The sequence below is a fragment of the Streptomyces sp. NPDC046866 genome (assembly GCF_040704625.1).
Classification (GTDB): domain Bacteria; phylum Actinomycetota; class Actinomycetes; order Streptomycetales; family Streptomycetaceae; genus Streptomyces.
On sequence record NZ_JBEYXN010000008.1, the window covers coordinates 227,873 to 277,390 of the forward strand.

Sequence of the window (49,518 nt, forward strand, 5' to 3'; positions counted from 1 at the left end):
GAGACCGGGCTGGCGCCGCAGCTGCTGCAACTGGAGCTCACCGAGTCCGCGGTGATGGGTTCCGCGGGACGGCCGCTGCAGGCGCTGCAGGCGCTGAGCGACATGGGCGTGCGCATCGCCATCGACGACTTCGGCACCGGCTACTCGAACCTGGCCTATCTGAGCCGGCTCCCGGTGAGCGTGCTGAAGCTGGACGGCTCCTTCGTGCGCGGCTTCCGCTACGACGAGGGCACCCACCCGAACCCGGCCGACGAGACCATCGTCGAGGCCCTGGTGCAGCTCGCGCACCGGCTGGGGCTGACGGTCACCGCGGAGTGCGTGGAGACCGCCGGGCAGGCGGCCCGGCTGCGGCGCGTCGGCTGCGACACCGGGCAGGGCTGGCTGTACTCGCGCGCCGTCGCCCCGGACCGGATCGCCGAGATGATCGGCACCCGCCCCGGCGCCCGCGACCCCGGCTAGGGCCCGCCTCGAAGCCCGGCTCATCGGATCCCGTGGCAAGATCGCGAACCTGTGGCAAGATCGCGGAATGCTACGACTCACCGACTTCATCATCGACTGCCCGGACACGATGAAGCTGGCGGCCTTCTACTCCGAGGTGACGGGGCTCCCGGTCAAGGACGGCAGCGACGAGAACTGGGCCGGCATCCGGTTCGGCGACATCGAGCTGGCCTTCATCCAGGTGGAGGACTACCGCGCCCCGCAGTGGCCCGACAGCGAGCACCCCAAGCAGTACCACCTCGACTTCGAGGTCGACGACATCGAGGCCGAACAGCGCCGCGTCCTGGCCCTCGGCGCGACCCTGCAGCGGGACTGCACCGACCCCGACGGCTACGGCTTCCGCGTCTACACCGACCCCGTCGGCCACCCCTTCTGCCTCTGCCGCAACAAGGGTGTCGTCTGGACCGATCAGGGCCCGGTCTGGCCCGAGCGCGGCTAGCAGCGTTCCGCGCCGCCGTCCCGCGGCGGGCGGCACCGCCGCCCCGCACCCGGGATGCGGGGTGCGGGGCGGGGTGCCGCTCGGCGCGAGGTGGGGGGATCAGCAGGCGCCGAGGTCCTTCCAGACGCCCCATTCGCCCGTGGTGCCCGGCTCCTCGTTCTGGGTCCACCACTGGGCCTTCCACCTGCGGCCCTTGTGGGAGACCTCGCTGCCGCCGGTGTAGACGGTTCCCGCGACGTAGGCCGGGGCCGTGCAGCCCGAGGGGGGCGGCGTGGTCGGCGGGGTCGTGGGCGGCGTGGTGGGAGGAGTCGTCGGCGGGGTCGTCGGCGGGGTGGTGGGGGGCTGCGTGGTGCCGCCGAGGGCGTCCGAGATCTGGTTCAGCAGGGTGGTCCTGTCGTCCAGCCCGAGCAGGGAGTACATCATCGCCCCGGCCAGGCCGCGGCTCCTGCCGTAGTCGACGCGGGCCTGGATGGACCGCTGGTTCAGGCCGGTGAAGAACTCGCCGTCCTTGTAGAAGTACGAGGCCTTGGCCTGGTCGTCCCAGAAGGTGGTCGCCGGGTTGTCGACGATCCCGCCGAGCTCCTTGTAGTTGGCGATGCCGGCCTGCTGGGAGGTGGGGCGCGCGCCGGAGGGGCCGGTCGCGCTCTGGGCGAGGCCGTTGGAGGTCCCGGCGGGGACGCCCTTCCAGCCGCGGTAGTAGAACTCGTAGCCCAGGGTCAGCTTGCCGGCGGGGAAGCCGCCCGCGATGCCGTAGGCCGGGTTGCCGTCGAGCCAGGAGTCGATGGCGTTCTTGATGCCGTACTTCTGGGTGCCGGGGGCGATCGGGTCCGTCGGGTCGGCCGGCGAGTTCAGCAGCGGCGACTGGTGGTAGGTCGGCCCGTCGCCGTCCCAGGCGCCGTGCATGTCGTACGTCATGATGTTCGCGTAGTCGAGATACGCGCCGATCTTGTCCGTCTCGATGTACTTGATCTTGTCCTGGCCGGCCGGGAGAGCCGCCGTCAGCAGGTACTTCCTGCCGCCGTTGGCGGCGCCGTACTCGTCGAGCTGCTTGCGGAACTCGGCCAGCAGGAGGGTGAAGTTCTGCTTGTCCTCGGGGGCGTAGTGGTTGCCGAGGTGGCCGCCGGGCGAGCCCGGGTACTCCCAGTCGATGTCGATGCCGTCGAAGATCCCGGCCGCGCTGCCGGGGCCGCCGTAGCCGTCGGCCTTGGGCAGGTTGCCCTTGATGTACTGGTCGATGCAGGACGCGACGAGCTTCTTGCGGCTCGCGTCGGTCCTGGCCGCGTCGCTGAAGTACTTCGAGTACGTCCACCCGCCGATCGAGATGTTGATCTTCAGGTGCGGGTACTTGGCCTTCAGCTGCCTGAACTGGTTGAAGACGCCGACGATCGGCTGGTCCCACGTGTCGGCGACGCCGCTCACGCTGTCCCCGGCGCCGAAGGACTTCTGGTAGTCGGCGTAGGAGTCCCCCGCGCCGTCGCCGGCGTTGGGGTTGCTGTCGTCGCCCGCCGCCTTGTTCGCCTCGAAGCAGGTGAGGTCGGTGGGGTGGATGTTGCCGAACGAGTAATTGATGACGTCGAGCTTGCCCGCGATGCCGCGGGTGTCGAGGTGCTTGGGATAGAAGGCGTTCCCGTACACGCTCCACTGGTCGTAGTACGCGATGCGGACGTTGCCGCCGCCGGCCGCGGCCTCGGCGCCGGCTGCCTGGGCGGTGCCGAGACCCGCGAAGCCGGCCAGCGCTCCGGCTGCCAGCGCGGCCGTGGCGGCGGCCGCGATGAGGGGGTTGCGGATGTGCATGAACTGCCTCCGGGAAGTGGGAGGGGAAGGCAAGAGGTTCGGGTGCGAGAAGTGAAGCGATCACCGGAGGATCCCGTCAATGGTTTGGACCAAAGAAGGACTAGACCATTCGGCAGGCAAATCCCCTCGTCAGAGGCGTGCGAGGGCATGAAGAACCGCCCGCCACCCCGGGTGACGAGCGGTTTAAGGGTGCCTTAGGACACGCTCCCGCACGGTTTCCGCAACGAACCAGCCGAACCCCGCATCCCCGGGCTCAGTCAGCTCGCGGCCCTTCGGACACCATCCCGTACGCATCTGCGACGAGCTCGTACGAGCGCAGCCGGGCCGCCCCGCTGTGCGCACTGGAGGTCAGCATCAGCTCGTCCGCGCCGGTGCGCTCGGCGAGGGCGTCGAGCCCGGCGGCGACCTCCTCGGGAGTGCCGTGCACGACGTTGGCGGTCCAGCTGTCGACGAACTCCCGTTCCAGCGGGGAGTAGTCGTGGGCGGCGGCCTCCTCGGGGGTCGGGACCAGCCCCGGCCGGCCGCTGCGCAGCCGCAGCATCGACAGCGCGCCCGTCAGCACCTGGGCGCGGGCGGCCCCGTCGGTGTCGGCGGCCAGCGCCGCGACCCCGATCAGGGTGTACGGGGCGTCCAGCACGGCCGAGGGCCGGAAGCTCTGCCGGTAGAGGTCGAGCGCGGGCAGGGTGCCGGCCGCGGAGAAGTGGTGGGCGTACGCGAAGGGCAGGCCGAGCTCGCCGGCGAGGCGGGCGCTGAACCCGGAGGAGCCGAGCAGCCACAGCGGCGGACGCCCCGTCGGCCCCTGGACCGGGCCGGGCACGGCGTGCACCCGGGCGTAGGGGTGGGCGTCGGGGAAGTCGTCGTCGAGGAAGCGGATGAGCTCCCCGAGTCGGCGGGGGAACTCGTCGGCCGCCTCGTCGAGCCGGCCCGGCCCGCGCAGCGCGGCGGCGGTGCGGCCGTCGGTGCCCGGCGCGCGGCCGAGGCCGAGGTCGATGCGGCCCGGGGCGAGCGCCTCCAGGGTGCCGAACTGCTCGGCGACCGCGAGCGGTGCGTGGTTGGGCAGCATGACCCCGCCCGAGCCGAGCCGGATGCGGGAGGTGTGGGCGGCGAGGTGGGCCAGGATCACGGCCGGGGAGGAGCTGGCCACGCCAGGCATGGAGTGGTGCTCGGCGACCCAGTGGCGGTGGTAGCCGCGGGCCTCGGCGAGCTGCGAGATCGCGACGGAGGTGCGCAGGGCCTCGGCCGCGGTGCTGCCGGCGCCGACCGTGACGAGGTCCAGCACCGAGAGCGGCACCGGCGCCCGGCCGCGGGCGGTGCCCCGGATCGCGTCGGCGCCGCCGTCGGCCCCGTCCGGCGCTCCGGCCCGGTCGGGTGTTCGGGCTCCGCCGCCGGTGCCGGCTCCGCCGACTGCTCCGGTGTCACTCATCGTCGCTCCCGTCTCGCTTCCGCCTCCGTACGAAGAACTCGAACCAAGGGCCGCGGGCGGGCATTCCCGGCGCCAGGCGGGCGGGCTCATGACCATGGCATATGCCAATGGATTAGGTCCTGGCAGGGGGACATGATTGAGCCATCAATCTCATCAACAGGCGCTCCACGTGGGCCTCTTGATGGCTATCGTGGTAGGGCAAGCGGTAACAACCTGCTAGGGGGAAACCGTGGCGCTGAAGCCCGAGCCGACCGCGCCGTTCCACTCGGTGCAGTACGCCCTGCGCGTACTCGAAACGGTCGCCCGCCACACCGGCGGCGTGACCGACGTACAGATCGCGCGCGAGACCGGCCTGCCCGCGGTCCATCTCGCCCCCATGCTCCTCATGCTGCGCCGCGAGGGATACGTGCTCCAGGTGTCCGACGGCGCCTACGCCATAGGGGACTCGCTCGTCCTGCTCGGCTCGGGCATAGACAAACAGCAGGCCCTCCAGCACAAGCTCCAGGACACCCTGGACCGGCTGCGGGACTCGGTGGGCGCGGCCGTGTACATCAGCCGGTACGTGGACGGCGAGGTGAAGATCACGCAGTTCGCGGACAGCCCGCGCACCCCGAAGGTGCACGAGTGGGTCGACTTCCGCTCCGCGGCGCACGCCAGCGCCGTCGGCAAGTGCCTGCTGACCCAGCTCGACCAGAACGGGCGCCGCGACCACCTGTCCCGGCACAAGATCGCCCGGCTGACGTCGAAGACGATCGCGAACGAGCGGATCCTGTTCTCCAAGCTCGACAGCCAGCCGGCCACCGTCCCGGTGCTCGACCTCCAGGAGTACGCGGTCGGCACGGTCTGCGCCGCGGTGCCGATCACCGCGGGCGCGGCGGTGGGCTGCCTCGCGCTGTCGATGCCGGTCGAGCACGCGCACCGACTGCGGGCCGCCGCGGACACCCTGAACCGGAAGGCAGCGCCGCTCCTGCTCTCACTCGCCCTGTGACGCGGCTCACGGGGGAAGCCGCGACCCCGGAAGTCGGACCGGAGGCGTGAGTTCCGGCCTCGCAGACACTGCCCACCGTCGGGCGGGCGAAAACACTTCGGGCGGTTTCCGGTGAACCGGAAACCGCCCGAAGGACAGGTGCGCCGCCAGGGACTCGAACCCCGGACCCGCTGATTAAGAGTCAGCTGCTCTAACCAACTGAGCTAGCGGCGCCTGCTGACAGAGAAAATACTACCTGCTCCCGAGGGGTGCTCCAAACCAGATCCCCGGCTCAGCCCTCCAGCAGCCCCGCCCGCCCGTGGGCGGCGTACGCGGCGAGCAGCGCGGCCAGGGAATCCGCCTCCAGCAGGCGGTAGCCGGCGGTGCCCGGGGTGCCGGCGGCCCCGCCCGCGGCACCGGGCCGGCCCGGTGCGCTGCGGGGCCGCCACCAGACGGGGTCCGGGCCGGGGGCGCCCGGCGACGGGGGTCGGGGCAGGAAGGCCGCGCGCCGCAGGGCCACCCGGTGGATCTTGTTCGTTGCGGTGGTCGGCATGGTCCGCACGATACGGACGTAGCGCGGGGCCATCTTCGTGCCCAGGTCCGGCTGGGCCGCGAGGAACGCCTCGAAGGCTTCCGGCCGGAATTCCTCGCCCTGGCGCAGGGCGATCGCCGCCATCACCTGGTCGCCGGCGGCCTCGTCCGGCACCGCGTACACGGCGACGGCGGCCGCCGGGGCCCAGCGGGCCAGGATGTTCTCGATCACCGCGGCGGCCAGGTTCTCGCTGTCGACCCGCAGCCGGTCGTCGGTGCGGCCCGCGAAGTAGAGGAACCCGTCGGCGTCGCGGTAGAAGAGGTCCCCGGTCCAGTACCAGCCGTCGCGGGTGCGGGCGGCCTCGGCCTCGGGGTTGCGCCAGTAGCCCTCGAAGAGGCTGCGGCCCCGGTTGACGAGCTCGCCGATCGCGGCGGATCCGTTGCGCAGGCGGCCGCGCCCGTCGAACGCGGCCGGCGGGCACTCGGCGCCGGTCTCCGGGTCGACCACGGCCAGGTCGTCGCCGGGGGCCGCCCGGCCCAGGGCGCCGGGCGGGGTGTCCGGGGTCCTCCGGACGGAGGCGCCGCCCTCGGTGGCCCCGTACCCCTCCACCAGCCGGACCCCGAAGCGCTCGGCGAAGCGGGCCGCGTCCACGGCCCCGGCCTCGGTGCCGAAGCCGAGGCGCAGGCAGTGGTCGCGGTCGTCGGGGCGGGGGTCGGTGGCCAGCAGGTACTGCACGGCCCGGCCGACGTACGTGAAGTAGGTCGCCCCGTAGGCGCGGACGTCGTCCAGGAAGGCGGAGGCGGAGAACCGGCGGCGCAGGGCCACGGGGGCGCCCCCGACGAGGGCGGGCAGCCAGTCGGCGATCACGGCGTTGCCGTGGAAGAGCGGCATGCAGACGTAGTGGACGTCGTCGGGGGTGACGTCGAAACCGCGGGCCAGCGAGGCCCCCGCGGCGGCCAGCCGGCCCTGGGTGCAGACGGCGGCCTTGGGCGCGCCGGTGGAGCCGGAGGTGAAGTAGAGGAGGAAGCGGGAGCCCGGGCCTGGGCCCGGGCGCACGGCCACGGCCTCGCCGGGCGCGGCGGCCGCGTACGGGGCGAGGAGGTCGGCGTACTCCTCGGTGCCGGTCACCAGGATCCGGACGCCCGGCAGGTCGAGGCCGCGCAGGAGCGGCAGGTGGGCCGGCTCGGTGACCAGGATCCGGCAGTCGGTGTGCAGGATGTCCCGGGCCAGCTCGGGGCCGCGCCGGGTGGGGTTGATTCCGGCGACGGCGGCCCCGGCGAGGGCCGCCGCGCCGAGCCAGAACGGGAACTCCGGGGTGTTCTCGAGCAGCACCGCGATGTGCGGTTCGGCCCCCGGCGGCAGGAGGTCGACGAGCAGCGCGGCGCGCGCGGCGCTCTCCTGTGCGGTGCGGTGGCGACTGAGGACCACGGTGCCGGCGGCTGCGCCCGGGGCGGTGGCCGTGGCGGGGTGCTTGAGTCCGGGCCGGTGGTCGCCCCACTGGCGGGCGATGAGCTCCGCCACGGTCTCGGGTGTCGTCGTCGTCCGCATGCCGCCGGAGGGTAGCTGACGTACCGTCAGAAATGAATGCGTCAGAACTCGACGTCGGAGCAGGCGTAGAAGGCGTTCTGGGTGTCGTTGATCGTCCAGACCGCCAGGATCATGTGCCGGCCGGTCTTGCCGCTGGGCATGGCGCCCTGGTGGACGGTGGTCATCGCGGGCCGGGCACCGTTGTAGGCGACCGTGAGGAAGGGCTGCGACTCGAGGGCGGCGCGGGTGAGGGGCTTGGTGGGGTCCCAGCCGTTCCTGGTGACGTAGTACTTGAAGTCGGTGGTGGAGTGGTTGGCGGTGAACTGCCAGCGGAAGCCGTAGCTCTGCCCGCTGCTCACCTTGGTCGCGGGCCAGGTCCCGCCCCGCGGGTCGTCGAGCTGGGCGAACTCGCCGTGGCCGCCGGCGCATATCCGGCCGTCGGCCGGGCCGGCGGCCGGGAAGCCCTTGAGGCCCTCGACGCTCTGCGGCTCCCACTGGATGGGGCCGCAGTCGGCGACGGTCCTGTTGGCGCAGAGCTTCTGGCGGCTGATGGGGGTGTCGGTGTAGCCGTGGCTGCTGGCGGTGGGGGCGGTGGCGAACGCCAGTCCGGCGAGACAGCCGAGCCCGACCAGGGCCGAGCCGGCTCGTCGGGGCATGCGCAGGGGCATGCGGAAGGGACGCATGATGCTGATGCTCCTTGGGCGTGGGGGGGGGGGAGGTACGGCGCGAGCGTGCGCACGCTGGGGATGGCTGCGGGGCGGCGCATGCACCGCCCCGCAGCCGCGCGCGTCGAGGCGGCTTTCAGGTCTAGACCAAGTCCCAGATTATTGACGGGAGTTGGCCATGTCCAGACCAATGCGGCGGGGCCGTTGGTCCGGTCCGGCATGACGGGGCCCCGCCGCCGGGGCCGCGGGACGCGGCCGCCGGTGCGGCGGGGCCTGGAGCCGGCTGCTGCTGCTCTTCCGTCCCCTCCGGCCCCCTACTCCGGGCGGCCGGTGTAGAAGGCGACCGTGAGGTCCTTGACCAGCGCCTTGCGCTCGTAGTCGTCGAGTTCGACCAGGCCGCGCGAGGTCAGGCGGTGGACGGTGTCGTCGACGGCGTCCACGATCGAGGTCAGCACCGTGTCGCGGTGCTTGGCGTCGATCGCGGCGACACGCCGGCGCCGCATCGCCTCGGCGACCTCGGGCGCGTACTCGATCCGGGTCGGCTGGGCGGAGTACACCTCGATGCCCACCGCCTCGGTCTCACAGGCCAGCATCCGGGTCAGCGCGTCGCCGACCGCCTCGGCGTCCCGCAGCGTCGGCGCGTCCTCGTGGAAGGCGTCGGCCGGGAGCTGCGACAGCACCCGGGCCATCGCCGACTCGACCTGCTCGGCGAGGTAATCGGTGTGGTCCGCGACGGCCAGCGTGGCCCGGGCGGTGTCCTTGACCTGCCACACGACCTGGACGACCACCTGCAGGGCGAGACCGCCCGCGTCCACGGCGGGCATGGGGTCGCTGCGCCAGTGCCGCAGGCGCACGTCGACGCGGCGGCGCAGGAGCAGGGGGCTGATCCAGGTCAGGCCGGTGCGGCGCACCGTGCCGCGGTAGCGGCCGAACAGGGTGAGCACCCAGGCGTGGCCGGCCTTGCCGCGGCCCAGGCCGCCGAGGGCGAGGAGCGCCACGACGCCGAGGAAGGCGAGCGGGGGCCAGTGGGTGGCGCGCAGCCCGTGGTAGGCGCGGGGCGCCGCGCCGAACGCGGCCACGAGCGGGGCCGGGACGACCCCGGCCCGCCAGAGCACGGCCAGGCAGCCGGCCAGGGCGAGCGCGCCGACCCCGACGCCGACCCAGCCGGGCAGGACCGGACCGCGGTGCTCGCGCAGCAGGTCGTCGCCGCGCGGCACCCGGCGGCCGGGGGCCGGGCGGGGCAGGCGGGCGGCGGGGCCTGAGGCCGGGGCCGGGGCGGAGGCCGTGGCCTTCGGGCCAGCGGCGGGCTGGGGGGCCTCCGGGGCGGGGCGCGGCTCGCCGAGGAAGGGCAGGTGCACCGGGACCTCGGTGACCGCGACACCGCGGCCCGGCCCGCTGCGCGGCAGGTCCGGCGTGTCGTCCGCGGGGTCGCCGGGCATGCCGCGGGCCACGGCCCGGGTGACGATGTCGGCGACGGCGGGGTCAAAGCCGCGGCGGCGCAGGGCGGCCGCGCCGGAGTGCGCCGCCTCGTCGTCCGCGGGGTGCGGGATGTCCAGGCCCGGGGACGCGGCCGCGTCGGGATCCTGGCCGGGCGCCTCGCGCAGGCGCGCCGGCGCCACCGGGTCGGCATCCCCGGCCGGACGCCCGTGCGGCAGGGCGACCCCGCCCGCCGCGACGGCCACCTGCGCCGGAACCCCGACCACCCAGCCGCGCGGTGCCTCCGATGCCGCGGCGGGGGCGGGGGCGGCGGGGGCGGCGGGGGCGGCGGCCTCTCCCGGCGCGCCGTCGCCGTCGCCGTCGCCGCCGCCGGATTCGGGGCGGCGAACCCCGGCTGCGGCCGCGGCTCCACTCCCACGCCCCGGAGCGGCCGGAGCCGACGGGGCGCAGGTGCCGGCCGCCGCGGCCGACGCCGAAGCCGAACCCGAGCCCCGCGACGCGACGGGCGCGGCAGGAGCCGACCCCGCCGACGCGCCGGGGCCGCCCGAGGAAACCACGGGCCGCGGACGGGCCGCAGCCGAAGCCACGGAACCGGCAGAGCGGTGGGGCTCGGGAGCCGCAGCGGACCCGCCCGCGGAAACCGGGGGCCGCAGGCCCGCCGGTGCAACGGAACCGGCAGAGCCCTGCGGCACAGAAGCCGCCCCCACCGGAGAGTCGTCACCGGAACCGTCGCCGGGCACGACCGCGGAAACCGTGGGCCGAGCGTCAGCCGAGACCGGAGAAACGGAACCGGCGGAGCCCTGCGACACAGGAGCCGCCACCACCGGAGAGTCGGCAGCGGAGCCAGCGCCGGGCACGACCGCGGAAACCGCGGGCCGCGGGCCGGCCGGCACGGGCCGGGGGGCGGCGGCAGGACCCGCTGCCGCACCGGATGCCGGGTCGCCCTCCACCGCAGTGGCCGCCGGGACCGGGCCGGACGGGTACGAGGGCGACGGCTCCGCAGTCCGGACCGGTCCGCCGCTCGCTCCGCCTCCCGCCGCAGCACGCTCGACCGCCCCGGTCACCGAAGCGAGCGCCGGGCCGCGGCCCGGCGCTCGGTCCGGGGCTGCCAGAGGGTGCCGGCCGTCGGACTGCCGGTCGGCCTGCACCGTGTCCCGGGCGGCGACGGGCTCCGCCGACCGCACCGGCGACGCGCCGGCCGACGCAGCAGGCCGAACCGCGCCGCCCCGTACGGGACCCGGTCCCGCCACCGGCGCCACCGCGGCGGCCCCATGCCGCTCAGCGACTCCGGCTCCTGACACGACCGCGCCTCCGGCGGAAGCGACCGGCGACCACTGCGCCGTGGCGGCCGGCCGGGCGGCGGGCTCCGCCGGCCGGTCCGCCGGCGAGCCGTTCGCTTCCCGGCCGACCGGGCCCACCGACGCGGCAGCCGTTCCGGCGGAGCCGACGGGCGGGGTCTGCGGCCGGATCGGCACCGCAAGCGGCGCGGCATCCCGCGCGGGATTCGTTGCCGCGGCGGCGGCCGCATGCCGCTCAGCGACTGCGGCCCCCGGCACGACCGCCCCTTCGACGGAAGCGCTCGGCGCCCGTCGGGCCGTGGCCACGGGCCCGGCCTCCTCCGCTCCGGCAGGCCGGGCGACGGGATCCGCCGGCGAACCGTTTGCCTCTCCGCCGACCGGGCCTGCCGACACAGAACCCGTGCCGGCGGAGCCGACGGGCGCGGGCGGGGCCGGCACGGCCAACGGCACGGCATCCTGCATGGGATGCGGGGCCACCGCGGCCGCTGGGTGCCGTTCGCCGGCGCGGGAGTCGGGCACGATCGCGCCTTCGGCGGCAACGACCGGCGCCTGCCGGACCGCGGGCACGGGCCCGGCCTCCCCGGCCCCACCAGGCCGGGCGACGGGATCCGCCGACGAGCCGTTCGCCTCCCGGCCGACCGGGCCCGCCGACGCGGAACCCGTACCGGCGGAGCCGACGGGCGGGGTCTGCGGCCGGATCGGCACGGCGAGCGGCGCGGCATCCCGGACGGGATGCGACGCCGGCGCGGCAGCTGCGTGCCGCTCGCCGGCGCCCGGCAGGGGCGTGTGCCCGGCGGCATCCGCTGCCGTCCGGGGCCCGGTGACGGCCTCCCGCTCGGCCGGGGGCGTCGCCGTTCCGGCGGATCCGGGGGGCGCCGCCACCGTCGGCGCGGGGGTGGCCGCGGCCGAAGCGCTGGCCTGCGGGCCGAGCGGGGTGGCACTCCGCGCGAGCGGCTGCGGAGCACCCGCTCCCGCGGAGCCGCAGGCCGGGGGCGCCGCCGCGCGCCCGGCCTGCGGCCGACTGGGGGTGGCGGCGGAGACGGAGGCCGCCGTGGGGCTCCCCGCCGGGAGCCCGCCCGGGGTGGCCGGCACGGTGGCTCCGGCCGGGCAGGCCGCCGGGGTGAGCGGCGCGGGCCGTTCCGGGGGCGGGTACAGGCGGCCCGTGGTGTGGGCCGTCGGAGGGGCCGGCGGCGTCGGCGGGACGTGCCAGGTGCCCGTCGTCGAGGTGGTGCGCGTGGGGTACATCGTTGCCTCCGTCATGCGAACAGCCGCCGCCAGGTCTCCGGGCCCGGGTAGCCGTTCGCCGTGGCACCGCGCCAGCCCTGGGCGCGCTGGAACGCCTCGACGTTGCGGCGGTGGGCCTCGCTCCAGCTGGGGCCCGGACCGGTGGTGTAGTGCTTGCCGAAGCCCTTCTCCACCAGGCGGCGGCCGAGGGCGGTGATGGACGGGTGGGTGGATCCCGGGCGGAACGCCCACGCCCCCGGGTAGGCCGGCGCCGTGGCTGCTGCCGGTCGGCCCGAGGGTCCCGCCTGGCCCGACGGTTCCGCTGGGCCCGCCGTCGCGGACGAGCGCGTGGCGGCCGGGTGGGTCGCGGTGCCGGAGGGCTGCGGGTGTCCCGCGTGGCCCGAGGTTCCGGACGGGCGCGCGTGACCCGGGGCGCCGGACGGGCGCGGGTGCGCCGGGTGCGTTGTGCTGCCCGAGGGGCGCGAGTGCTCCGCGTGGCCCGGTGTGGCGGAGGGAGTGGTGGGGCCCGGGGTGGCCGTCGGGCCGGGGGTGGTCTTCGGGACCGGGCGGCCCGGGTGCGCCGGGGTGCCCTTCGGGCCCGAGGCCGGGTCCACCGTCGGGCGGATGTCCTTGCCCGTGCGTTCGACCAGCAGCCGCCAGGTCTCGGGGCCGGGGATGCCGTCGGCGTCCGCGCCCGTCCAGCCCTGCGCGGTCTGGAACGCCGTGGTCGCCAGCAGGTCGGCGTTGCTCCACTTGGTGCTCACGCCGTTGGGGTAGAACCGCCGGCCGCCCCGGTCGATCAGCATCCTGCCGAGCTGGGCGACGTACTCGTTGTCCGCGCCCGGACCGAACTTGTCCGCCCCGGGGAAGGCGGTGGTCGGCGGGACCACGGGCTTCGGGTCGGTCCCGGTGCCGGTGCCGGTTCCCGTGCCCGGGTCCGGGACGGTCAGCCCGCCCGTCACCCCCAGGTACCGGTACGGCACGTACTTCGAGGCGTTCGTCCAGTACCCGTACGGCGTCGCCGCCCTCCGCGTGTTCGGGCGGGTCTGCTCGTAGGCGGTGTAGTGCGTCTTCGTCTCGTCGACCCAGCCGCCGAAGAGGACGACGTGCGAGCCGTTCGTCTCGTTCTCCGGGTTGTGGAAGAGCAGCATGTCGCCCGGCAGCAGCTCGTCCTTGGTGATCTTGGTGGCGAACTTGTCGAGGCTGCCGGTCCATTCGTTCGAGCCCAGGTTCCAGGCCATCGAGACGTAGCCGGAGCAGTCCTGCCGGTAGCCGTCCGTCCAGTACGAGGACATGCTGTACGGGACCTTCGCGTCCAGCCACAGCTTCGCCCGGTTGATGATCGTCGTCCGGTCGAGCCGCTTCACGGTCGACGGGGAGCCCGGCAAGCCCGCCGGCTTCCCCGGCGCCGGGCGCCCGTGCAGCGGTGCCCGGGTGCCCTGCGGGGTGGCGGGCTCGTCCCCGGCGTCCGCCTCGGGCCCGGACGCCGGACCGCGGCCTGCCGCGGGGTCCGTCGTGGGCCTAGGGTTCGCGGCCGGGGCGTGGCCGCGCCCCTCGCCGGGGCCGCGCCCCTCGCCGTGGCCCTGCCCCTGCCCCTGGCCGTGGCCCTGGCCGTGGCCGCCCTGGCCGTGGCCCACGGGGGCATGGGCCGCGAGGGCGGCCGAACCGCCGCCGCCCAGGACCACGCCGGCCGCGGTGGCCAGGACCAGCGCCCGCCGGGCACCGCGTGCGGCCGGGTGGCCGCCGTCCCGGAGCGGTATGGCCCGCGCACGGGCGAGGGAGCGCCGCCGCTGCACACAGCCGGGGCAGGCGCAGTCGCCCGCGGGCTCGTACTCCTCGAAAACGGGCGTCGGCATCGGCGTCGGCTTCGGCGCCGGCACATGCACCGGGGGCTGCATCGTCATGCGGTTCCGTCCACTCCCCTGCTCGTCCACTTCGTCCACGGATCGGGCGGCCCGAAATCTGCCGGGGTGTCAGATCGGCTCGGCCCAGACATATCGTGCACGATAAACGCCCCAAACATGGGTTAATCGGACAAGGTGGGCGCGGCTGGTCACGAGCACCTCCGGGAGTGGGGTAGAGTTTTCTCTGTCAGCAGGCGCCGCTAGCTCAGTTGGTTAGAGCAGCTGACTCTTAATCAGCGGGTCCGGGGTTCGAGTCCCTGGCGGCGCACCGACAAGAGGAAGCCCCTCGCAGTGAGAACTGCGAGGGGCTTCTTCGTTGTCCGAGGTTTCCGCCGTTCGGCCCCGGCCCGGCGCGTCGCCCGCTGCCGGTCCGCCCGCTCACACCGCCGACGGCCCCGGCGGCAGTCCCGTGCCCGTAGCCGACCCCGACCCCGGCCCCGGTCCCGCCGCCGTGCCCGTCAGGTACGCAGACACCACCACGTTCGCCGTGTACTGCCCGGCCGCCTTGTCGTACGTTCCCCCGCAGGTCACCAGCCGCAGCTCGGCCCGGCCCGGCACCCGGCTGCCGTACGCCCTGTCCGCGTCGAAGCCGGCACGCTCGAGGACCCGTACGTCCTCGACCGTGAACTCGGCGACCCGCCCGTCCGCCCGGACCACCCGCACCCTGACGCCCGGCTTCATGGTGCTCAGGCCGTAGAACACCGCCGGCTTGGAGGCGGTGTCCACGTGCCCGACCAGCAGCGCGGCCCCCTCCTCGCCCGGCTTGGCGCCGCCGCTCCACCAGCCGACGGTGCCGGGGCGGTCGTACGGGGGCGGGTCGAGCGCGCCCTGCGCGTCCAGGCCGCGCGGCATCACCGGGGCCCGGATCCCGAGCGAGGGCACGTCCACCCGTACCGGCTCGGACGGCTCCAGCGGGGCGTGCGCGTCCGGCAGGCCCGGGACCGGCACGGACAGCGCGGACCCGCCCGCCTGCCCGGCCGCATGCGGCTCCGGCACGCCGGTGATCTCGCGGCCCCACAGCCACAGCCCGAGGACCAGCACCGACCAGGCGGCGAAGGTCAGCAGGCGCCCGCCGCCGGAAGGCCGCGACTCCCCCGGGTCCGACACGGCCGGGGCCTCACTCGCCGCTGCGGCGTCGGCGCAGCGCGAGCGCCCGGCCGGCGACCGCCAGGGTGGCCGCGGCCGCGAGGACGGCGCCGATCACCGTGTGCGGCAGGCCGGGGCCGTCGCCGCCGTGGCTCTTCTTCGCCGCGGTGGCCTGGTCCTGCCCCGCGACCCCCGCACCGTTCTGCGCCTGGGCGAGGCGGGCCCGCTCGGCGAGCTCGGCGGCCATGCCGCCGCCGCCCGCGTGGACGGGCTTGCTCGGCGTGCGGTGGGCGTCCGGGTGCTCGTCGCTGCCCTGGCCCTGGTCACGGCTCTCGTCCCGGCTCTCGTCCCGGCTCTCGTTCCGGCTCTCGTCCCGACCCTGGTCGCGGCTTTGGTCGCGGTCCTCGCGCTCCTTGTCGCGCTCCTTGTCGCGGCCCTTCTCCTGCTCCTTCTCGCGCTCCTTGTCCCGGTCGTCTCCCTGGCGGTGGCGGACCACCTCGACGGAGCCGCGCACCTCCTCGCCGTCGCACGACACCCGGATGTCGTGCCGGCCGGGCTCGGCCCGCGAGCTGATCATCGCGTCACCGCCCAGCGTCCGGTCGCCGTCGCGGCCGGAGGACAGGTTGGCGTCCGCGACGAAGACGGCGGACTTGGCGGCCGCCCAGCGGCCGTCGCAGCCGCGGACGTGCAGCTTGACCTGGGCCCCCGGTTCGGCTTGGCGCGGATCGGCCGAGACGCTGCCGCGGGCCTCCTCGGCCGCCAGGGCGGCGGACGGCGCGGACACGGCGGCGAGCGCCGTCAGGGCGACGGCCACACCGCCCGTACGGACGGCGATCAGAGCACTGCGCATGGTGAACCTCCTCTCAAGGAGGTTCACGCGCCGGGTGCCGCTCCGCATCCGGAGCGGCGCGCGCTTGACCCGATCGGATCAGACGAGATCGACCAGGTCAGCGATGGAGTCGACCGTCCTGGTCGGGCGGTACGGGAACTTCTCGGTGTCCTCGACCGTCGTCAGGCCCGTCAGCACGAGGAAGGTCTGCATGCCCGCCTCCAGACCGGCGAGGACGTCGGTGTCCATCCGGTCGCCGATCATCGCGCTGGTCTCGGAGTGGGCCCCGATGGCGTTCAGGCCGGTGCGCATCATCAGCGGGTTGGGCTTTCCGGCGAAGTACGGCTGCTTGCCGGTGGCCTTGGTGATCAGCGCGGCGACGGCGCCCGTGGCGGGCAGCGGGCCCTCGGTGGAGGGGCCGGTCTCGTCGGGGTTGGTGCAGATGAAGCGGGCGCCCGCGTTGATCAGGCGGACCGCCTTCGTCATCGCCTCGAAGCTGTACGTACGGGTCTCGCCCAGGACCACGTAGTCGGGGTCGTGGTCGGTCAGGACGTAGCCGATGTCGTGCAGGGCGGTGGTCAGGCCCGCCTCGCCGATGACGTACGCGGTGCCGCCCGGGCGCTGGTCGTCGAGGAACTTGGCGGTGGCCAGGGCCGAGGTCCAGATGTTCTCGACGGGCACGTCGAGGCCCATGCGGCTGAGGCGGGCCTGCAGGTCCCGCGGGGTGTAGATCGAGTTGTTGGTCAGGACCAGGAAGGGCTTGCCGGACTCGCGCAGCCGCTTGATGAAGGCGTCGGCACCGGGGATCGGGGTGCCCTCGTGGATGAGGACCCCGTCCATGTCGGTGAGCCAGGATTCGATCGGCTTGCGCTCTCCCACGGGACTGTTCTCCGCTCTCGGTGGCCATGTCCTCTGACCTGTGCACTCTGGTCTGTACCACCCTATCGGGGCCGGGCCGTGGGCGCTCCTGCCGTCCACGGCCCGGACGTTCGGACCGTGCGGGCGGGCCGCTCGGGTCAGATGGACGTGGTCCAGCGTCCTCCAACCCGGCGGGGATGCCGGTCTCGTCCACGCCGCCCTGCAGGGCGGGGCGCAGGGTGTCGAACGCGTCGTTGTCGTCCGGGGCGTTGACCGCGATCCCGTCGATGGCACTGTCGGCGGCGACGCCGACGTGGGCGAGCGCGCCCGGCCGCGACGTCGACGCGCTTGAGGTCGCTGCGCACCGAACCGGCGGGGATCCCGGCGCCCTTGGCGATGACGGAGGTGCCGCGCTCCCGGAGGGTGGAGCTGGACGGGGTGGACCGGCTGCGCCATTTCAGCGGCAGCCCCCCGTCCTCGGCCCGCGCCTCGGGCCGCCGGGACATGGGCCCTTGATAATGGCCTGGTGGAAGCGGTGCAGCGGGCGCGGGCAGTGGCCGGCAGGGTTGCTGGCTTCGCAGTCAAGGTCGCGGGGCGGGGGTGCTCATGACGATTCCGGGCGGGCCAGGCGGCCCGCAGGCCGTTCCCCGGCACGCGTCCTTCGTCCTGGTCGCGCTGATCCTGGCCGCGGCGGTCGCGAACTTGAACCTGGCGGTCGCCAACGTGGCGCTGCCCACGATCGGCCGTGCGTTCAACGCCTCCCAGGCAGAGCTCAACCTGATCGCGGTCGGCTACAGCCTGGGTCTGGCGGCGTCGGTGCTGTATCTCGGCGCGCTGGGCGACCGCTACGGCCGCAAGCTCATGCTGCTGGCCGGCTCGGCTCTGTCGCTGCCCTTCTCGTTCCTGGCCGCGTACTCCCCCAACGCCGACGTCCTCATCACCGCCCGGATCCTGGGCGGGGTGGCCGGCGGCATGTGCTACCCGACCACGCTGGCCCTGATCACCGCCTTGTGGAGCGGCGCGGCGCGGACCCGCTCGATCGCTCTGTGGTCCGCCGTCGGCGCGGCCTTCGCCGCCCTGGGGCCGCTGATGGCCGGGATCTTGCTGCGGAACTTCTGGTGGGGGTCGGTCTTCCTGCTCACGGTGCCGATCGCAGTGGCGGCTCTGGTGATGGCCTGGCGCTACGTTCCCGCGCAGGTGAACGAGACCACCGAACCGGTCGACCACCTGGGCGGGGCACTCTCGATCGTGCTGGTGGGGGCGCTCATCCTGGGCATCAACGTGGCCGTCGTGCCGAATTCCGGCACCCTCTTGCTCATCCTCGCCCTCGTCACGCTGGCCGCCCTGGCCGCGTTCGTCGTGCGGCAGCTGCGGGCCGCGAACCCCCTGTACAGCCTGACCGTGGCGGGCCGGCCGACGTTCTGGGTGGCGGCCCTTGCGGGAATCATCGTGTTCGGCTCGCTGATGGGGGCGATGTTCGTCGGCCAGCAGTTCCTGCAGAACGTGCTGGGCTACACCACCCTGACCGCCGGCGCCGCGGTCCTGCCGGCAGCGGTGCTCATGGTGGTCGTCGCCCCCCGATCGGCCAAACTGGTGGAATCCATCGGCTCCCGCAGGACGCTCCTGCTCGGCTACCTCTTCGTGCTCCTGGCCTTCTTGACGATGCTGCTGCTGTGGAAGGACGGCGCACCGTACTGGCCAGTCGCCCTCGGCTACGGCTTCGTCGGCATCGGCGTCGGCTTCGCCCAGACTCCCGCCGCGCACTCACTGACCGGCTCCGTCCCACCCGCCCGCGCCGGCATGGCGTCGGGAACCGCGGACCTGCAACGAGACCTGGGCGGCGCACTCATGCAGTCCGTCTTCGGCGCCCTGCTCACCGCCGGCTACGCCCGGGAGATGACCAAACTCGTCGGCACCTCCGACGAGGCCTCCGCGATCGCCGATTCCACCAAGACGGAGCTGACCAAGTCCTTCTCCAGTGCCGCGGACACCGCCACCCGGTACCCGCAATACGCCTCCCAGATCACCTCGGCAGCCAAAACGGCGTTCCTGCACGGGGACCACTGGGCCTACACCGCAGGCATCCTCGCCACGGCCGTCGGCGCCGCGATCGTCCTCGCCTTCTTCCCCGACAAGACCCACGAAGCCGACCTCCTCCGCCGGTACCACGCCCAGGACACCAGCCACACCCCGCCCCCGGAGGGCGACTGACCGTTTCGGGCTCCGGGGTCGGCCGGGGGGGGACCAGGAGGCGACCGGTCAGCTTCCGGTGGCCGACTTCCACGCGTCCACGGAGGCCGCGAGGTTCAGGCCGAGGAGGAGGCAGCCGGCGGTGGCGCCGGCGGCCGGCCAGACGGTGGTGCCCAGCGCCTCACGGAAGGCCCGGGAGGCGAAGACGGAGGCGTACGACGACAGTGCCCACGGACTGCGCGGCAGACGGGCGGCCCGGGGCGGGGCGGGGGCCGGGGCGGGCGCAGCGGCCGGGGTGGGCGCACCGGCTGTACGTCGCGTGGACGGTTACCGGGTCAAGGCCGACCTGCCCGAGCTGCGCGAGACCCCGGCGCTCGGCGACGAGGTCACCCTGCACTTCGAGCCGCGCGACGCGGTGCTGCTGTCGGCGGGGGAGTCCGATGGCTGAAGCCCCGGCCCCTGCCCCGACGGCGGCCCGGTCAGCGCGTTGGGGCCGGCCCCGAGCCGGGGCCGGTGCGGTCGTACGCACGGGGTCGCCCGCGCGCCCCGCGCGCCCGGCGCGGCCGGCCCCCGGTCCACCTCCAGCGGCCGGCCCGCGAACAGCGCCCCCGCGGCGGCCACCGTCACCGGCAGCAGGTTGGCGTTGCCGACGAAGGAGGCGGTCAACTCGGTGCGCGGCGAGCGGTACAGCTCCTGCGGGGTGCCGCAGTCCTGCAGCCGGGCCCGGTCCATGACGGCGATCCGACCCCCCGGGCCGGATGGCGAGGGCGCGGGCGATCGCCACGCGCTGCTGCTGCCCGCCGGACAGTTCGCGCGGATGCCGCGTGGCGTACGCGGCCATGCCGGTCATCTCCAGGGCTTCGGCGACGCGGCGGGGGATCTCGGCCCGCGGGGTCTTCTGCGTCCGCAGGCCGAGACCACGTGGTCCTCGACCCGCAGGTGCGGGAAGAGCGCGCACTGCTGGACGACTGTACGCGGACGGGGTCCACGGGACGGACGCGGCGTGGGGGGCGGAGGCGTGGGGCGGAGGCGTACGCGGGCGCGGTGTACGGGCGTTGTGTACGGAGGTCAGCGGGACGGGGTGCGCCGGCGCAGCCTGCGGCCGCCCAGCAGCAGGAGCCCGCCGACGGCGACCGCGACTCCCGCGGCCGTCCCGGCCCCGAGCTCGCCGCCGTACGCCCGGCCGGCCTGGCCGGTGTGCGCGAGGGCGCCCGCCCCCACCGCCTCCGCCGCCTCCTCGGGGCCGTCGACCGTGAAGCGGTACCCGCCGCCCTCGCCGATCCAGTCGCCGTCGTCGCCGCGCCGCTGGACGAGGGCGGCATCGGCGACGACCTCGCCGAGGGGGGCGTCGGGGGTGAAGCCCAGGTGCACCCGGACGGTCACCGACCCGCCGGGTCCGACGGCGAAGCCGGGAAAGCTCCCGCCGCCGTCGAAGACGGCGATGATCTCGTCGCGGTCGCTGTGCTCCAGGCTGACGGGACGGGGGGTGCCGCCCGGGGTCGTCTCGAACTCCATCTCCAGGTGCTCGGGCCGCAGCGCCCGCGCCTTGTCGGTCAGGACCACGACGGGGTGGATGGCGGTGCACTCGCTGTCCGTGGTGTTCGTCAGGTCCAGGAACCAGCTCTGCGACCCACCGCCGGTGCGGTAGACGGCCGGGCCGCCGCGGATCCGCGCGCCGATGGGGAACTCGGCGCTCTTGCCGCCGCCGCAGACGGCCAGCGCACGGGACGGGAGGGCGGGAGCGGGCCGGGCACCGCCGCCGGTGCCGATGTCCGCGGTGGCGGTCGGGGCGGCGGCGGCGAGGGCCACCAGGGCGGCGGAGAGGGCAAGGGCTTTGCGCAGTCGCATGGCAGACCTTCGCTTCGCTGCTCGCCGGACGGGCTGACGGTGGAACGGGACGAGGGACCACCACGCCCTCACCGCAGCCTGCCAGGTGCGCACGGCGCCCCGTGCCCGCCCCGCCCCGACACCCCGGGCGGTACCCCTGTTCGGCGCAGGAGCGGGGCGGCTCCGCCGTGCGGCGGCGTCCACGAGGCAGCGGCGGCGAGGCACCGGCGGCAGGACGAAGCGCCCCGCCCCCCACCTCGGCCTTTCGTCCCCGGCCCTCGCCCCGCCCCCCCACCTCGGCCTTTCGTCCCCGCCCCTCGCCCCCGCCCTCGCGTTGCCGCCCCGGCCCCTCACCTCCGCCCGTACACCAGCCCCAGCGCCAGTTCCGCCGCGCCCTCCGCCACGCCCGCCCGCGCCACCGCCACCTCCGGCGGCGGGCCCCCGAGGCTGCGGCTGTGCAGGACGCGGCGGACTCCCGCCGTGAAGACCTCCGGGGCGGCGTCCACCACGCGGCCGCCGAGCCACACCCGGTCCGCGTCCAGCAGGGCGACCACGTTCGCCGCGCCCTCGCCGAGGATCCGGGCCGCCTCGTCCAGGTCCCCGCGGGCCACCGCCGCGAGGCACAGCACCTCCGCGCAGCCGCGTCCCCCGCACTTGCAGGGCGGCCCGTCCAGGCTGAGCACCTGGTGTCCGAACTCCCCCGCCGCGGACCGCTCCCCGCGGTAGACCTCGCCGTCCAGCCGGAGTCCCGCGCCCAAGCCGGTGCCGAGGTGCAGGTACACCGAGGTCCCGGAGCCGGCGCGCCCCGGCCCGCCGGCGGCTGCGGCTCCGGCGTTGGTGTCCTTGTCCAGCAGGACCGGCGGCGCCTGCGGACCCAGTCGCTGCGCGACCGCCTGCCGCAGGGGGAACCCCTCCCACTCCGGATGACCGGTCACCCGGCCCAGGATCCCGGCGCGCGGGTCGAGCGGCCCGGGTGCGGCGACGCCCACGCCGAGCAGCGCCCGCTGCCCGCCCGCGCCGCCGCTGAGCCGGCTCACCGCCCGTACGACCTCCTCCACCACGGCGTCCGGCCCCGCCCCGAAGTCCAGGGGGCCGCGGATGCGGTCCACGACGGTGCCGGCCAGGTCGACCCGTACCGCGCTCAGCTCGTCGCGCTCGGCGTGGACGCCGACCGCGTACCGGGCCTCCGCGGCCAGGCGGAGCAGCGTGCGCGGCTTGCCCCCGGTGGAGGCCCCGCGGCCGGCCTCCGCGACGAGTCCCCCGGCCCGCAGCCGCGCCGTGATCTTCCCGACGGCCTGCGGGGTGAGTCCCGTACGGCCGGCGAGGTCGGCGCGGCCGAGGCCCGCCGGTCCGGCTTCGCGCAGCAGGCCCAGGACGAGCGCGTCGTTGTGCCCGCGCAGGGCCGGCAGATTCACGCCGCTTCCGTTGCTCCAGTCCACCGGCCCATTCTCCACCCTCCTTGCACTTAGGAAACACTGTTGCCAAAGTGGAGGCATGAACGTCCCTGCTTCCGCCTCCGAAGCCGTCTCCCCCCGCTCCCCCCTCCGCGTAGGCGTCGTCGGCTACGGCCTCGCGGGCTCCGTCTTCCACGCGCCGCTGGTCGCCGCGACCGACGGCCTGGTCCTGGACACCGTCGTCACCTCCGATCCCGGCCGCCAGGACCAGGTCCGCGAGGACTACCCGGACGTGCGGATCGCCGCCTCCCCGCAGGAGCTCTGGGACCGCGACCCGGGCCTCGACCTGATCGTCGTCGCCTCCCCCAACCGGACCCACGTCCCGCTCGCCACGGCCGCCCTGGAGGCCGGCATCCCGGTCGTCGTCGACAAACCGCTGGCGGCGACCGCCGCCGAGGCGCGCGGGCTCGCCGACCTCGCCGACCGGACCGGCACCTTCCTGTCGGTGTTCCAGAACCGCCGCTGGGACAACGACTTCCTCACCCTGCGCCGCCTCCTCGCCGACGGCGAGCTGGGGGAGATCCAGCGCTTCGAGTCCCGGTTTGAGCGCTGGCGCCCCCAGCTCAAGGGCGGCTGGCGCGAGTCGGGCGCGCCGGAGGAGATCGGCGGCCTGCTCTACGACCTCGGCAGCCACGTCGTGGACCAGGCGCTGGTGCTGTTCGGCCCGGCCGTACGGGTGTACGCGGAGACCGACGTGCGCCGCCCGGGCGCCGAGACCGACGACGACACCTTCATCGCCGTCACGCACGCGAACGGCATCCGCTCCCACCTCTACGTCAGCGCGACCACCGCCCAGCTCGGCCCCCGCTTCCGCGTGCTCGGCTCGCGGGCCGGCTGGGTGAAGTACGGCCTCGACCCGCAGGAGGCCGCCCTGCGCGAGGGGCACCGGCCGGGCGGCGACGCCCCGTGGGGAGAGGAGCCCGAGCACATGTGGGGCCGGCTGGGCTCGGGCGAGTCCCCGCTGACCGGGGGCGGGACGCCGGTGGCGACGGTGCCGGGCGACTACCCGGCGTACTACGCGGCGGTGGCGGCCGCACTGCGCGAGGGCGGCCCGGCCCCGGTCACGGCGCGGGAGGCGGCGCAGTGCCTGGAGGTGCTGGAGGCCGCGCGGATCTCGTCCCGTGACGGGGTGACGGTGGAGCTGTGACCCGGGGCGCCGGACGCCGGGCTGCGGCCCGTCGGGGTCCGGCCCGTCGGGCTGCGGCCCGCCCGTTTTTCATACAAGTGTTAACAATCGGCGCTTTGCCTCGCACGAACGATCTATCCTTCACAGACTGTCGATCATCAGACGTGTGAAGAATGGACCCGCTGTGAAGCTGCCCAGGATCGCATCGGCCGTCGCCGCGGCCGCGATGGCCCCGGCCGTCCTGCTCGCCTCGCCGGCGTTGGCCGCGCCGGCGGCGGTGGAGCGGCCGGCCGCTCCGACCGTCCCCGACACGGATCCGGCAGGGGGCGGGCAGAGCGCGGACAAGCCGGCGGAGGACCCGCAGGCCGCGAAGGACCTGGCCGCCATCCAGGCCATCCTGGCGGACCCCGCGAGCGGACCGGGCGTGCGCGAGGCGGCGGAGAAGGCCCTGAAGGGAACGGCCGCGGACATGCGGACGTTCCTGGAGGTCGAGTGGGCCAAGCAGCAGTTCGAGGACGACCTGGTGCGGGTCGCGCAGATCGAGGCGGCCGGCGGCCCCGCCGTGAAGCGGGCCGCCGCGGCCGCCCTGCAGGCGGGCACCAGGGAGGCCGTCACCGCCTTCCTCAAGGAGGGGCAGCACGCGGCCCGCTTCGAGGACGACAAGGTCGAGTTGGCGCGCATGCTGCCCGGCGCCGGCAAGGGCATCACCGAGGCGGTCAACAAGCTGCTGGACGGCGGAACGCGCGAACAGGTGCGCGAGTTCGTCCAGACCGGGCAGCACAAGGTGCGCGCCGAGGACGACAGGGTCCTGCTGCTGGGCCTGCTGAAGGACGCCGGGCCGGGCCTGAAGGACGGGATCGTCAAGCTCCTGGAGAAGAACCCGACGCCCGAGGAACTGCGCACCTTCGTGACGAAGACGCAGCACGAGCTGCGCGACGGCGACAACACCGCCTTGATCCGGGCGATGCTCAAGGATGCCGGCCCGGAGCTGAAGAAGGCCGCGACCGCCGCGCTGGCCGGTACTCCGGCGGACCGCGCCGAGTTCCTGAAGACCGGGCAGCACACCGCCCGGGACAAGGACCGGGCCGCGGAGGGCGGCAAGGACGGGTCCGGCGGCAAGGACGCCGACAAGAACGCCTCGGCGAAGCCCTCCCCGCAGGCCGGAACGGGATCCGGCTCGGGCTCGGGCGGCGGCTCCGCGAAGGCGGCCCCCGCGGGCGGGTCCGGCCCGCTGGCCAGCACCGGCGCGAACGCGGGGGTCGCGGTGACGGCCGGGGCGGGCGCGGCGGCGCTGGGCGCGGGCGCCGGGCTGCTCTACGCCGGGCGCCGACGCCGTGCGGCGGCGCGGGGCTGACGCCTCGAAGCGGCGCGGGGCCGACGCCTGGCAGCGGCGCGCGGCCGACGCCCGGCAGCGTGGCGGGGCCGACGCCCGGCAGCGGCGCGGGGCCGCGCCCGGCAGCGGTGCGGGGCCGCGCCTGCCGGATGCGGCAGGCACGACCCCACCCCTTCCGTTCCCTCCCTACGGAGCGAGAAGGGCTGCGCAGAGCGCGAAGGGGACGGCGCAGGCGTTGCCCCTACGCGTTCTTGAACTCCTGCCGCTGCCGGCCCAGCCGCTCGATCTCCACCTCCACGACGTCCCCGGCCCGCAGGTACGGCTTCGGCTCCGGCTGGCCCATGGCCACGCCGGCCGGGGTGCCGGTGACGATGACGTCGCCCGGGTGGAGCGTCATGAACTGGCTCAGGTACCGCACGACCTCGCCGACCGGGAAGATCTGGTCCGAGGTGTTGCCGTCCTGCCTGAGCTCTCCGTTGACCCACAGCTTGACGTCCAGGACCTGCGGGTCCGGGATCTCGTCGGCCGTCACGAGCCACGGGCCCAGCGGGGTGAACGTCTCGCAGTTCTTGCCCTTGTCCCAGGTGCCGCCGCGCTCGATCTGGAACTCGCGCTCGGAGACGTCGTTGACTAGTGTGTAGCCGCCGACGTGGGCGAGGCCCTCTTCGGCGGAGGACAGGTAGCGGGCCGTGCTGCCGATGACGACGCCCAGCTCGGCCTCCCAGTCCGTCTTGACGCTGCCGCGCGGAATCAGGACGGTGTCGTCCGGGCCGACCACGGTGTCGGCGGCCTTGAGGAACAGGATCGGCTCGGCCGGCGGCTCGGCGCCGATCTCGGCGGCGTGGCCGAAGTAGTTCAGGCCGATGCCCACGATCTTGCCGATGCGGCCGATCGGCGCGCCGATCCGCAGGCCCTCGGCGTCGAGCGCCGGAAGCTCCCCGGATGCCGCCGCGTCCCGTACCCGGGACAGCACGGAGTCGTCGGCGAGCAGGGCGCCGTCCACATCCGTGATCAGGCCGGACAGGTCGCGCAGGGTCCCGTCCTGGTCGAGCAGCGCGGGGTGCTCGCCGCCGGCCGGTCCGACACGCAGCAGTTTCATGGGCTTCTCCCGTGGTCGAGGGTGGTCGGCCCACGGGCATGCCCCGGGCCGGACGATGGGTTGCGGCCATCGGAGGATTGGCTGATCCTCCAAGATGCCCGGTCCATCCGCAAGACCCTGTTCACAGGCTGGAACGCTCGCGTCCGCCGGCCGCCCCCGCGCCCTCCTCGGCCCGCCGCTCGGCCCGCTGCTCGGCCTGCTCCTTGCGGTGCTGCAGCCAGGCCCGCTCGGCGACGGACCAGGCGGTGGTGGTCACCAGGTAGAGCCCCGCGGCGAGCGGCACCACGGCGGCCGTGACCAGCGTCCCGAAGGACAGCAGCGGCAGTACGCCGCCGACCTTGCGCATCACCTCCTGCTGCTCGGCAGTCAGCGCGGCGGCAGGGGAGCCGGTACGCGCGCCTGCGGCGGCCGCAGCACGGGCCGGGGCAGCGCCGGGAGCGGCTTTCGCAGCCGCCGTCGCCGCCTCGGCGGCCGCGGCGGCGGCCCGCCGCCCGCGCACCGCACTCCAGGCCGCGACACCGGCGATGGCGGCGAACAGCCCGAGGAACACCAAGCCCTGCGCCCCGAAGACACCCCCGGCCCCGAGGGCATCGGCCCAGCGGGAGCCCAGCGGCGCCCCGAGCAGGCGGTGGTCCAGCAGCTCACCGGCGGAGGTGAAGGCCCGGTACATGAGGAAGAACACCGGCAGCTGGAGCAGCACGGGCAGGCAGCCGGCCACCGGGGTGGCGCCCTTGAACGCCGCACGGTTCAGCGGGTGCAGGGCGAGCCGTACGAGCACGGTGAACAGCACGATCGCGGCAGCGGTCGCGGACTCGGCCAGCACCGGCTCCAGGAACCGGCCCAGCTCAACAACAAGACGGGTGAAAACGGACACGCGGGCCCTCCGAGGGGTCTCGTCGAACGTCGAAAGAAAGGCACTTCGGCGATGCGACGACCCGCGAGGGGCACGACAGCGGCCTCGAGGTGGGAAGAACGGCTCGAGGTGTTGAGGAACGAAAGGGCAAAGAGCTGCGCGCCCCTACGCGGCCGTCGGGACGAGACGGCCGGGCGCCCTCGGCCGCGACCGGCCGGAGGCATCGGGATCACGCTGCGGCAGGAACGCCGTGCGCTGCTCGCGATCACGGATCGCGGTGCGTATGCGGTGCGGCGGCACGGGCCGTACCAGGCATGCGGCCAGGGCCGCAGCGCCCACGGCCACGACGGCGGCGAACGCGGCGAGGGCCATCACGACGGCAGCCGGACCGCTCTCCCCGAGGAACAGCCCGAGCAGGCCGAGCAGGCCCCCGAGCAGCAGCAGCGGGGCGAGCCGAGCGGCAGCAGAGGACACCGGCGAGAACCGCCCGAGCATCCGAACCACCCCTTCCCCCCGCGCCAAGATCATCAACCGGTATCGATCCTAACCGACCGCACTGACAACGGAGTCGGGGTCGCGCAGAGTTCCCCAGACCACCAGCCGGTACGTGGAGGTGTACTCCGGAGTGCAGGTGGTGAGCGTGATGTACGCGCCGGGCTCGCTGTACCCGTACTCCGGCCGCACCGTGCTCCGCGGCACCGGCGCGAGCACCCCCGTGTCCCGCTCGCCCGTCTGCGGCAGCGTCCGGCCGACGACGTACGTGAACCGCCGCCCCCGGACGTCGACGATCAGCTCGTCCCCGGCCCGCAGCCGGTTGATGTACCGGAACGGCTCCCCGTGGGTGTTGCGGTGCCCGGCGAGCGCGAAGTTCCCCGCCGCCCCGGGCTGGGCGGTCCCGGGATAGTGCCCGGCGTACCCCTTGTCGAGGACGGCCCGCCTGTCGACCCCCTGGGCGATCGGGACCACGACCCCGAGCCGCGGGATCCGCAGCACCCCGTACGCACCGGAAGCCCCGGAAGGCCGGGACGAAGGGGCCGAATCCCCGCCGCCGGCGGCGGGCGGGCCCCCGGACGCAGCAGCACGGGAACCCGAGGAACCGGAGTCCGGCTCGACGGGGGAAGCGGAAGGAAAAGAGGAAGGGAAGGAAGAAGAGGACGAGGAAGAGGAAGAACCGGAGGACCCGGCTCGCCACTCCCCCTCCAACGCGGCGACCTGCCGGTGGGCGGAGGCCAGGGCCTGCCGGTTGGTCCACCACACCTGGTGCACCACCAGCAGCAACACCACCACACCCCCCGTGACGGCCAGTTCGGCGGCGGACCACAGCAGGCCCGCGAGACCGGCGCGGCGCGCGCCCCGGCCGCCGCCCTGCACCACCACACGCATGTGATCCCGCACGGGGCGCACCTTAAGACCTCCCCCGCCGACAGACCAGCGGCAGTACGGTGTGAACCATGCGCCCCGACACGCCTGCCGAGCACATCGCCGAAGCCGAGCGCCTGATCCGCACGGCGACCCGCTACCCCGAGGACCAGGAGCCCCTGCTGCTCCAGGCCGCGGCCCATCTCGAGCTGGCCGACGCCCGGGAACGCGCCAGCGCCCTGTACGACCAGCTGCTGGCCGGCGAACCGGCCGACCCGCACCTGATCAAGGCGCTGCAGGCGGCGAACCTGTGGGAGTACGGCCACGAGCCCGAGGCCTGGGCCCTCATCCAGGGCATCCGCGCCGCGGCCCCGTCGGACCCGGCGCCGTGGGAGGTGATCGCGGAGGCCCTGGAGGCCCACGACGAGCTGACCGCGTCGGAGGAGTGCTTCACCCAGGCGGCCACCCTCCTGATCACGGAGCAGGATCCCCTCACCCCGGCCACGACGGCCCTCCTGACCGGCCGGCACCGGGTGCGCCGCCTCCTCGGGCTCGCGCACGACGACTGGGACATGGTGGCCGACACCCGCCACACCGGCCCGATCCCGCTGGACGAGCTGCACGACCCCAAGCGCATCTGGGCCCTCGGCTCCGACGACCCGGCCGAGCTCCGCGCCGAGATCGCCCGCCTGCGCGCGGAGCTGGGCGACCGCCGCGCGGCCCTGTCCCGCCCGTTCCCGGTGGCGCTCCTGCACTGGCCGCAGCGGGAGCTGGCGGAGCTCCTGACCAGCTACCCGACGCTGGCGGCGGAATACCCCTCGCACGAGGCGCACCTCACCCAGATCGAGACGTCCCTGCGCGCCCTGGCCGCCTCGGGCACGACGAACCTGGGCATCGTCACGGCGAGCGTCCCGTCGTACGAGGCCTTCGCGGCCTCGGAGAAGACCTCCCCGGCCTCCCCGTCCCTCCTCCCGGAGTACGCCACCACCCTGGCGGCCCGCGGCAAGGCCACCCCCTGGCCCCCGCCCCCGAACGCCCCCTGCTGGTGCACCTCAACCAAGCCCTACGCCGAATGCCACGGCGCCTGATGGTCCGATGATCCGACCGGCACCCATCTGATCCCGTCTCTCCCCTGCCCAGCGCCAGGCCATGAGCCCAACTGCTCATGGCCTGGAGAGGGACTGACATCAAGGCAGGCGACGACCCGCGGAGGTTCACCGCCGTTCTCCGGCTGTCAAACGAGCTCGTCTTGCAAAGCGTTCATCTCGGCAGGGTCCGGGGTGCGTCGCTCCGCAACGGCCGCCCTGACTCGCTCCGCCGCCTCCGCGGGGTCCTCGTGTTCCCAGATCCGTACGACGGCCCACCCGGCGGCGGCGAGACGGGCGTCCGTGTCGAGGTCCCGGTTCCGGTTTCCTTCGATCTTCGTCCGCCAGAAGTCGGCGTTGTTCCGGGGCCATGTCGCGTGTTCGGGGCAGCCATGCCAGAAGCAGCCGTCGACGAAGACAGCCACACGGGCAGGACCAAAGACGATGTCCGCCTCCCGTCGAACCCCCTTCACCGGCCGCCGGTGGATCCGGTACCGCAGGCCCGAGGCATGCAGCAGCCTGCGCAGGGCCACCTCGACCCCCGTGTTGCGGCTCTTCTGGCGGCTCATGCGTCGGCGTACCCCGGCCGTCGTCTCGAGTCTCTCCACACCTCCATTGTCGACGGTGGAAACCGCTCGCTCACCACCCGAAGGGGAAGGCGAGCTGTTGGTGGCCGCGGGCTGTGGCTTTGGGTGGGGTGGGGCGGGTGGTGGTGAGGGTGAGGAGGGTGCGCAGGGCCGTCAGGACTTCCTTCGGGGTGTCGCGGATCATGGACGGGGTCGCGCTGACCACCAGGATGCCGTGGGCTTCCAGGCGCAGGCGGCGGCGGAGGGTGGCCTGCCAGGCGTCGCGGGTGTAGTGGTACTCCGCCGAGTCGATCTCCAGGGCCACGCCCTCGTCGGGCCAGTACGCGTCCGGGCTGGCCAGGAACGTGCCGTCCGGGGTGTACAGGCGGGCGTTCCACAGCGGGGTCGGGAGGTCGCCGGCCGCGGTGAGGGCGTCGCGGGCCCGGCCCTCCGCCGGGGAGCGCACGCCGGCCAGGAGTTCCGCCGCCGCGGTGCGGACCGCCGGGCGGCGCAGGAGGCGGGCGTCGCGGAGCTCGGCGTGCAGGTCCTGCGGGTGGCACCAGCCGGACTGGACGACCTGGGCCAGCATCGCCCGGACCCGCTGCGGGTCCTCGGCCCGGGCCGCGAAGTCGGCGGCCGCGCGGACCGGGCGGGTGCTCGGGATCCCGGCGACCGTGATGGTCTGCGGCCAGCGCGCGGTGGCCAGGGGGCGGACCCCGGGGGTGGCGGACAGCCTCCGGGGGGACCGGATCAGGACGTCGGCCGGGGTGCGCGGGGCGTCGCGGATGCCGAGGAGGGCCAGGGCGGCGGCGCCGGTGAGGGCCGCGCTCTCGCCCGAGAGCGGGTCGGCGGCCGGCTCGGCGGCGTACAGGACGGCGGCCAGGGCGCGTTGGCGGTGGTCCGGGGGGCCCGTCTGGAGGAGGTAGACGCGGGGCAGCAGCCGCTGCCAGGGGCCGCCGGGCCGGGCCCGGGAGCTGATGGTGGCGTCCGGGATGCCGGCCGCGGTGAGCTGCCGGCGGGTGGCCAGGTTCAGCTGCCGGCGGGTGGCCAAGTTCGGCTGCCTGCGGGCCGGGTGCTTCGCCGGAGGCGTCGTGGGCGGGGGTGTCGTCGGCGCGATCATGCCGCGGGTATGCCCGGGACCGGTCCTTCGGATGCCGGACGTCCGACTGCCGCGTGCGGCCGTCCGTCAGGGCCCGGACGGGTGCGTGGGGGCCAGGAAGACCGCCACCGCCGTGCGGGTGCCCGGCAGGGGGGTCACCTCGCGCCAGCCCAGCCGGCGGTACGTGGCCACCGTGGCCGTCGCCAGGCGGGAGGTCAGGAGCCAGGCGCGGCCGTCGGGGGCGTCTGCGGTGATCTCCGTCAGCAGGGCCCGGCCGGTGCCGCGGCCGCGCGCGTGCGGGCGTACGGCGAGCTCGTCCACCTCCAGCGCGCCCGTCAGGAGCTCCCGGACCCGCTGCGGGCCGAGCTGTGCGGCGACGTGGGCGTAGCCGCGGTCCGCGGGGAAGGCGGCGGGGGTGAGCCAGCCGGTGGCGAAGCCGTCGATGCCGGCCGCCGACTGGACGAGGGCGGTACGGAAGCCGCGGCGCCGGGTGTCGGCCTGGAGCCGGACCCCGAAGCGGCGAATGGTTTCTTCGTCCTCGTTCCACGGCGGGGCCGAGAACACCTCGGCGTAGGCGTCGAGCAGTTCGTCCGCGAGGTCGAGGACGGTGTCTCCGTAGCAGATCATGGGTCCGCCCCTCTGAATCCTGAGGTTCCGTGCGGGCACGCGCAATCTATGCCCGGGGCACCCCCTTCGGCGCGTATCGCACGGATCCGGCGAGTGTGCGACAAATCCCCCCACCGCACTCCGTGTCGGGAGGCCGTCCGCCGCGTTGAGCAGCCCGTGGACAGACTGCTTCGGATGGCCGGCCGGTGCGCCCTCGCCTTCCTGCTCGTCCTGGGCGCGGTGGCCCTGCTGCCGCGCGCCGTGCAGGACGCCGTACCGGACGCCGCGATCGGCGGAGCCGTGCTCGTGCTCGCGGCAGTGGGCGCCCACCGGGTGGCCAAGCGGCCCCGTTAGGGTGCATGTGGGTCAATACGTACGACAGACGAGGGAGTTGGCATGGTGCGAGTACCGAGTTCCGCAGTGGCGGCCGCCGGGCTGGTCGGCGGTTACGCCGTCGCCCGCTGGACCAGGAAGCGCCCCCTGGGCGGTGTCGTGCTCGGCGCCGCCGGGCTCGCGGCCGGGCGCGAGTGGCACCGCAGCGGCGGCGCCCCCGCGGCCGCCGGGCTCGGCGCGCTGTACCTGGCCGGGTTCGCGGGCGCCCACCCGCTGGCCAAGAAGGTCGGGGCCTGGCCGGCCGTCCTCGGGGCCGCGGCCGTCGTGGCCGCCGCCTCCTGGGCCGTCGCCGACCGCGGCTGACGGCCCTTCCCCCGGGTCGGCTACGCGCCGAACGCCCGGGACACCGCGTAGATGAGCAGGCCCGCCAGGGCGCCGACCACCGTGCCGTTGATCCGGATGAACTGAAGGTCCCGACCGATGTGGGCCTCGATCTTCCGGGACGTGTGCTCGGCGTCCCACCCGGCCACCGTCTCGGTGATCAGCGAGGTGATCTCGGCGCGGTACGTGGTGACCACGTAGACCACCGCGCCCTCCAGCCAGCCCTCCACCTTGTCCTGGAGCCGGCCGTCCGTGGACAGCCGCCGCCCCAGCGACAGCAGCGAGGACCGCACCCGCAGCCGCAGCTCGCTGCGCTCGTCCTCCGCCGCAGAGATGATCATCGACCGGATCGCGGTCCAGGCGGAGGCGATCACGTCCTGGATCTCCTCGCGCTCCAGTATCTCGGCCTTCAGCCGCTCCACCCGGCCCCGCGTGTCGCCGTCCGACTGCAGGTCGGCCGCGAAGTCCGCCAGGAACCGGTCCACCGCCCCGCGCGCCGGGTGCTCGGGCATGTCCCGCATCTCGGTCAGGAAGCGGAGCAGCTCCTTGTACACGCGCTCGCCGACCTTGCGGTCCACGAAGCGCGGGGTCCAGCCGGGCGCACCGCCCTGCACGGCGTCCATCACCGAGTCCCCGTGCGTCACCAGCCAGTCGCGCGCCTTGGCGCACACCAGGTCGACGACCCTGCGGTGCCCGCCGTCGGCGACGACCCGCTCCAGCGTCTTGCCGATGCCCGGCGCGATCTCGGCCGTCTCCGCCCGCCGGGTGATGGCCTCCCCCACCACCGCCTGCACGTCGGCGTCCCGCAGTACGGCCAGCGCCCCGCGCAGTGCGGTGACGAGCTCGGCCGTGACCCGGTCCGCGTGCGCGGGATCGGCCAGCCAGGCGCCCAGCCGGCCACCGATCCCGAGGGCGTCCAGCCGGGCCCGGACCACGTCCGCGGAGAGGAAGTTCTCCCCGACGAACTCCCCGAGGGAGACACCCAGCTGGTCCTTCTTGGTCGGGATGATCGCGGTGTGCGGGATCGGCAGGCCCAGCGGCCGCCGGAACAGCGCGGTGACCGCGAACCAGTCCGCGAGCGCACCGACCATGCCCGCCTCGGCGGCAGCGCGCACGTAGCCGGTCCAGCCGCCGGCCCCCGCACCCTCCGCCCACGTGGCCACCGCGTACACCACGGCGACCATCAGCAGCAGGCCCGTGGCGGTGGTCTTCATCCGGCGCACGCCCTGCCGGCGCTCCTCGTCCGCCGCGCTGAACACGAAGCCGCCGCGCCCGGGCGGGGGAGCTCCGCCCCGGGCGGGGCCGGTGCCTGCGGCCGTGCCGGTGCCTGCGGCCGTGCCGGGCCCTCCGGCGGTGGTGCGGTCGTCCACGTGCTCCTGCCTTCCCCCGGGCGCCGGTTTTGTCTGCATAGCATCCGACTCCCCGCAGCCCCGGAGAGTTCCCGGCGCGCCGTCCCGGTCCTGCGGGCACCCCTACAGCCCGGTGCCCGCCCTCACAGCTCCTTGCGCAGGTCCGGACCTCCCTCGAGGCCCTTGCCCCGCCTGTCGGCCCTGTCGGCCCTCTCGGCCCTGTCGGACTTGGAGAGCCTGCGGGCCTTGGAGCCCCTGGGCTCCTTCACCACCACGCCCACCCCGCCCCAGAAGGCGAAGCCCGTCACCACCACCCGCGGCGCTCCCGGCGCCACCGGCGCGCCCCGGCGGTGGTCGTGGTCGAAGGCACCCATGACGCCGATGCCCCGTACGTCGACCTCCACACCCGGCGGCACGGTGATCTGGACACCGCCCATGATGGCGACGCAGTTGATCACCACCTCGCGCTCCGCGAAGTTCGCCTCGCGCAGGTCGAGCTCCCCGCCGCCCCAGAACGCCACCGCGTTGAACCGCGCCGGCACCGTCCAGGCGCCCTTGCGCTGGAACCCCGACATCACCGCCACCGCCGTGGCCGAGGACGCCGGGTACGCGCTGTTGCCGATCCGGGACGCCCAGGACCCGTCCGGCGCCGCCGCGGCGGGCACCCCGCCCGCCGCCGGACCGGCGCCGGCCCCCGGAGCCGACCCCTGCGCCGGCAGGTCCCGGGTCAGCGGCTCCAGCTCCGCGTACGTCCGCGACCTGTACGCCGCGTCCAGCCGCTCCTCGAACTCCTCCATGTCCAGCCGGCCCTCGGCGACGGCGTCCCGCAGACGCTCCACCACCCGCTCCCGGTCGGCATCCGACGCCCTCAGTTCCGGCAACGGCTCGTGCGGCCCCTCGTCAGTCATGCGCCAAGACTATGCAGCGCGGACCCCGACGGGTACGGGCCCGGCCCCCGCAACCACCCCGGGAGCGCCCCTGATTCATCCCTGACTCCGCGTCCCCGACTCCGCAACCGACGCGGACCACTCCGCAGCCCCGCCCGCACTCAGCCCCGCCGGCACGCAGGCCCGTCGGCGCTCAGCCCCGCCCCGCGTACATCCGCGCGATCACGTCCTCGATGTCCGGCTCCCGCACCGACAGGTCCAGCAGCGGATACCGCGCCGCCACCTCCGCCACCAGCGGCGCCGCCGAGGCTCCGGCCGGGAACGCCAGCCACTGCCGCGCCCCCTCCACCTTCACCACCCGCGCCCCCGCCACGCTGATCGCCGGAAGCTCCCGCTCCAGGTCCAGTACGAGCATCCGCTCGCTCTCCCCCACCGCCCCCGCCGCATGCAGCCCGGCCAGCGCCCCGTCGTACATCAGCCGCCCGTGGTCGATCACCATCACCCGCTCGCACAGCTGCTCGATGTCCTGCAGGTCATGCGTGGTCAGCAGCACCGTCGTGCCCAGCTCCGCGTTCAGCTGCCGCAGGAAGCCCCGCACCTTCGCCTTGCTCACCACGTCCAGCCCGATCGTCGGCTCGTCCAGGTACAGCACGTCCGGATCGTGCAGCAGCGCCGCCGCGATGTCGCCGCGCATCCGCTGCCCCAGCGACAACTGCCGCACCGGCACGTCCAGCAGCGCCCCCAGGTCAAGCCGCTCCACGCACCGCTGCAGGTTCTCCTCGAAGCGCGCCCGCGGGATCCGGTACAGCCGCCGCATCAGCCCGTAGCTGTCCTTCAACGGCAGGTCCCACCACAGGGTGGTGCGCTGCCCGAACACCACCCCGATCCGGTGCGCGAGCCGCATCCGCTCCCGCGCCGGGTCGGTCCCGGCCACCCGCAGCCGGCCGCCGCTGGGTGTCAGGATCCCCGTCAGCATCTTGATGGTGGTCGACTTCCCCGCACCGTTGGGCCCGATGTAGCCGACCACCTCGCCCCGAGCCACCTCGAAGCTGATCCCGTCCACCGCCCTGACCTGCCGCTTCTCCCGCCGCACCAGGCCCGTGCGGCGCCGGACGTCGAAGACCTTCTCGACCCCGTCCACCTCGATCAGCACATCCCTGCCCACCACGGATCAGCTCCCCGTACTCCGATACGAACGAAGGCCCGCGCGCCAGGCCAGGGCCGCGGGCCCGTACACCGCGAGCGCCACCAGCGGGCTCAGGAACGCCACCCACCCCGGCAACCCCAGCGGATCCGGCCGCCCCAGCACGTACAGGGCGGGCAGCCAGTTGACGAAGGCCAGCGGCACGATGAACGTCACCCCGCGCAACAGCTCCTTGGCGAAGATCGTCGGCGGGTACTGGAGCATGGTGTTGCCGCCGTACGTGAAGGAGTTCTGCACCTCCGCCGCGTCCCCGGCCACGAACTGGAACGCCGCCCCCGCCAGCATCACCGCCCCGAAGATCGCCGCCCCGCCCACCACCATCACCGGCACCAGCAGCACCTTCGCCGGTGTCCAGGCCACGTCCAGCGCCGCCCCCGCCCAGCCCAGCACCGCCAGGCCCTGCCCGACCCGGCCCAGCCGGCGCAGCGCGAACCGGTCCGCCGCGACCTGCGCCAGCACCGGCACCGGCCGCACCAGCATGGTGTCGAGCGAACCGTCGCGGATGCGGGCGCCGATCCGGTCGGTGTTGCCCAGCAGCAGGTCCGCGAGGCCGAGCGAGGCCGAGGAGGCCCCGTACAGCAGCGCCACCTCGGGCAGCGTGAAGCCGCCCAACACGTCCACGTGCGAGAACATCACCACGATCGCCACGAAGTCGAGGAAGGTGATGGCCGCGTTCCCCACCGCCGTCAGGACGAACGACGTCCGGTACGCCATCGTCGACCGGATCCACATCGCCACGATCAGCCCGTAGCCGCGCAGCCCCTCCAGGGCCCGACCGCGCCGCCGTACGCCGCCCCCCGCGCCGGAACCCACCCCAGCCCCGCCCCCGGCAACCGCTTCCGCACCCGCCCCGCCCCGCACACCGGCCCGCGGGCCCACGAGCCCGACCCGCGCCAGGACCTCCTCCGCCTCCTCAGCCACCCTGGACCACCACCTTCCGCGTGGCCGCCGCCTGCACCAACCGCCCCGTCAGCAGCAGCACCAACGCCCACCCCGCCTGAAACGCCAGCGCCCCCAGCACCCCACCCCCGCCGGCACCCGCCCCCGCATGCCGCCCCATCAGCACGTCCAACGGCACCTGCAGCATCGCCGCCCACGGCAGCACCCGCACCACCTCGCCGAAGCCGCCCGGGAACACCGTCAGCGGCAGCAGCATCCCCGAGAAGAAGATCGAGGCCACCGTCGCCATCAGGTTGATCCCGGCCCCGTCCATCAGCCAGAACGCCGTCAGCGCCACCAGGTAGCGCACAGCGAAACCCACCACCAGCCCCAGCAGCACCGACACCAGGAACAGCAGCCAACGCACCGGATCCGCCGGCAGCGCCAGCCGGAACACCACCGCCCCCGCCGCCAACGGCACCACCCCCCGCCCCACCAACTGGAACGCTGCCCGCCCCAGATCCGCGGCCAGCCACCACAGCTGCAGGTCCGCCGGCCGGTACAGGTCGACCGCGATGTCACCCGTACGGATGCGCTCCTGCACCTCCTCCTGGAAGCCGCCCCCGATCAGCGCCCCCGCCGCCAGCAGCGACTGGCTCACCCACACGAACGTCAGGGCCTGCGCCTGGTCGTAGCCGCCGAGCCCCGGCCGCTCGTCCCACAGCGCGATGTACGTGTACGCCAGGATGAAACCGAACACGGTGTTGGTGAACACCCCGGCCGCGGTCGCCGTCCCGTAGGTCGCGTAACGCCGGAACCCCCCTGCCGCGACAGCCGCATAGAGCCCCGCTCTTCCAGCCGTTGACCGGCGCACCGCATCCCTCCGATTCCCCGCGTCGTTCCCACGTCGTCGGCACGTCGTCCCCACGTCGTCGGCACGTCGTCCCCACGTCGTCGGCACGTCGTCCCCACGTCGGCCGAAGCCGCGCGAGCTTAGTGCGGAGGGGCGACCCACGCGACCGGTTTACGCCCGTCCGGAGCGGAACGAGCAGGCCATCCGGTAGACAGCAGGGGTACAGATGTGGATATTTCGCGTGGCCCCGAGGAGTCCTGTCGATGAGCGACCAGTCACCACCACCGGGCTGGACCCCTCGCGACCCGGACGCCCCCGCCCCACCCCCCGCCGGAGCCGAACGCCCCCGCAGGCGCACCGGTTGGCGCCGCTTCATCCCCACCTGGCGCGCCGCCCTCGGCGCCATCCTCCTGCTCGCCCTGCTCCTCTGCGGCGCCCTCGTCGCCGGCTACCTGCTCGTCGACATCCCGCCCGCCAACTCCGCCGCCACCGCCCAGTCCAACGTCTACCTCTACTCCGACGGCTCCCAACTGGCCCGCGACGGCGAGATCAACCGCGTCAACGTACCGCTCTCCCAGATCCCCCGAACGGTGCAGGAAGCCGTACTCGCCGCCGAAGACCGCGACTTCCACTCCGAACGCGCCGTCGACCCCAAAGCCATGGTCCGCGCCGCCTGGAACACCCTCACCGGCAAGGGCCGGCAATCCGGCTCCACCATCACCCAGCAGTACGTCAAGAACTACTACTTGGGCCAGGAGCAGACCATCAACCGCAAGGTCAAGGAATTCTTCATCGCCATCAAACTCGGCCGCGAGAAATCCAAGGCCTACATCCTCGAGGGCTACCTCAACACCAGCTACTTCGGCCGCAACGCCTACGGCATCCAAGCCGCCTCCCAGGCCTACTACGGCAAGGACGTCAGCGCCCTCACCACCGCAGAAGGCGCCTACCTCGCCACCCTCCTCAACTCCCCCAGCACCTTCGACGTCGTCACCCACCCCAAGAGCCGCGACCGCGCCCTCGCCCGCTGGAACTACGTCCTCGACGGCATGGTCAAGAAGCAGTGGCTCACCCCCGCCGAACGCACCGCCACCCGGTTCCCCGAACCCGGCAAGGTCCGCGCCGCCGCCGGCCTCTCCGGCCAGCGCGGCTACCTCGTCGAAGCCGTCAAGGACTACATCACCGAACACAAGATCCTCGACGAGAACACCCTCGCCGAAGGCGGCTACCGCATCACCACCACCATCGACCGCCGCCGCCAGGCCGCCCTCGTCGCCGCCGTCAACGACACCATGCTCAGCAAACTCGACCCCGACGAACGCCCCGTGGACCGCTTCGTACGGGCCGGCGGCGCCTCCATCGACCCGGCCACCGGCAAGGTCGTCGCCCTGTACGGCGGCATCGACTACACCAAGCAGTACGTCAACAACGCCACCCGGCACGACTACCAGGTGGCCTCCACCTTCAAGCCGTTCGTCTTCGCCTCCGCCGTCGAGAACGACTCGCGCACCCAGGACGGCCGCCCCATCACCCCCCACACCCTCTACAACGGCGACAACAAACGCCGGGTCACCGGCACCCGCGTCCCCTACGCCCCCGAGAACGAAGGCCAGCTCTCCTACGGCAACATCACCGTCAGCACCGCCACCGACCTCTCCGTCAACACCGTCTTCGCCCAGATGGTCGTCGACGTCGGCACCCTCAAGGTCAAACAGACCGCGATCGACCTCGGCATCCCCGAGGACACCCCCAACTTCGTCCCAAGCCCCGCCATGGCCCTGGGCACCATGCAGGCCAGCGTCCTCGACATGACCCAGGCCTACGCCACCCTCGCCGACCACGGCCGCCACACCCCCCACACCTTCCTGGAGAAGATCACCAAGGGCGGCGACACCGTCCCGCTCCCCGACCGCACCCCCCGACAGCCCGTCAGCCGCGAAGCCGCCGACACCACCACCTCGATGCTCGTCAGCGTCGTCGACAACGGCACCGGCAGCGCAGCCCTCGCCGCCGGCCGCCCCGCCGCCGGCAAGACCGGCACCGCCGAACTCGACCGCGCCGCCTGGTTCGCCGCCTACACCCCCGACCTCGTCACCGTCGTCGCGATGATGGGCCAGGACCCCGACACCGGCACCCCCGAATCCCTCTACGGCGCCCTCGGCGAACCCCGCATCTCAGGCGGCGGCTACCCCGCCCGCATCTGGGCGGCGTACACCAAGACCGCCCTGCAGGGCAGCGACCCCGTCGACTTCGACCTGGAACTCCAGCCCGGCGCCGCCCCCTCACCGCCCCCCGTGATCCCACCCCGGGAGCCCGGCGAACCCACTACCGAAACCCCCGAAACCCCAGAACGCCCCGGCCGCCCCAACCGCCCCGGCCGCCCCGACGGCGGCCAGAACGAAGGCCAGAACCAGGGCCGTCAGAACGAAGGCCGCACCGAGGGCCGGACCACCGAGGGCCAGACCCCCGGCCAGACCGACCAGGGCGCCACCCCCGGCACCGACGAAGGCGCCACCGGCGGAACCACGGGCAGCATCACCGCCGGCACCCTCGGCGGAGTCCTCGGCGGCACCACAGCCGGAACGGACACCGTCCCCCGCCGCAACCCACCCTCCGAATTCCTCGAATAGGGCACAGCAGGCCCCACCCCGGTCAGTGCCCGGACGTCGCCTTCAACCCCACCACCGCCACCAGCAGCAACACGATGAAGAAGATCCGGGACGCGGTCACCGGCTCACCCAGCACCGCCATCCCCAGCACCGCCGCCCCCGCCGCACCGATGCCCACCCACACCCCGTACGCCGTCCCGATCGGCAGCGACTTCGCCGCGTACGACAGCAGCACCATGCTCGCGACAATGCCCGCACCGGTGAACACGCTCGGCCACAGCCGCGTGAACCCCTCCGTGAACTTCATGCCGACCGACCAGCCGACCTCGAGCAGACCGGCCACCACGAGCAGAACCCACGCCATGACAGGCACCTCCGACGAAAAAACGACAACGGGGGTGCGTCGTCTTGTCCTCACCCGGTACGGCGCGTCTCGTCGGGATCCCCACCGTAGCAAAGCGCGACAAAAGGGCCGGTGACCAAGGTCACCGGCCCTCAACACAACAGAATCGAAGATCAGAGATACAGCCCGGTGGAGTCCTTCGACCCCTCCAACCGCTCCGCGGCCACCGCATGCAGGTCCCGCTCGCGCATCAGCACGTACGTCAGCCCCCGCACCTCGACCTCGGCCCGGTCCTCAGGGTCGTACAGCACCCGGTCCCCCGGCTCCACACTGCGCACGTTCTGCCCGACCGCGACCACCTCGGCCCAGGCCAGCCGCTTGCCGACCGCGGCCGTCGCCGGAATCAGGATCCCGCCGCCCGAGCGCCGCTCGCCCTCGGGCGTGTCGGACTTCACGAGCACGCGGTCGTGCAGCATGCGGATCGGCAGCTTGTCGTGGGTAGTGGTGTTGGTGTTGTCGCTCACGCCACCGAACCTACCCGCCCGCGCCCCGCCTGTCCGCCGCAGGGGTCATCAGCGCTTGCGCCGCGCCGACACCACCAGCAGCCCCACCACGCCCACCGCCAGCAGCGCCACCGGCACCATCCGCTCCGGACGCGGCGTCCCGTCGTCGTGCCGCAGACCGTCCCGGATATCCGTCACGACCCGGTTCACTGCGACGACCGCCCGCCCCAGCGTGTGGTCGACCGTCGAGGCGACCTTGGCCTTCGCGTCCCCGACGATCGTCTTCGGGTGCAGGCGCACGCCGATCTCGTCGAGCGTCTCGGCGAGCTGCTCGCGGCGGCGGACGATGTCCGCCTCGATCTGTGCGGGGGTCCTGGCTTCCGGCACCGCGCTGCCTCCGTCGTCGTGGTCGTGGTCCTGCATGGGGCGTAGTCCGCCAGGGACAGTCTGTCAGCTTAGTCTCGTGCCGTAGCGATCCACCTCCCGAGGAGACTGTCGAGATGAGCGAGCGACTCCAGCCGGGCGACACCGCCCCCGCCTTCACCCTGCCCGACGCGGACGGCAACGAGGTCTCGCTCGCCGACCACAAGGGCCGCAAGGTGATCGTGTACTTCTACCCCGCCGCGCTGACGCCGGGCTGCACCAAGCAGGCCTGCGACTTCACGGACAACCTCTCGGTCCTGGCCCAGGCCGGCTACGACGTGATCGGCGTGTCCCCGGACAAGCCGGAGAAGCTGGCGAAGTTCCGGGAGAAGGAGAGCCTGAAGGTCACCCTGGTCGGCGACCCGGACAAGCAGGTCCTGGAGGCGTACGGGGCGTACGGCGAGAAGAAGCTGTACGGCAAGACGGTGACCGGGGTCATCCGGTCCACGGTGATCGTGGACGAGGAGGGCAAGGTCGAGCGCGCCCTGTACAACGTCAAGGCCACGGGCCACGTAGCCAAGATCATCAAGGACCTGGGCATCTGACCCCACCGCCCGCACCACCCGGAAACGGCCCGCGTCAACCGGCGCGGGCCGTTCCGCTTATCGGACGAGATCCCCCGTAACTGTCCGTCTATCGGCCCTTTACTCCATGCGAGGGCCGCACGCACGTCCAAGAGCGGAGGAGCATCATGGGTGACCCGTACGAACCGGCAGCATTGGCGGCAGCCGTGGCCGAAGCGCGGGGCTGGGCCGATCTGATGCGGCGACTCGGCCTGCGAGGGAGCGGCGGCCAGCGGAGGGTACTTCAGAAGAAGGTGGCCGAGCGTGGACTGGACACGAGCCACTTCAAGCGACGCGCCTGGGGCAGGACTCCCGCTCACGAGCCAAGGCCTGCCGTGCAGGCCGCGCTCACGGCACTCCCCGAAAGATCACCCCGCACGAACCGTGCGCGGCTACACCGGGCCCTCCAGGAGATCGGCGTCCCGTACAGCTGCGCCATGTGCGGCAACCCCGGCCAGTGGCTCGGCGAAACCATGACGCGCCAGATCGACCATGTCGGCGGGGACCGGCTGGACAACCGCCCGGGCCACCTCCGTTACCCATGCCCCAACTGCCAGAGCCTGACGGACACGTGGCGCCGCAGGCGCCGCCCCAAGTCCTTCACCCCCTCGAGCTCCGCCCCGTTAGACTAGGCGCAGCCCAGGCTGACCTAATGTCCGAATTGGGCGCAATGTCGCGGTTGTGGTGGAATTGGCAGTCACGCTGGGTTTAGGTCCCAGTGGGGTAAAACCCGTGGGGGTTCGAGTCCCCCCAACCGCACGGGTACGCAGAAGGCCCTGTATGCAGCCGCATACAGGGCCTTCGCTGCATCACCAGGCTCAGCCCAGCAGCTCCCGCAGGACCGGGACCAAGGCGCGGAAGGCCTGGCCGCGGTGGGAGATGGCGTTCTTTTCCGCCGGGGTCAGCTCGGCGCAGGTGCGGGATTCGCCCAGCGGCTGGAGGATCGGGTCGTAGCCGAAGCCGCCCGTGCCGGCCGGGGTGTGGCGGAGGGTGCCCAGGAGGCGGCCCTCGACGACGCGTTCGGTGCCGTCGGGCAGGGCGAGGGCGGCGGCGCAGAAGAAGTGGGCGCCGCGGTGGGCGTCGTCGATGTCGGAGAGCTGGGCCAGGAGCAGGTCGAGGTTGGCCTTGTCGTCGCCGTGGGTGCCGGCCCAGCGGGCGGAGAAGATGCCGGGGGCGCCGTTGAGGACGTCGACGCAGAGGCCGGAGTCGTCGGCGATGGCGGGGTGGCCGGTGGCGCGGGCGAGGGCGTGGGCCTTCAGGAGGGCGTTCTCGGCGAAGGTGACGCCGGTTTCCTTGACGTCCGGGATCTCGGGGTACGCGTCCGCGCCGACCAGCTCGTGGGGCAGGCCGGCGTCGGACAGGATGGCGCGGAGTTCGGTGACTTTGCCCGCGTTGCGGGTCGCGAGGATCAGGCGGGTCATGCCCGTCATTATCCGGGCGGGTCCGCCCGCTCCGGGCCGGGCCGGCGGCGGCCCGGCCTCAGCCGGGGGTGCAGACCTTGGAGATCTCCTTGGCGGCGTCCGCGACGGGGGTGATGTCGGGGGTCTGGTTGCCGCTCTCGATGGAGGTGCGGACGTTCTTGACGGCCGTGTTCATGGAGGCGAGGGCCTTCTTCAGGTCGGCGTTGTCGGTCTGGTCGCCGATCTTCTTGAGGTTGGCGTCGATCTGGTTGAGGGCGTTCTGGGCGTCCTGGGGGCTGTTGCCGGCGTTGGAGACGGCCTGCTGGAGGTCGTTGGCGCCGTCGGTGATGGCGACGGCGGTGTTGGCGCAGTCCATGGCGGTGGAGATGGCGTCGCAGGCCGTGAGGGCCGGGAGCGTGAGTGCGGCCGCGACGGCGACGGCGGCTATGCGGTGCTTCATGCGGGTCCTCTCAGGAACGGGGGTGGGTGTACGTGCGTACGGGCGCACGGTTCGGTGACCGTGCGCCCGTGTGCAGGAGGACGCGGGGGCGGGCGTCGTGGTTCTCGGCGGGCCCGGCCCGGCCGGGGCGGGGGCTAGAGGCCGAGGGCGGTGCGCTGGATGGTTTCGAGGTCGGCGCAGCCGCCGGCGGCGAGGTCGAGGAGGGCGTTGAGTTCCTTGCGGTCGAAGGGTTCGCCTTCGGCGGTGCCCTGGACCTCGACGAAGCGGCCGTCGCCGGTGCAGACGACGTTCATGTCGGTTTCGGCGCGGACGTCTTCCTCGTAGCAGAGGTCGAGGAGGGGGACGCCGTCGACGATGCCGACGCTGACGGCGGCGACGGTGCCGGTGAGGGGCTTGCGGCCGGCTTTGATGAGCTTCTTGTTCTGGCCCCAGGTGATGGCGTCGGCGAGGGCGACGTAGGCGCCGGTGATGGCGGCGGTGCGGGTGCCGCCGTCGGCCTGGAGGACGTCGCAGTCGAGGACGATGGTGTTCTCGCCGAGGGCCTTGTAGTCGATGACGGCGCGCAGGGAGCGGCCGATGAGGCGGGAGATCTCGTGGGTGCGGCCGCCGATCTTGCCGCGTACGGATTCGCGGTCGCCGCGGGTGTTGGTGGAGCGGGGGAGCATCGAGTATTCGGAGGTGACCCAGCCTTCGCCGCTGCCCTTGCGCCAGCGGGGGACGCCTTCGGTGAAGGAGGCGGTGCAGAAGACTTTGGTGTCTCCGAAGGAGATGAGGACGGAGCCCTCGGCGTGCTTGCTCCATCCGCGTTCGATGGTGACCGGGCGGAGCTGTTCGGGCGTGCGGCCGTCGATGCGAGACATGCTTCCGAGCCTAGTGGGTGTGGGGAGGGCGCAGGTGTCGTGTCGGGGTGCGCGTGGACCCCGTCCCGGCGGGTGGCTGGGTACGGGGTCCTTGGTGGGGCTGAGTGGTGGGCTCAGGGCGTCACATCATGTCTTCGATTTCGGCGGCGATGGGGTCTGCGTCGGTGCCGATGACGACCTGGACGGCGGTGCCCATCTTGACGACGCCGTGGGCGCCGGCGGCCTTGAGGGCGGCTTCGTCGACGAGTTCGGGGTCGGCGACCTCGGTGCGCAGGCGGGTGATGCAGCCTTCGACCTCTTCGATGTTGTCGATGCCGCCGAGCCCGGCGACGATCTTCTCAGCCTTGGTGGCCATGTGTTTCTCCCTGTGTTCTGCGAAGAACGGGTCTCGGTGGCTCTGGTCCCGCCAGTGCGCTGCGTTTTGTCACGGTAGCCCACTGTTGGCGCAGTTACGCGAGCGCGGGTGTGGCTTGTGCCGAATGATGACGATCAGCAGCAGGCTGCCGAAAGTGGTCTACACCAGTGTGCCGCACGGGGGGCACCTGCCCAAACAGGCCGGTCAGGAGGAAGCCGATGAGCGCGCAGGGTACGCAGGGCGCTGCGGCGGCACCGCGGCCGAAGCGGTGGAGCGGTTTGTTCCAGGGTTTGCAGAAGATGGGGCGGAGTCTGCAGTTGCCGATCGCGGTACTGCCGGCTGCCGGGATCCTCAACCGGCTGGGTCAGCCGGACCTCTTCGGCGAGGACCGTTTGGACTGGACGGACGTGGCCCGGGTGATGGCGGCGGCGGGCGGTGCGCTGCTGAGTCCTGATCTGGGTCTGCCGCTGCTGTTCTGTGTCGGTGTGGCGATCGGGATGGCGAAGAAGGCGGACGGTTCGACGGCGTTGGCTGCGGTGGCGGGGTTCCTGGTGTACCGGGGCGTGCTGCACGCCTTTCCGAATCCGTGTCCGGTGGGGACGCGGGAGATCGGGGGCGGTTGTCTGACGAGGGACAACAACACGTTCGTGGAGTTCTCGTACCAGAATCCGGGGGTGTTCGGCGGGATCGTGATGGGTCTGCTGGCGGCGTGGTGCTGGCAGCGGTTCCACCGGGTGAGGCTGGTGGACTGGCTGGGGTTCTTCAACGGGCGCCGGCTGGTGCCGATCGTCATGGCGTTCGTGGGGATCGGGTTCGCGGTGGTGTGCCTGTGGGTGTGGCCGCCGGTGGGGGGTGGGCTGGAGCGTTTCTCGGACTGGCTGGTGGGGTTGGGGGCGTGGGGTTCGGGGCTGTTCGGGGTGGCGAACCGGGCGTTGCTGGTGGTGGGGCTGCACCAGTTCCTGAACGTGCCGATGTGGTTCCAGTTCGGGAGTTACACGAAGCCGGACGGCGAGGTGGTGCACGGGGACATCAACATGTTCCTGCAGGGGGATCCGGGGGCGGGGCAGTTCCTGTCGGGGTTCTTCCCGATCATGATGTTCGCGCTTCCGGCGGCGGCGTTGGCGATGACGCATTGTGCGAAGCCGCAGCGCCGCAAGGAGGTGGGCGGGCTCATGCTGTCGGTGGGGTTGACGTCGTTCGTCACGGGGATCACGGAGCCGCTGGAGTATTCGTTCCTGTTCGTGGCTCCGGCGCTGTACGTGGTCCATGCGCTGCTGACGGGGGTGTCGATGGCGGTGACGTGGGGGCTGGGGGTGCACGACGGGTTCAGCTTCTCGGCGGGGCTGATCGACTACGTGATCAACTGGGGGCTGGCGACGAAGCCGTGGTTGATCGTCCCGATCGGGCTGTGTTTCGCGGTCGTCTATTACGCGGTGTTCCGCTTCGTGATCGTGAAGTTCGACATTGCGACGCCCGGGCGCGAGTCGGATGAGGAGATCGAGGCGATGGAGGCCGAGAATACGAAGGCATAGGGACCTTCGGCCTCAACTGCGGTGCTCGGGCCAGGCCCTCGGACCTGTGGGTCCGGGGGCCTTCCGCTTGCGTGCGGGTCGCGGGTCGCGGGTTCTGCGGGAGCGGCCGCCGGTGTGGCGTAGACCACAGGAAATCGAAGGTTCCTTATCTATCCCCGACCATGCTACAACTGGTCTACACCACGCATTGGTGTAGACCACGCAGGCCTGTTCGGGCGCTCGCGTACCCCCGTTCAAAGACGCCGCCGTCCCCCGTGCTCCCGCCCCCCGATGCGGCGCCTTGCCTTCTGGAGGAAGTTGTGACCACGGCTGCCGCCGCACCCGCGGCCGAGAAGAAGAAGGGCTCCGGCGCGATGGCTGTCATGCAGCGCATCGGCCGCAGCCTCATGCTGCCCGTCGCGGTGATGCCCGCCGCCGCGCTCCTGGTCCGCTTCGGCCAGGACGACATGCTGGCAAGCAAGTCGCTGCCCGAGTTCGTCCAGAAGCTCGGCGGCTACATGGCCGCGGGCGGCGACGCCATCCTCGGCAACATGGCCCTGCTGTTCTGCGTCGGCATCGCGATCGGCTTCGCCAAGAAGTCCGACGGCTCGACCGCACTGGCCGCGGTCACCGGCTACCTGGTCTTCCAGAAGGTGCTGGCCACCTTCACCGACTCGCACCTGCCGAAGGTCGCCAAGGTCGTCGACGGCAAGATCGTCAACGTCGACGCCCCGGTCAACGCCGGCGTCCTCGGCGGCGTGGTCATGGGCATCGTCGTCGCCCTGCTGTACCAGAAGTTCTACCGGACCAAGCTGCCGGACTGGGCGGGCTTCTTCGGCGGCCGCCGCCTGGTCCCGATCCTCTCCGCCTTCGCCGGCCTGCTGATCGGCATCGTCTTCGGCCTGATCTGGCCGGTCCTGGGCGCGGGCCTGCACAACGTCGGCGAGTGGCTCGTGGGCTCCGGCGCGGTCGGCGCGGGCATCTTCGGTGTCGCCAACCGCGCGCTGATCCCGATCGGCATGCACCACCTGCTGAACTCCTTCCCGTGGTTCCAGGCGGGCGAGTACCACGGCAAGAGCGGCGACATCGCCCGCTTCCTCGCCGGCGACCCGAGCGCCGGACAGTTCATGACCGGCTTCTTCCCGATCATGATGTTCGCCCTGCCCGCGGCCTGCCTCGCGATCGTCCACTGCGCCCGGCCCGAGCGCCGCAAGGCCGTCGGCGGCATGATGTTCTCCCTCGCCCTGACCTCCTTCGTCACCGGTGTCACCGAGCCGATCGAGTTCACGTTCATGTTCATCGCCCCGGTCCTGTACGCGGTCCACGCGGTGCTCACGGGCGTCTCGATGGCCCTGACCTGGGCGCTCGGCATGAGGGACGGCTTCGGCTTCTCCGCCGGCCTGGTCGACTACCTCCTGAACTTCGGCATCGCGAGCAACCCGTGGGGGCTGGCGCTGGTCGGCCTGTGCTTCGCCGTGCTGTACTACGTGATCTTCCGGTTCGCGATCACCAAGTTCAACCTGCCGACGCCGGGCCGCGAGTCCGACGAGGAGCTCGCCGAGCTGCTCAAGGCCGAGGCCAAGTAGCCGCAGGCCGGGCCGGACCGACGGAGCCCCCGCCCTCCCTTCCGGGAGGGCGGGGGCTGCGTGCGTTCGGGCTCAGACCTCGTAGACCGCGCCCGCGTACGCCAGGTCCACCGGGCCGTCGTAGACCGCGCGGGCATCGGCGAGGTTCTGGCGGGCGTCGGTCCACGGCGGGATGTGGGTCAGCACCAGCCGGCCCACCCGGCCGCCGCGCGCGAACTCCCCGGCCTCGCGGCCGTTGAGGTGCAGGGCCGGGATGTCCTCCTTGCCGTGCGTGAAGGACGCCTCGCACAGGAACAGGTCCACGCCCCCGGCGAGCTGCCCGAGCTCCGCACAGGCACCGGTGTCGCCCGAGTACGCCAGGGAGCGCCCGCCGTGCTCGATGCGGATGCCGTACGCCTCCACCGGGTGGCTGACCCGTTCGGTGCGGACCTGGAACGGGCCGATCTCGAACGTGCCGGGCTTGAGGGTGCGGAAGTCGAAGACCTCGCTCATCGAGCGCTCGTCGGGGACGTCCTCGTACGCGGTGGTCAGGCGCTTCTCGGTGCCCTCGGGCCCGAACACGGGGATCACCGGCGGGCGGCCGCCCTCGTGGCGGTAGTAGCGGGCCACGAAGTAGGCGCACATGTCGATGCAGTGATCGGCGTGCAGGTGGCTGAGGAAGATCGCGTCGAGGTCGTAGAGACCGATGTGGCGCTGCAGCTCGCCGAGGGCGCCGTTGCCCATGTCGAGGAGCAGCCGGAAGCCGTCGGCCTCGACGAGGTAGCTCGAGCAGGCCGAATCCGCGGACGGGAACGACCCCGAGCAGCCGACGACGGTGAGCTTCATGGAGCGAGAACCTCCGGGACGGTCCGTGGACGGAATGCGGGCCGTGCGTGGGTCGAGCGTAAGGCGCGAAAGGGCGGGTCGCTCCTCCGCGGCAGGCCGTTGTGGGGGGAATCACCTGTGCTGTCACCCGGGGGAGCGACGGCGCGCACGGGCGTGCCCGGACACTGCCGTGCCGGGGCGGTCGGGCGCGACTACCTTCGGACTATGGACACGTCCTGGTGGCCCGCGGCCGCGGCGGTGGTGGCCGTGGCGCTGTTGGTGCTGATCACCGGGCGTAGGCCGGGGGCGGCGGCGCGGCGGGTCCCGCCGCCGCACGGGCGCGGTCCGGTGCCGCGGCCGCGGGCGGGCGAGCTGTGGTGCCTTGCGGACGGGCGGCCGTGCCTGGTGCTGGCGGCGGGGTCCGTACGGGGCCACCGGGCGCGGGTCGCGTGGATCACCGGGAAGTACGACGACCGGCGGGCCGGGGTGATCCCGCTGCCGCCGGGGACGGTGGGGGTGAGGCCGGGGCGGGTGGGGTTCCTGGAGGCCGACCGGCCGGCGGAGGTGTGGGTGTGGGAGTTCCGTACCCGGCTGGGTGTGCTGGACCCCGTGGTGTGGGACGAGGCCAAAGGGCTCGGAGGAGGCGGCTGACGATGGCGGCGAGGACGGCGAAGGCGGCGGGCGGGATCCGGCTGCGGCGGGTCTACGATCCGCCGCAGCCGGGGGCGGACGGGGTGCGGGTGCTGGTGGACCGGCTGTGGCCGCGGGGTCTGGCCAAGGAGGCGGCCGGGGTGGACGAGTGGCCCAAGGCGGTGACCCCGTCCGGGGAGCTGCGCAAGTGGTTCCACGGGGGCGGCTCCGCGGAGGAGTTCCGGGAGCGGTACGAGGCGGAGCTGGCGGAGCCGGAGGCTGCCGCCGAGTTGGAGCGGTTGCGGGGGCTGGCCGCGGGCGGGCCGGTGACGCTGCTGACCGCGGTCAAGGACCCCGCCGCCAGCCACGCGGCCATCCTGGCGGAGCTCCTGGCCCCCTGACCGGGCCCGGCCGCCCCGCCCGCCGTCGGCTCCACCATCACCTTCGCCAACTGCTGCTTTTCGATGGTCGATTGGCTGATGAGCGGCAAGTTCGAACGCTTCCCGA

The 49,518-nt window shown here is 73.5% G+C and carries 46 protein-coding genes, 3 tRNA genes, 2 pseudogenes and 1 riboswitch (1 of these 52 running past the window's edge); of the genes and pseudogenes, 18 read left to right on the forward strand and 33 right to left on the reverse strand.

Features of this window, described 5'->3' with window-relative positions:
• Window positions 1-459, forward strand: the final stretch of a protein-coding gene (locus AB0953_RS15325) for an EAL domain-containing protein (protein ID WP_366859930.1). 1,308 nt of this gene lie to the left of the window's left edge; 459 of the gene's 1,767 nt are visible here — the last part of the coding sequence; its start codon lies beyond the left edge, outside the window; the stop codon is at window positions 457-459.
• A gap of 67 nt (window positions 460-526) precedes the next feature.
• Window positions 527-937, forward strand: coding sequence for a VOC family protein (locus tag AB0953_RS15330; protein ID WP_366859931.1), 411 nt, complete (start codon window positions 527-529; stop codon window positions 935-937).
• A gap of 99 nt (window positions 938-1,036) precedes the next feature.
• On the opposite strand, the gene AB0953_RS15335 is transcribed toward AB0953_RS15330, so the two are convergent.
• Window positions 1,037-2,731: a glycosyl hydrolase family 18 protein gene (locus tag AB0953_RS15335; protein ID WP_366859932.1), complete on the reverse strand. Its 1,695-nt coding sequence runs from the start codon at window positions 2,729-2,731 to the stop codon at window positions 1,037-1,039.
• Window positions 2,732-2,984: 253 nt separating this feature from the next.
• Window positions 2,985-4,154, reverse strand: a complete 1,170-nt coding sequence (locus AB0953_RS15340; RefSeq protein ID WP_366859933.1) for an LLM class flavin-dependent oxidoreductase — start codon at window positions 4,152-4,154, stop codon at window positions 2,985-2,987.
• Between the two features lie 229 nt (window positions 4,155-4,383).
• On the opposite strand from AB0953_RS15340, the gene AB0953_RS15345 reads away from it, so the two are divergent.
• Window positions 4,384-5,142 carry an IclR family transcriptional regulator C-terminal domain-containing protein gene (locus AB0953_RS15345; protein ID WP_366859934.1) on the forward strand — a complete coding sequence of 253 codons (759 nt, stop codon included), beginning with the start codon at window positions 4,384-4,386 and terminating at the stop codon, window positions 5,140-5,142.
• A 139-nt stretch (window positions 5,143-5,281) separates the two neighbouring features.
• Here the strand turns inward: AB0953_RS15345 and AB0953_RS15350 are convergent.
• The 5 genes from AB0953_RS15350 to AB0953_RS15370 all read right to left on the reverse strand — a co-directional run bounded on the left by AB0953_RS15350 (window position 5,282) and on the right by AB0953_RS15370 (window position 13,660).
• Window positions 5,282-5,355, reverse strand: a tRNA-Lys gene (locus AB0953_RS15350).
• A gap of 58 nt (window positions 5,356-5,413) precedes the next feature.
• On the reverse strand, window positions 5,414-7,201 hold the full coding sequence (locus AB0953_RS15355) for an AMP-binding protein (RefSeq protein ID WP_366859935.1): 1,788 nt from the start codon (window positions 7,199-7,201) through the stop codon (window positions 5,414-5,416).
• A 41-nt stretch (window positions 7,202-7,242) separates the two neighbouring features.
• Window positions 7,243-7,836, reverse strand: a complete 594-nt coding sequence (locus AB0953_RS15360) for a lytic polysaccharide monooxygenase (protein ID WP_366859984.1) — start codon at window positions 7,834-7,836, stop codon at window positions 7,243-7,245.
• 323 nt (window positions 7,837-8,159) lie between these two features.
• Window positions 8,160-9,548 carry an SPFH domain-containing protein gene (locus tag AB0953_RS15365; protein ID WP_366859936.1) on the reverse strand — a complete coding sequence of 463 codons (1,389 nt, stop codon included), beginning with the start codon at window positions 9,546-9,548 and terminating at the stop codon, window positions 8,160-8,162.
• A gap of 2,288 nt (window positions 9,549-11,836) precedes the next feature.
• On the reverse strand, window positions 11,837-13,660 hold the full coding sequence (locus tag AB0953_RS15370) for a peptidoglycan-binding protein (protein WP_366859985.1): 1,824 nt from the start codon (window positions 13,658-13,660) through the stop codon (window positions 11,837-11,839).
• 242 nt (window positions 13,661-13,902) lie between these two features.
• Between AB0953_RS15370 and AB0953_RS15375 the strand changes: the two genes are divergently transcribed.
• Window positions 13,903-13,976: transfer RNA gene (locus AB0953_RS15375), tRNA-Lys, on the forward strand.
• Window positions 13,977-14,086: 110 nt separating this feature from the next.
• Here the strand turns inward: AB0953_RS15375 and AB0953_RS15380 are convergent.
• The 3 genes from AB0953_RS15380 to AB0953_RS15390 form a co-directional block, all read right to left on the reverse strand.
• Entirely contained in the window at window positions 14,087-14,815 is a 729-nt protein-coding gene (locus AB0953_RS15380) for a class F sortase (RefSeq protein WP_366859937.1), read from the reverse strand.
• Between the two features lie 10 nt (window positions 14,816-14,825).
• Window positions 14,826-15,644 carry a hypothetical protein gene (locus tag AB0953_RS15385; protein ID WP_366859938.1) on the reverse strand — a complete coding sequence of 273 codons (819 nt, stop codon included), beginning with the start codon at window positions 15,642-15,644 and terminating at the stop codon, window positions 14,826-14,828.
• 78 nt (window positions 15,645-15,722) lie between these two features.
• On the reverse strand, window positions 15,723-16,502 hold the full coding sequence (locus AB0953_RS15390; RefSeq protein ID WP_366859939.1) for an HAD-IIA family hydrolase: 780 nt from the start codon (window positions 16,500-16,502) through the stop codon (window positions 15,723-15,725).
• 585 nt (window positions 16,503-17,087) lie between these two features.
• Here AB0953_RS15390 and AB0953_RS15395 point away from each other — a divergent pair.
• Complete coding sequence (locus AB0953_RS15395) at window positions 17,088-18,692, forward strand: MFS transporter (RefSeq protein WP_366859940.1); 1,605 nt, start codon at window positions 17,088-17,090, stop codon at window positions 18,690-18,692.
• A 281-nt stretch (window positions 18,693-18,973) separates the two neighbouring features.
• Window positions 18,974-19,119 (forward strand): annotated as a pseudogene (locus tag AB0953_RS15400) (2-aminoethylphosphonate ABC transport system ATP-binding subunit PhnT); the annotation flags it as partial.
• A gap of 26 nt (window positions 19,120-19,145) precedes the next feature.
• On the opposite strand, the pseudogene AB0953_RS15405 reads toward AB0953_RS15400, so the two are convergent.
• From AB0953_RS15405 to AB0953_RS15415, 3 genes and pseudogenes are all read right to left on the reverse strand, one after another.
• Window positions 19,146-19,640 (reverse strand): annotated as a pseudogene (locus AB0953_RS15405) (ATP-binding cassette domain-containing protein); the annotation flags it as partial.
• 99 nt (window positions 19,641-19,739) lie between these two features.
• Window positions 19,740-20,519 carry a hypothetical protein gene (locus AB0953_RS15410; protein ID WP_366859941.1) on the reverse strand — a complete coding sequence of 260 codons (780 nt, stop codon included), beginning with the start codon at window positions 20,517-20,519 and terminating at the stop codon, window positions 19,740-19,742.
• Window positions 20,520-20,848: 329 nt separating this feature from the next.
• Complete coding sequence (locus AB0953_RS15415) at window positions 20,849-21,937, reverse strand: ROK family transcriptional regulator (protein WP_366859942.1); 1,089 nt, start codon at window positions 21,935-21,937, stop codon at window positions 20,849-20,851.
• Between the two features lie 55 nt (window positions 21,938-21,992).
• On the opposite strand from AB0953_RS15415, the gene AB0953_RS15420 reads away from it, so the two are divergent.
• Window positions 21,993-23,099, forward strand: coding sequence for a Gfo/Idh/MocA family oxidoreductase (locus AB0953_RS15420; protein WP_366859943.1), 1,107 nt, complete (start codon window positions 21,993-21,995; stop codon window positions 23,097-23,099).
• A 145-nt stretch (window positions 23,100-23,244) separates the two neighbouring features.
• The gene (locus AB0953_RS15425) at window positions 23,245-24,432 is read left to right on the forward strand and encodes an ALF repeat-containing protein (protein ID WP_366859944.1); all 1,188 of its coding nucleotides are present in this window, start codon (window positions 23,245-23,247) and stop codon (window positions 24,430-24,432) included.
• Window positions 24,433-24,652: 220 nt separating this feature from the next.
• Here the strand turns inward: AB0953_RS15425 and AB0953_RS15430 are convergent, their stop codons facing one another.
• From AB0953_RS15430 to AB0953_RS15445, 4 genes are all read right to left on the reverse strand, one after another.
• On the reverse strand, window positions 24,653-25,510 hold the full coding sequence (locus AB0953_RS15430; RefSeq protein WP_366859945.1) for a fumarylacetoacetate hydrolase family protein: 858 nt from the start codon (window positions 25,508-25,510) through the stop codon (window positions 24,653-24,655).
• A gap of 121 nt (window positions 25,511-25,631) precedes the next feature.
• Window positions 25,632-26,384 carry a YidC/Oxa1 family membrane protein insertase gene (locus AB0953_RS15435; RefSeq protein WP_366859946.1) on the reverse strand — a complete coding sequence of 251 codons (753 nt, stop codon included), beginning with the start codon at window positions 26,382-26,384 and terminating at the stop codon, window positions 25,632-25,634.
• Window positions 26,385-26,528: 144 nt separating this feature from the next.
• A complete protein-coding gene (locus AB0953_RS15440) occupies window positions 26,529-26,858 on the reverse strand; it encodes a DUF6412 domain-containing protein (RefSeq protein WP_366859947.1) in 330 nt (109 codons plus the stop codon).
• A gap of 48 nt (window positions 26,859-26,906) precedes the next feature.
• Complete coding sequence (locus tag AB0953_RS15445; RefSeq protein ID WP_366859948.1) at window positions 26,907-27,758, reverse strand: class E sortase; 852 nt, start codon at window positions 27,756-27,758, stop codon at window positions 26,907-26,909.
• A 56-nt stretch (window positions 27,759-27,814) separates the two neighbouring features.
• Between AB0953_RS15445 and AB0953_RS15450 the strand changes: the two genes are divergently transcribed.
• Window positions 27,815-28,810: an SEC-C metal-binding domain-containing protein gene (locus AB0953_RS15450; protein ID WP_366859949.1), complete on the forward strand. Its 996-nt coding sequence runs from the start codon at window positions 27,815-27,817 to the stop codon at window positions 28,808-28,810.
• Window positions 28,811-28,956: 146 nt separating this feature from the next.
• Here the strand turns inward: AB0953_RS15450 and AB0953_RS15455 are convergent, their stop codons facing one another.
• From AB0953_RS15455 to AB0953_RS15465, 3 genes are all read right to left on the reverse strand, one after another.
• Entirely contained in the window at window positions 28,957-29,415 is a 459-nt protein-coding gene (locus AB0953_RS15455; RefSeq protein WP_366859950.1) for a very short patch repair endonuclease, read from the reverse strand.
• Between the two features lie 31 nt (window positions 29,416-29,446).
• Complete coding sequence (locus AB0953_RS15460) at window positions 29,447-30,493, reverse strand: hypothetical protein (RefSeq protein ID WP_366859951.1); 1,047 nt, start codon at window positions 30,491-30,493, stop codon at window positions 29,447-29,449.
• 66 nt (window positions 30,494-30,559) lie between these two features.
• The gene (locus AB0953_RS15465; protein ID WP_366859952.1) at window positions 30,560-31,099 is read right to left on the reverse strand and encodes a GNAT family N-acetyltransferase; all 540 of its coding nucleotides are present in this window, start codon (window positions 31,097-31,099) and stop codon (window positions 30,560-30,562) included.
• Between the two features lie 156 nt (window positions 31,100-31,255).
• Here AB0953_RS15465 and AB0953_RS15470 point away from each other — a divergent pair, with 156 nt between their 5' ends.
• Both AB0953_RS15470 and AB0953_RS15475 read left to right on the forward strand, forming a co-directional pair.
• Window positions 31,256-31,432: a hypothetical protein gene (locus AB0953_RS15470; protein WP_366859953.1), complete on the forward strand. Its 177-nt coding sequence runs from the start codon at window positions 31,256-31,258 to the stop codon at window positions 31,430-31,432.
• Between the two features lie 42 nt (window positions 31,433-31,474).
• Window positions 31,475-31,774, forward strand: a complete 300-nt coding sequence (locus AB0953_RS15475) for a hypothetical protein (RefSeq protein ID WP_366859954.1) — start codon at window positions 31,475-31,477, stop codon at window positions 31,772-31,774.
• Window positions 31,775-31,794: 20 nt separating this feature from the next.
• Here the strand turns inward: AB0953_RS15475 and AB0953_RS15480 are convergent, their stop codons facing one another.
• From AB0953_RS15480 to AB0953_RS15500, 5 genes are all read right to left on the reverse strand, one after another.
• Window positions 31,795-33,162: a DUF445 domain-containing protein gene (locus AB0953_RS15480; protein ID WP_366859955.1), complete on the reverse strand. Its 1,368-nt coding sequence runs from the start codon at window positions 33,160-33,162 to the stop codon at window positions 31,795-31,797.
• Window positions 33,163-33,284: 122 nt separating this feature from the next.
• A complete protein-coding gene (locus AB0953_RS15485; protein WP_366859956.1) occupies window positions 33,285-34,049 on the reverse strand; it encodes a DUF1707 domain-containing protein in 765 nt (254 codons plus the stop codon).
• Window positions 34,050-34,221: 172 nt separating this feature from the next.
• On the reverse strand, window positions 34,222-35,193 hold the full coding sequence (locus AB0953_RS15490; protein ID WP_366859986.1) for an ATP-binding cassette domain-containing protein: 972 nt from the start codon (window positions 35,191-35,193) through the stop codon (window positions 34,222-34,224).
• Window positions 35,194-35,199: 6 nt separating this feature from the next.
• Entirely contained in the window at window positions 35,200-36,045 is an 846-nt protein-coding gene (locus AB0953_RS15495; RefSeq protein WP_366859987.1) for an ABC transporter permease, read from the reverse strand.
• 100 nt (window positions 36,046-36,145) lie between these two features.
• A complete protein-coding gene (locus AB0953_RS15500; RefSeq protein WP_366859957.1) occupies window positions 36,146-36,985 on the reverse strand; it encodes an ABC-2 family transporter protein in 840 nt (279 codons plus the stop codon).
• A gap of 242 nt (window positions 36,986-37,227) precedes the next feature.
• Between AB0953_RS15500 and AB0953_RS15505 the strand changes: the two genes are divergently transcribed.
• Entirely contained in the window at window positions 37,228-39,594 is a 2,367-nt protein-coding gene (locus AB0953_RS15505; protein ID WP_366859958.1) for a transglycosylase domain-containing protein, read from the forward strand.
• A 22-nt stretch (window positions 39,595-39,616) separates the two neighbouring features.
• On the opposite strand, the gene AB0953_RS15510 is transcribed toward AB0953_RS15505, so the two are convergent.
• The 3 genes from AB0953_RS15510 to AB0953_RS15520 all read right to left on the reverse strand — a co-directional run bounded on the left by AB0953_RS15510 (window position 39,617) and on the right by AB0953_RS15520 (window position 40,842).
• A complete protein-coding gene (locus tag AB0953_RS15510) occupies window positions 39,617-39,937 on the reverse strand; it encodes a multidrug efflux SMR transporter (protein WP_366859959.1) in 321 nt (106 codons plus the stop codon).
• Window positions 39,938-39,970: 33 nt separating this feature from the next.
• Window positions 39,971-40,037, reverse strand: a riboswitch (guanidine-III (ykkC-III) riboswitch).
• A gap of 52 nt (window positions 40,038-40,089) precedes the next feature.
• Window positions 40,090-40,392, reverse strand: coding sequence for a co-chaperone GroES (locus tag AB0953_RS15515; protein WP_366859988.1), 303 nt, complete (start codon window positions 40,390-40,392; stop codon window positions 40,090-40,092).
• A 96-nt stretch (window positions 40,393-40,488) separates the two neighbouring features.
• Entirely contained in the window at window positions 40,489-40,842 is a 354-nt protein-coding gene (locus AB0953_RS15520; RefSeq protein ID WP_366859960.1) for a DUF3618 domain-containing protein, read from the reverse strand.
• A gap of 77 nt (window positions 40,843-40,919) precedes the next feature.
• Here AB0953_RS15520 and bcp point away from each other — a divergent pair, with 77 nt between their 5' ends.
• Together bcp and AB0953_RS15530 are read left to right on the forward strand one after the other, a co-directional pair.
• Window positions 40,920-41,387, forward strand: coding sequence for a thioredoxin-dependent thiol peroxidase (gene bcp / locus AB0953_RS15525; protein ID WP_366859961.1), 468 nt, complete (start codon window positions 40,920-40,922; stop codon window positions 41,385-41,387).
• A gap of 693 nt (window positions 41,388-42,080) precedes the next feature.
• Window positions 42,081-42,164: transfer RNA gene (locus AB0953_RS15530), tRNA-Leu, on the forward strand.
• Between the two features lie 59 nt (window positions 42,165-42,223).
• Here the strand turns inward: AB0953_RS15530 and rdgB are convergent.
• From rdgB to AB0953_RS15550, 4 genes are all read right to left on the reverse strand, one after another.
• Window positions 42,224-42,826 (reverse strand): RdgB/HAM1 family non-canonical purine NTP pyrophosphatase, encoded by a 603-nt coding sequence (rdgB, locus tag AB0953_RS15535; protein WP_366859962.1) that lies wholly within the window; start codon window positions 42,824-42,826, stop codon window positions 42,224-42,226.
• Between the two features lie 58 nt (window positions 42,827-42,884).
• Complete coding sequence (locus AB0953_RS15540) at window positions 42,885-43,265, reverse strand: hypothetical protein (protein ID WP_361907474.1); 381 nt, start codon at window positions 43,263-43,265, stop codon at window positions 42,885-42,887.
• Between the two features lie 134 nt (window positions 43,266-43,399).
• Window positions 43,400-44,125: a ribonuclease PH gene (rph, locus tag AB0953_RS15545; RefSeq protein ID WP_361907476.1), complete on the reverse strand. Its 726-nt coding sequence runs from the start codon at window positions 44,123-44,125 to the stop codon at window positions 43,400-43,402.
• Between the two features lie 121 nt (window positions 44,126-44,246).
• Window positions 44,247-44,480, reverse strand: a complete 234-nt coding sequence (locus AB0953_RS15550; RefSeq protein ID WP_366859963.1) for a PTS glucose/sucrose transporter subunit IIB — start codon at window positions 44,478-44,480, stop codon at window positions 44,247-44,249.
• A 218-nt stretch (window positions 44,481-44,698) separates the two neighbouring features.
• Here AB0953_RS15550 and AB0953_RS15555 point away from each other — a divergent pair, with 218 nt between their 5' ends.
• Window positions 44,699-46,012 (forward strand): PTS transporter subunit EIIC, encoded by a 1,314-nt coding sequence (locus tag AB0953_RS15555; protein WP_366859964.1) that lies wholly within the window; start codon window positions 44,699-44,701, stop codon window positions 46,010-46,012.
• A gap of 299 nt (window positions 46,013-46,311) precedes the next feature.
• Window positions 46,312-47,577 carry a PTS transporter subunit EIIC gene (locus AB0953_RS15560; protein WP_366859965.1) on the forward strand — a complete coding sequence of 422 codons (1,266 nt, stop codon included), beginning with the start codon at window positions 46,312-46,314 and terminating at the stop codon, window positions 47,575-47,577.
• A 72-nt stretch (window positions 47,578-47,649) separates the two neighbouring features.
• On the opposite strand, the gene AB0953_RS15565 is transcribed toward AB0953_RS15560, so the two are convergent.
• Complete coding sequence (locus AB0953_RS15565; protein ID WP_362175313.1) at window positions 47,650-48,402, reverse strand: MBL fold metallo-hydrolase; 753 nt, start codon at window positions 48,400-48,402, stop codon at window positions 47,650-47,652.
• 204 nt (window positions 48,403-48,606) lie between these two features.
• Here AB0953_RS15565 and AB0953_RS15570 point away from each other — a divergent pair, with 204 nt between their 5' ends.
• Window positions 48,607-49,032, forward strand: a complete 426-nt coding sequence (locus AB0953_RS15570) for a hypothetical protein (protein WP_366859966.1) — start codon at window positions 48,607-48,609, stop codon at window positions 49,030-49,032.
• A 2-nt stretch (window positions 49,033-49,034) separates the two neighbouring features.
• Window positions 49,035-49,412, forward strand: coding sequence for a DUF488 family protein (locus AB0953_RS15575; RefSeq protein WP_366859967.1), 378 nt, complete (start codon window positions 49,035-49,037; stop codon window positions 49,410-49,412).
• Window positions 49,413-49,518: the final 106 nt, after the last annotated feature.

Excerpts from the sequence above, each read along its gene's own strand:
- AB0953_RS15395 (WP_366859940.1), top strand. The coding sequence starts at position 17,088 with ATGACGATTCCGGGCGGGCCAGGCGGCCCGCAGGCCGTTCCCCGGCAC.
- AB0953_RS15420 (WP_366859943.1), top strand. The coding sequence starts at position 21,993 with ATGAACGTCCCTGCTTCCGCCTCCGAAGCCGTCTCCCCCCGCTCCCCC.
- AB0953_RS15410 (WP_366859941.1), bottom strand. The coding sequence starts at position 20,519 with ATGCGACTGCGCAAAGCCCTTGCCCTCTCCGCCGCCCTGGTGGCCCTC.
- rdgB (WP_366859962.1), bottom strand. The coding sequence starts at position 42,826 with ATGACCCGCCTGATCCTCGCGACCCGCAACGCGGGCAAAGTCACCGAA.
- AB0953_RS15460 (WP_366859951.1), bottom strand. The coding sequence starts at position 30,493 with ATGATCGCGCCGACGACACCCCCGCCCACGACGCCTCCGGCGAAGCAC.
- AB0953_RS15475 (WP_366859954.1), top strand. The coding sequence starts at position 31,475 with ATGGTGCGAGTACCGAGTTCCGCAGTGGCGGCCGCCGGGCTGGTCGGC.
- AB0953_RS15520 (WP_366859960.1), bottom strand. The coding sequence starts at position 40,842 with ATGCAGGACCACGACCACGACGACGGAGGCAGCGCGGTGCCGGAAGCC.
- AB0953_RS15340 (WP_366859933.1), bottom strand. The coding sequence starts at position 4,154 with ATGAGTGACACCGGAGCAGTCGGCGGAGCCGGCACCGGCGGCGGAGCC.
- AB0953_RS15440 (WP_366859947.1), bottom strand. The coding sequence starts at position 26,858 with ATGCTCGGGCGGTTCTCGCCGGTGTCCTCTGCTGCCGCTCGGCTCGCC.
- AB0953_RS15485 (WP_366859956.1), bottom strand. The coding sequence starts at position 34,049 with ATGACTGACGAGGGGCCGCACGAGCCGTTGCCGGAACTGAGGGCGTCG.
- AB0953_RS15510 (WP_366859959.1), bottom strand. The coding sequence starts at position 39,937 with ATGGCGTGGGTTCTGCTCGTGGTGGCCGGTCTGCTCGAGGTCGGCTGG.
- AB0953_RS15450 (WP_366859949.1), top strand. The coding sequence starts at position 27,815 with ATGCGCCCCGACACGCCTGCCGAGCACATCGCCGAAGCCGAGCGCCTG.
- AB0953_RS15465 (WP_366859952.1), bottom strand. The coding sequence starts at position 31,099 with ATGATCTGCTACGGAGACACCGTCCTCGACCTCGCGGACGAACTGCTC.
- AB0953_RS15575 (WP_366859967.1), top strand. The coding sequence starts at position 49,035 with ATGGCGGCGAGGACGGCGAAGGCGGCGGGCGGGATCCGGCTGCGGCGG.
- bcp (WP_366859961.1), top strand. The coding sequence starts at position 40,920 with ATGAGCGAGCGACTCCAGCCGGGCGACACCGCCCCCGCCTTCACCCTG.
- AB0953_RS15330 (WP_366859931.1), top strand. The coding sequence starts at position 527 with ATGCTACGACTCACCGACTTCATCATCGACTGCCCGGACACGATGAAG.
- rph (WP_361907476.1), bottom strand. The coding sequence starts at position 44,125 with ATGTCTCGCATCGACGGCCGCACGCCCGAACAGCTCCGCCCGGTCACC.
- AB0953_RS15570 (WP_366859966.1), top strand. The coding sequence starts at position 48,607 with ATGGACACGTCCTGGTGGCCCGCGGCCGCGGCGGTGGTGGCCGTGGCG.
- AB0953_RS15360 (WP_366859984.1), bottom strand. The coding sequence starts at position 7,836 with ATGCCCCGACGAGCCGGCTCGGCCCTGGTCGGGCTCGGCTGTCTCGCC.
- AB0953_RS15565 (WP_362175313.1), bottom strand. The coding sequence starts at position 48,402 with ATGAAGCTCACCGTCGTCGGCTGCTCGGGGTCGTTCCCGTCCGCGGAT.
- AB0953_RS15505 (WP_366859958.1), top strand. The coding sequence starts at position 37,228 with ATGAGCGACCAGTCACCACCACCGGGCTGGACCCCTCGCGACCCGGAC.
- AB0953_RS15540 (WP_361907474.1), bottom strand. The coding sequence starts at position 43,265 with ATGAAGCACCGCATAGCCGCCGTCGCCGTCGCGGCCGCACTCACGCTC.
- AB0953_RS15370 (WP_366859985.1), bottom strand. The coding sequence starts at position 13,660 with ATGCCGACGCCCGTTTTCGAGGAGTACGAGCCCGCGGGCGACTGCGCC.
- AB0953_RS15515 (WP_366859988.1), bottom strand. The coding sequence starts at position 40,392 with ATGCTGCACGACCGCGTGCTCGTGAAGTCCGACACGCCCGAGGGCGAG.
- AB0953_RS15355 (WP_366859935.1), bottom strand. The coding sequence starts at position 7,201 with ATGCGGACGACGACGACACCCGAGACCGTGGCGGAGCTCATCGCCCGC.
- AB0953_RS15385 (WP_366859938.1), bottom strand. The coding sequence starts at position 15,644 with ATGCGCAGTGCTCTGATCGCCGTCCGTACGGGCGGTGTGGCCGTCGCC.
- AB0953_RS15550 (WP_366859963.1), bottom strand. The coding sequence starts at position 44,480 with ATGGCCACCAAGGCTGAGAAGATCGTCGCCGGGCTCGGCGGCATCGAC.
- AB0953_RS15335 (WP_366859932.1), bottom strand. The coding sequence starts at position 2,731 with ATGCACATCCGCAACCCCCTCATCGCGGCCGCCGCCACGGCCGCGCTG.
- AB0953_RS15555 (WP_366859964.1), top strand. The coding sequence starts at position 44,699 with ATGAGCGCGCAGGGTACGCAGGGCGCTGCGGCGGCACCGCGGCCGAAG.
- AB0953_RS15430 (WP_366859945.1), bottom strand. The coding sequence starts at position 25,510 with ATGAAACTGCTGCGTGTCGGACCGGCCGGCGGCGAGCACCCCGCGCTG.